General features: G+C 67.7%; 54 protein-coding genes and 1 riboswitch (2 of these 55 only partly in view). Of the genes, 33 read left to right on the top strand and 21 right to left on the bottom strand.

The window, feature by feature from the left end; translation table 11 throughout:
* The 7 genes from dnaN to ubiD all read left to right on the top strand — a co-directional run.
* Nucleotides 1-879: the 3' portion of a DNA polymerase III subunit beta gene (gene dnaN, locus F787_RS0103285; protein WP_028491307.1), read on the top strand. The gene continues 225 nt to the left of window position 1, outside the view; 879 of the gene's 1,104 nt are visible here — the last part of the coding sequence; its start codon lies beyond the left edge, outside the window; it ends in the stop codon at nt 877-879.
* A 13-nt stretch (nt 880-892) separates the two neighbouring features.
* Nucleotides 893-1,972 (top strand): DNA replication/repair protein RecF, encoded by a 1,080-nt coding sequence (locus F787_RS0103280; protein ID WP_019590863.1) that lies wholly within the window; start codon nt 893-895, stop codon nt 1,970-1,972.
* Nucleotides 1,973-2,088: 116 nt separating this feature from the next.
* The gene (gene gyrB, locus F787_RS0103275; protein ID WP_019569335.1) at nt 2,089-4,521 is read left to right on the top strand and encodes a DNA topoisomerase (ATP-hydrolyzing) subunit B; all 2,433 of its coding nucleotides are present in this window, start codon (nt 2,089-2,091) and stop codon (nt 4,519-4,521) included.
* Nucleotides 4,522-4,537: 16 nt separating this feature from the next.
* Nucleotides 4,538-5,053, top strand: a complete 516-nt coding sequence (locus tag F787_RS0103270; protein ID WP_028491306.1) for a hypothetical protein — start codon at nt 4,538-4,540, stop codon at nt 5,051-5,053.
* 59 nt (nt 5,054-5,112) lie between these two features.
* Nucleotides 5,113-7,167 (top strand): M3 family metallopeptidase, encoded by a 2,055-nt coding sequence (locus tag F787_RS0103265; protein ID WP_028491305.1) that lies wholly within the window; start codon nt 5,113-5,115, stop codon nt 7,165-7,167.
* Nucleotides 7,164-7,934, top strand: coding sequence for an exodeoxyribonuclease III (gene xth / locus F787_RS0103260; protein WP_018868883.1), 771 nt, complete (start codon nt 7,164-7,166; stop codon nt 7,932-7,934). Before F787_RS0103265 ends, xth begins: the two co-directional genes overlap by 4 nt.
* Before the next feature lie 41 nt (nt 7,935-7,975).
* A complete protein-coding gene (gene ubiD / locus F787_RS0103255) occupies nt 7,976-9,439 on the top strand; it encodes a 4-hydroxy-3-polyprenylbenzoate decarboxylase (RefSeq protein ID WP_019588919.1) in 1,464 nt (487 codons plus the stop codon).
* Between the two features lie 75 nt (nt 9,440-9,514).
* Here the strand turns inward: ubiD and F787_RS0103250 are convergent, their stop codons facing one another.
* On the bottom strand, nt 9,515-10,081 hold the full coding sequence (locus tag F787_RS0103250) for a hypothetical protein (protein WP_028491304.1): 567 nt from the start codon (nt 10,079-10,081) through the stop codon (nt 9,515-9,517).
* A gap of 170 nt (nt 10,082-10,251) precedes the next feature.
* Between F787_RS0103250 and F787_RS0103245 the strand changes: the two genes are divergently transcribed.
* Nucleotides 10,252-11,277, top strand: a complete 1,026-nt coding sequence (locus F787_RS0103245) for a CDP-6-deoxy-delta-3,4-glucoseen reductase (RefSeq protein ID WP_028491303.1) — start codon at nt 10,252-10,254, stop codon at nt 11,275-11,277.
* Nucleotides 11,278-11,348: 71 nt separating this feature from the next.
* Here the strand turns inward: F787_RS0103245 and F787_RS0103240 are convergent, their stop codons facing one another.
* Complete coding sequence (locus F787_RS0103240) at nt 11,349-12,170, bottom strand: uroporphyrinogen-III synthase (protein ID WP_019588920.1); 822 nt, start codon at nt 12,168-12,170, stop codon at nt 11,349-11,351.
* A gap of 10 nt (nt 12,171-12,180) precedes the next feature.
* Nucleotides 12,181-13,110, bottom strand: a complete 930-nt coding sequence (gene hemC, locus F787_RS0103235; RefSeq protein ID WP_081694075.1) for a hydroxymethylbilane synthase — start codon at nt 13,108-13,110, stop codon at nt 12,181-12,183.
* Between the two features lie 91 nt (nt 13,111-13,201).
* Here hemC and F787_RS0103230 point away from each other — a divergent pair, with 91 nt between their 5' ends.
* On the top strand, nt 13,202-13,672 hold the full coding sequence (locus tag F787_RS0103230) for a thioredoxin fold domain-containing protein (RefSeq protein ID WP_028491301.1): 471 nt from the start codon (nt 13,202-13,204) through the stop codon (nt 13,670-13,672).
* 51 nt (nt 13,673-13,723) lie between these two features.
* Here F787_RS0103230 and F787_RS0103225 read toward each other — a convergent pair whose 3' ends face one another.
* Together F787_RS0103225 and F787_RS0103220 are read right to left on the bottom strand one after the other, a co-directional pair.
* Nucleotides 13,724-14,440: a LytTR family DNA-binding domain-containing protein gene (locus tag F787_RS0103225; RefSeq protein WP_019569345.1), complete on the bottom strand. Its 717-nt coding sequence runs from the start codon at nt 14,438-14,440 to the stop codon at nt 13,724-13,726.
* A 3-nt stretch (nt 14,441-14,443) separates the two neighbouring features.
* The gene (locus tag F787_RS0103220) at nt 14,444-15,508 is read right to left on the bottom strand and encodes a sensor histidine kinase (RefSeq protein WP_028491300.1); all 1,065 of its coding nucleotides are present in this window, start codon (nt 15,506-15,508) and stop codon (nt 14,444-14,446) included.
* Nucleotides 15,509-15,564: 56 nt separating this feature from the next.
* Between F787_RS0103220 and argH the strand changes: the two genes are divergently transcribed.
* A complete protein-coding gene (gene argH / locus F787_RS0103215) occupies nt 15,565-16,998 on the top strand; it encodes an argininosuccinate lyase (protein ID WP_028491299.1) in 1,434 nt (477 codons plus the stop codon).
* On the opposite strand, the gene F787_RS0103210 is transcribed toward argH, so the two are convergent.
* Nucleotides 16,983-17,507 carry a hypothetical protein gene (locus F787_RS0103210; protein ID WP_028491298.1) on the bottom strand — a complete coding sequence of 175 codons (525 nt, stop codon included), beginning with the start codon at nt 17,505-17,507 and terminating at the stop codon, nt 16,983-16,985. The genes argH and F787_RS0103210 overlap by 16 nt on opposite strands.
* Nucleotides 17,508-17,625: 118 nt before the next feature.
* On the opposite strand from F787_RS0103210, the gene F787_RS0103205 reads away from it, so the two are divergent.
* The gene (locus F787_RS0103205) at nt 17,626-19,149 is read left to right on the top strand and encodes a YdiU family protein (RefSeq protein WP_028491297.1); all 1,524 of its coding nucleotides are present in this window, start codon (nt 17,626-17,628) and stop codon (nt 19,147-19,149) included.
* 18 nt (nt 19,150-19,167) lie between these two features.
* Here the strand turns inward: F787_RS0103205 and gpmI are convergent, their stop codons facing one another.
* The 11 genes from gpmI to soxY form a co-directional block, all read right to left on the bottom strand.
* Nucleotides 19,168-20,718 carry a 2,3-bisphosphoglycerate-independent phosphoglycerate mutase gene (gene gpmI, locus F787_RS0103200; RefSeq protein WP_028491296.1) on the bottom strand — a complete coding sequence of 517 codons (1,551 nt, stop codon included), beginning with the start codon at nt 20,716-20,718 and terminating at the stop codon, nt 19,168-19,170.
* A 100-nt stretch (nt 20,719-20,818) separates the two neighbouring features.
* Entirely contained in the window at nt 20,819-21,943 is a 1,125-nt protein-coding gene (tatC, locus tag F787_RS0103195) for a twin-arginine translocase subunit TatC (protein WP_028491295.1), read from the bottom strand.
* Nucleotides 21,940-22,713: a Sec-independent protein translocase protein TatB gene (tatB, locus tag F787_RS0103190; protein WP_028491294.1), complete on the bottom strand. Its 774-nt coding sequence runs from the start codon at nt 22,711-22,713 to the stop codon at nt 21,940-21,942. Before tatB ends, tatC begins: the two co-directional genes overlap by 4 nt.
* A gap of 44 nt (nt 22,714-22,757) precedes the next feature.
* Nucleotides 22,758-23,066 carry a twin-arginine translocase TatA/TatE family subunit gene (gene tatA, locus F787_RS0103185; RefSeq protein WP_018868868.1) on the bottom strand — a complete coding sequence of 103 codons (309 nt, stop codon included), beginning with the start codon at nt 23,064-23,066 and terminating at the stop codon, nt 22,758-22,760.
* Between the two features lie 70 nt (nt 23,067-23,136).
* A complete protein-coding gene (locus F787_RS0103180; protein WP_028491293.1) occupies nt 23,137-23,499 on the bottom strand; it encodes a phosphoribosyl-ATP diphosphatase in 363 nt (120 codons plus the stop codon).
* Complete coding sequence (hisF, locus tag F787_RS0103175; RefSeq protein ID WP_018868866.1) at nt 23,496-24,284, bottom strand: imidazole glycerol phosphate synthase subunit HisF; 789 nt, start codon at nt 24,282-24,284, stop codon at nt 23,496-23,498. Before hisF ends, F787_RS0103180 begins: the two co-directional genes overlap by 4 nt.
* A gap of 1 nt (nt 24,285) precedes the next feature.
* Nucleotides 24,286-25,023: a 1-(5-phosphoribosyl)-5-[(5-phosphoribosylamino)methylideneamino]imidazole-4-carboxamide isomerase gene (gene hisA, locus F787_RS0103170; RefSeq protein ID WP_018936454.1), complete on the bottom strand. Its 738-nt coding sequence runs from the start codon at nt 25,021-25,023 to the stop codon at nt 24,286-24,288.
* A gap of 25 nt (nt 25,024-25,048) precedes the next feature.
* Nucleotides 25,049-25,705, bottom strand: coding sequence for an imidazole glycerol phosphate synthase subunit HisH (gene hisH, locus F787_RS0103165; RefSeq protein ID WP_028491292.1), 657 nt, complete (start codon nt 25,703-25,705; stop codon nt 25,049-25,051).
* 24 nt (nt 25,706-25,729) lie between these two features.
* Nucleotides 25,730-26,323 (bottom strand): imidazoleglycerol-phosphate dehydratase HisB, encoded by a 594-nt coding sequence (hisB, locus tag F787_RS0103160; RefSeq protein WP_028491291.1) that lies wholly within the window; start codon nt 26,321-26,323, stop codon nt 25,730-25,732.
* Between the two features lie 183 nt (nt 26,324-26,506).
* The gene (gene soxZ / locus F787_RS0103155; protein WP_019569356.1) at nt 26,507-26,809 is read right to left on the bottom strand and encodes a thiosulfate oxidation carrier complex protein SoxZ; all 303 of its coding nucleotides are present in this window, start codon (nt 26,807-26,809) and stop codon (nt 26,507-26,509) included.
* Nucleotides 26,810-26,855: 46 nt separating this feature from the next.
* Nucleotides 26,856-27,329, bottom strand: a complete 474-nt coding sequence (gene soxY / locus F787_RS0103150) for a thiosulfate oxidation carrier protein SoxY (protein WP_019569357.1) — start codon at nt 27,327-27,329, stop codon at nt 26,856-26,858.
* A 314-nt stretch (nt 27,330-27,643) separates the two neighbouring features.
* Here soxY and F787_RS16310 point away from each other — a divergent pair, with 314 nt between their 5' ends.
* From F787_RS16310 to ubiB, 12 genes are all read left to right on the top strand, one after another.
* Complete coding sequence (locus F787_RS16310; protein WP_019022573.1) at nt 27,644-27,775, top strand: lipoprotein; 132 nt, start codon at nt 27,644-27,646, stop codon at nt 27,773-27,775.
* On the top strand, nt 27,776-29,065 hold the full coding sequence (lysA, locus tag F787_RS0103140; protein WP_028491290.1) for a diaminopimelate decarboxylase: 1,290 nt from the start codon (nt 27,776-27,778) through the stop codon (nt 29,063-29,065). It begins immediately after the preceding gene.
* Nucleotides 29,062-29,739 (top strand): trans-aconitate 2-methyltransferase, encoded by a 678-nt coding sequence (locus F787_RS0103135; RefSeq protein ID WP_028491289.1) that lies wholly within the window; start codon nt 29,062-29,064, stop codon nt 29,737-29,739. The genes lysA and F787_RS0103135 overlap by 4 nt, the downstream gene beginning before the upstream one ends.
* A 20-nt stretch (nt 29,740-29,759) precedes the next feature.
* Nucleotides 29,760-30,575 (top strand): diaminopimelate epimerase, encoded by an 816-nt coding sequence (gene dapF, locus F787_RS0103130; RefSeq protein WP_042805616.1) that lies wholly within the window; start codon nt 29,760-29,762, stop codon nt 30,573-30,575.
* Complete coding sequence (locus F787_RS0103125) at nt 30,572-31,279, top strand: DUF484 family protein (RefSeq protein ID WP_028491287.1); 708 nt, start codon at nt 30,572-30,574, stop codon at nt 31,277-31,279. Before dapF ends, F787_RS0103125 begins: the two co-directional genes overlap by 4 nt.
* A complete protein-coding gene (locus F787_RS0103120) occupies nt 31,254-32,231 on the top strand; it encodes a tyrosine recombinase XerC (RefSeq protein ID WP_028491286.1) in 978 nt (325 codons plus the stop codon). Before F787_RS0103125 ends, F787_RS0103120 begins: the two co-directional genes overlap by 26 nt.
* 59 nt (nt 32,232-32,290) lie before the next feature.
* Entirely contained in the window at nt 32,291-32,833 is a 543-nt protein-coding gene (gene hslV / locus F787_RS0103115) for an ATP-dependent protease subunit HslV (protein ID WP_019641486.1), read from the top strand.
* Between the two features lie 55 nt (nt 32,834-32,888).
* Entirely contained in the window at nt 32,889-34,220 is a 1,332-nt protein-coding gene (gene hslU, locus F787_RS0103110) for an ATP-dependent protease ATPase subunit HslU (RefSeq protein ID WP_019022578.1), read from the top strand.
* A gap of 149 nt (nt 34,221-34,369) precedes the next feature.
* On the top strand, nt 34,370-34,735 hold the full coding sequence (locus F787_RS0103105) for a gamma-butyrobetaine hydroxylase-like domain-containing protein (protein WP_018868852.1): 366 nt from the start codon (nt 34,370-34,372) through the stop codon (nt 34,733-34,735).
* A gap of 13 nt (nt 34,736-34,748) precedes the next feature.
* Nucleotides 34,749-35,501: a bifunctional demethylmenaquinone methyltransferase/2-methoxy-6-polyprenyl-1,4-benzoquinol methylase UbiE gene (gene ubiE, locus F787_RS0103100; RefSeq protein ID WP_019022579.1), complete on the top strand. Its 753-nt coding sequence runs from the start codon at nt 34,749-34,751 to the stop codon at nt 35,499-35,501.
* A gap of 18 nt (nt 35,502-35,519) precedes the next feature.
* Nucleotides 35,520-36,119 carry an SCP2 domain-containing protein gene (locus F787_RS0103095; RefSeq protein WP_028491285.1) on the top strand — a complete coding sequence of 200 codons (600 nt, stop codon included), beginning with the start codon at nt 35,520-35,522 and terminating at the stop codon, nt 36,117-36,119.
* Nucleotides 36,120-36,124: 5 nt separating this feature from the next.
* A complete protein-coding gene (ubiB, locus tag F787_RS0103090; protein WP_028491284.1) occupies nt 36,125-37,801 on the top strand; it encodes a ubiquinone biosynthesis regulatory protein kinase UbiB in 1,677 nt (558 codons plus the stop codon).
* Nucleotides 37,802-37,835: 34 nt separating this feature from the next.
* Here the strand turns inward: ubiB and F787_RS0103085 are convergent, their stop codons facing one another.
* Together F787_RS0103085 and F787_RS0103080 are read right to left on the bottom strand one after the other, a co-directional pair.
* Nucleotides 37,836-39,092, bottom strand: a complete 1,257-nt coding sequence (locus tag F787_RS0103085) for an inorganic phosphate transporter (RefSeq protein ID WP_028491283.1) — start codon at nt 39,090-39,092, stop codon at nt 37,836-37,838.
* Between the two features lie 33 nt (nt 39,093-39,125).
* The gene (locus tag F787_RS0103080) at nt 39,126-39,806 is read right to left on the bottom strand and encodes a TIGR00153 family protein (RefSeq protein ID WP_018868847.1); all 681 of its coding nucleotides are present in this window, start codon (nt 39,804-39,806) and stop codon (nt 39,126-39,128) included.
* A gap of 82 nt (nt 39,807-39,888) precedes the next feature.
* Nucleotides 39,889-39,995: riboswitch (TPP riboswitch) on the top strand.
* A 77-nt stretch (nt 39,996-40,072) separates the two neighbouring features.
* On the opposite strand from F787_RS0103080, the gene thiC reads away from it, so the two are divergent.
* Nucleotides 40,073-41,962, top strand: a complete 1,890-nt coding sequence (gene thiC, locus F787_RS0103075) for a phosphomethylpyrimidine synthase ThiC (RefSeq protein ID WP_028491282.1) — start codon at nt 40,073-40,075, stop codon at nt 41,960-41,962.
* Between the two features lie 30 nt (nt 41,963-41,992).
* Here thiC and F787_RS0103070 read toward each other — a convergent pair whose 3' ends face one another.
* The gene (locus F787_RS0103070; RefSeq protein WP_028491281.1) at nt 41,993-43,090 is read right to left on the bottom strand and encodes a diguanylate cyclase; all 1,098 of its coding nucleotides are present in this window, start codon (nt 43,088-43,090) and stop codon (nt 41,993-41,995) included.
* Nucleotides 43,091-43,312: 222 nt separating this feature from the next.
* Between F787_RS0103070 and F787_RS0103065 the strand changes: the two genes are divergently transcribed.
* The 3 genes from F787_RS0103065 to F787_RS0103055 are packed head-to-tail and all read left to right on the top strand — an operon-like array spanning nt 43,313 to nt 46,902.
* Entirely contained in the window at nt 43,313-43,810 is a 498-nt protein-coding gene (locus F787_RS0103065) for an SH3 domain-containing protein (protein ID WP_231373392.1), read from the top strand.
* Entirely contained in the window at nt 43,810-44,715 is a 906-nt protein-coding gene (locus tag F787_RS0103060) for a M48 family metalloprotease (protein ID WP_028491279.1), read from the top strand. Before F787_RS0103065 ends, F787_RS0103060 begins: the two co-directional genes overlap by 1 nt.
* Nucleotides 44,716-44,772: 57 nt before the next feature.
* On the top strand, nt 44,773-46,902 hold the full coding sequence (locus F787_RS0103055; protein WP_028491278.1) for an adenylate/guanylate cyclase domain-containing protein: 2,130 nt from the start codon (nt 44,773-44,775) through the stop codon (nt 46,900-46,902).
* Between the two features lie 11 nt (nt 46,903-46,913).
* Here the strand turns inward: F787_RS0103055 and F787_RS0103050 are convergent, their stop codons facing one another.
* Nucleotides 46,914-47,600, bottom strand: a complete 687-nt coding sequence (locus F787_RS0103050) for a hypothetical protein (protein ID WP_028491277.1) — start codon at nt 47,598-47,600, stop codon at nt 46,914-46,916.
* 231 nt (nt 47,601-47,831) lie between these two features.
* Here F787_RS0103050 and F787_RS0103045 point away from each other — a divergent pair, with 231 nt between their 5' ends.
* The 6 genes in view from F787_RS0103045 to F787_RS0103020 are tightly spaced (at most 22 nt apart) and all read left to right on the top strand, a layout consistent with a single transcriptional unit that may run on beyond the window.
* Nucleotides 47,832-50,825, top strand: a complete 2,994-nt coding sequence (locus tag F787_RS0103045; RefSeq protein WP_028491276.1) for a response regulator — start codon at nt 47,832-47,834, stop codon at nt 50,823-50,825.
* A gap of 22 nt (nt 50,826-50,847) precedes the next feature.
* Entirely contained in the window at nt 50,848-51,411 is a 564-nt protein-coding gene (locus tag F787_RS0103040) for a hypothetical protein (protein ID WP_231373390.1), read from the top strand.
* A gap of 11 nt (nt 51,412-51,422) precedes the next feature.
* Nucleotides 51,423-53,507, top strand: coding sequence for a TonB-dependent siderophore receptor (locus tag F787_RS0103035; RefSeq protein WP_304412509.1), 2,085 nt, complete (start codon nt 51,423-51,425; stop codon nt 53,505-53,507).
* 14 nt (nt 53,508-53,521) lie between these two features.
* Complete coding sequence (locus F787_RS0103030; protein ID WP_018868837.1) at nt 53,522-53,905, top strand: response regulator; 384 nt, start codon at nt 53,522-53,524, stop codon at nt 53,903-53,905.
* Complete coding sequence (locus tag F787_RS0103025) at nt 53,902-55,050, top strand: FIST N-terminal domain-containing protein (RefSeq protein WP_028491274.1); 1,149 nt, start codon at nt 53,902-53,904, stop codon at nt 55,048-55,050. Before F787_RS0103030 ends, F787_RS0103025 begins: the two co-directional genes overlap by 4 nt.
* Nucleotides 55,040-55,930, top strand: partial view of a response regulator gene (locus F787_RS0103020; protein ID WP_028491273.1) — the start only. It continues 1,299 nt past the right edge of the window; 891 of the gene's 2,190 nt are visible here — the first part of the coding sequence; the start codon lies at nt 55,040-55,042; its stop codon lies beyond the right edge, outside the window. Before F787_RS0103025 ends, F787_RS0103020 begins: the two co-directional genes overlap by 11 nt.

Below are 55,930 nucleotides of genomic sequence, written 5' to 3'. Positions count from 1 at the left end.
CTGGATGTGGTGAAGGCCGCACCCGGCGAGAGCGAGATCCGGGCGAGCCTGGATGCCGAACGCATGAGTGTCGGTTTTGGCGGTTCTCGGTTTTCGCTCGCCACCCTGCCCGGGGCGGATTTCCCCGACTGGGAAGCCGGCGGAATCCTGGCCGCGGTGGATGTACCACAGAACCGCCTGCGGCGGTTGCTGGAGGCGACCATGTTCTCCATGGCGCAGCAGGATGTGCGTTACTACCTCCAGGGGCTGCTGCTCGTGGCCACCGGACACACCCTGCGGGCGGTCGCCACCGATGGCCATCGCCTCGCCCTGGCGGAGATCGAACTCGACCAGCCGGTGGAGAATCGCATCGAGCGGATCGTGCCGCGCAAGGCGGTGGCCGAGCTGAAGCGCAACCTCATCGACGATGACCAGGCGGTGCGGATCGGGTTCGCCGAGGATCAGATGGTGTTCGAGCTGGGATCGGCGGTTCTGCGGTCCAAGGTCATTGAAGGGCGGTTTCCGGATTACGAACGGGTGATCCCCGCGGATCTTCCGGCGACCCTGGTGGTGGAACGGGAAGTCCTCAAAAGGGCGCTGGCACGTGTGTCCATCGTCGCGAGTGATAAGTACCGGGGGGTGCGGATGGTCCTGGGACCGGCGGGCTGCCAGGTGATGACCCATAACGCCGATCGCGAGGAAGCACAGGAGTCGGTGGAAGCATCCTACGACGGGCCGGAAATGGAGATCGGCTTCAACCTCGGGTACCTGCAGGACGTGCTCAACGTGATCGAAACGGATTCAGTGCGGATCGGCCTTCGGGACGGGAACTCCTCGATCCTGATCCAGGCGGAACCGCCCGGCGGCGCGCGCTACGTGGTCATGCCCATGCGTCTGTAGCTGCGGACCCGGAGTGCTGGAAGAACTGCGTATCCAGGGCGTACGCAACCTGGAGGCAACCCGGCTGCAGCTGAGTGGCGGATTCAACGTGTTCACCGGGGCCAACGGAGCCGGCAAGACATCGGTGCTGGAGGCCTGTCACCTGTTGTCGGTCGGTCGTTCGTTTCGTACGCAGCAACTGCGCCGGGTGGTCCGCGAGGGGGAACACTACCTCGGCGTGGGAGGCACGGTGCGGGATCCGGTGAGCGGGACACGCCACCGGCTCGGTGTGGAATGGCAGGGAAGCCGACGCTCGCGTCTGGACGGGGAGTGGCTGCGGGGGCATGCGCGCGTGGCGGAATGGCTGCCCTCGCGGGTGCTGCACGCGGGCAGCTTCGACCTGGTGCGCGAAGGACCGGAAGAACGGCGACGCCTGCTGGACTGGGGGTGTTTTCACGGAATTGCCGGGTATCGCGAGGCATGGCAGCGCTGGCGGCGGGCCCACGAGCAACGCAACGCGGCGTTGCGTCAGGGACAGGGTCGCGCGGCGCGCGAATTCGAGGGGCCGCTGGTGGCGGCGGGTGAACGCGTGACCCGGGCGCGGGAGGACTATGTCGGAGAGTGGCGGGCACGGACGCTGGAAGCCGCGGGGAAGCTGGGATTCGAGGGGGACCTGGAAGGACTGGATCTGCGGCTGCGGCCGGGATGGGAACAGCGACGTTCGCTGGCGGAAGCGGTCGACCGCAGTCGGAGCACGGATGCGGAACGGGGGTTTGCACAGGTCGGGCCGCAGAGGGCCGACCTGGTGCTCAAACTGGCCGGAAGGGACGCGACGGAGGGATCGCGCGGGGAACAGAAACGGCTGGTGACGGCACTGGTGGTGGGCCAGGGTCTGATGCTGGAGGCGCGTACGGGGCGCTCGCCGCTGCTGTTGCTGGACGACGTTCTGTCGGAACTGGATCGAGGGGTGACGGCCGGGCTGCTCGGCGGGCTGGATATGCTGGGCTGGCAGGTCCTGCTGACCGCAGTGGATCACGGCGCGGTCGGGGACCGGGTTCGGGAGCCCCGGATGTTTCACGTGGAACACGGGCGGGTGGCTGCTCCGCCCGAGTGATGTTCCACGTGGAACATTCCTCCTCCTCCTCCTTTTCAGCCGCCGACGCGCCGACCGCCAGAATCGGCCGGCTTTGCGGTACAATGACGGGATTGTCACCTGCCGGAAGCGCATCCATGGCCGACCACGAAATCCCCGCCGATCCCGCCGCCTATGATTCCAGCCAGATCCGTGTCCTCAAGGGCCTGGACGCGGTGCGCAAGCGTCCAGGGATGTACATCGGCGATACCGATGACGGCACCGGTCTGCACCACATGGTGTTCGAGGTGGTGGACAACTCCATCGACGAGGCCCTGGCCGGACACTGTGACAGCATCGAGGTCGTGATCCACGAGGACAACGCCGTCAGCGTTGCCGACAACGGCCGCGGCATCCCCACGGATGTCCACGAGGAAGAAGGCAAGTCGGCGGCCGAAGTCATCCTTACCGTCCTCCACGCCGGCGGCAAGTTCGACAACAATTCCTACAAGGTCTCGGGTGGCCTCCACGGGGTCGGCGTGTCGGTGGTCAACGCCCTGTCGGAAGAACTTCGCCTGGAGATCCATCGCGACGGCCAGCGGCACGAACAGATCTACCACCTCGGCGTACCGGAGACCGATCTGACCGTGGCGGGGGCGACCGAACGGCACGGCACCCGCATCTGGTTCCGACCCAGCAGCGAGATCTTCTCCGACATCGAGTTCCATTACGAGATCCTCGCCAAACGCCTGCGCGAGCTTTCGTTCCTCAACTCGGGGGTGCGCATCACGCTCCGAGACCTGCGTGACAACCGCGAAGAGACCTTCGTGTTCGAAGGCGGTATCCGTGCCTTCGTCGAACACCTGAACCAGAAAAAGACCGCCCTGCATCCCACGGTCATCTACGCCGACCAGATGCGGGATGATTACGCAGTAGAGATCGCCCTGCAGTGGAATGATTCGTATCAGGAGAATATCTTCTGCTACACCAACAACATTCCGCAGCGCGACGGTGGCAGCCACATGGCCGGTTTTCGCGCCGCGCTCACCCGCACGATCAACCAGTACCTCGAGCGCGAGGGTCTGACCAAAAAGGCGAAGGTCGCCACGGCCGGCGATGACATGCGGGAGGGTCTGACCGCGGTCCTGTCGGTGAAGGTTCCCGACCCCAAGTTCTCGTCGCAGACCAAGGACAAGCTGGTCTCCTCCGAGGTGAAGCCGATCGTCGATTCGGTGCTCTCCGATGCGCTGGGCGCCTTCCTGCTGGAAAATCCGCCCGAGGCCAAGGCGATCACGGACAAGGTGCTGGACGCCGCCCGCGCCCGCGAGGCCGCGCGCAAGGCACGCGAGGTCACCCGTCGCAAGGGCGCACTGGACGTTGCCGGCCTGCCCGGCAAGCTCGCCGACTGCCAGGAAAAGGACCCTTCCCGCTCGGAACTCTACCTGGTGGAGGGGGACTCGGCCGGCGGTTCGGCCAAGCAGGGCCGCGACCGCCATTTCCAGGCGATCCTTCCGCTCAAGGGCAAGATCCTCAACGTGGAGCGCGCGCGTTTCGACCGTATGCTCGGTTCCGCCGAGGTGGGTACGCTGATCACCGCCCTGGGCTGCGGTATTGGCAAGGACGAATACGACCCCGACAAGCTGCGCTATCACCGCATCATCATCATGACCGACGCGGATGTCGACGGCTCGCATATCCGCACCCTGCTGCTGACCTTCTTCTTCCGTCAGATGCCGGAGCTGATCGAGCGCGGCCACGTCTACATCGCCCAGCCGCCGCTGTACAAGATCAAGCGCGGCAAGCGCGAGCAGTACATCCGCGACGAACAGGAGATGCAGCAGATCATCCACTCCCTGGCCCTGGACGGGGCAGCGCTGCATCCCGCCGCCGAGGCCCCCGCGATCACCGGCGAGGCGTTCGAGGACCTGATCCGCGCCTACCAGGCGGCCGCCGCGGCGGTCGGGCGTCTGGGACGTCTGTATGATCCTCGCGTCCTGTGGGGCATGCTCGAAGCGCCACCCATGCCGCGCCCGCGTTCGGTGACCGAACCTGCGGTTCAGCAGTGGTTCCAGGCGATTCTCGACGGACTGTCGAGTGACAAGGCGGGTGCCACGCGCTACGAACTGGAGGCCGATCGCGACCCCGACGGTCATGACCGGCTCGCACTCCATCGTCTCGAGCACGGCGCGCGGCTGTCGCAGCACCTCACCGACGACACCCTGGCCTCGCGCGATTTCCAGGCCATCCTCGATCTCTCCGAACGCCTGCAGAGCCTGCTGGACGAAGGGGCCTACATCCAGCGCGGCGAGCGACGCCACGAAATCGTCCGTTTCTCCGAAGCCATGGAATGGCTGCTGGCCGAAGGCCGGCGTGGGCTGTCCGTCCAGCGGTACAAGGGCCTCGGGGAAATGAACGCCGAGCAGCTGTGGGAGACGACCATGGACCCCGAATCCCGGCGCCTCCTGCAGGTCCGCGTGGAGGATGCGATTCGTGCGGACGAGATCTTCACCACCCTGATGGGCGACCAGGTCGAGCCGCGCCGCGACTTCATCGAGACGCGCGCGCTGAGCGCCGAAAACGTCGACATCTGAGCCGCGCGCGCCGGCCGTGCTCGCCCTGCTGCTGACCCTTGTCGGCGCGATCGGCCTCGTCTGGCTGGGGCGGACGGCGGCCCGTCTTGCCCATTGTCACCGTCAGGTAACCCGTGCCTGGGAGCAGTTCGATGTCCTGGTGTGCCAGCGTAATGCGCTTTTGCCGCAGGCCCTGACCGAACTCGCGATCCCGCCGGCCCGGCGCGCCGGCCTGGACACCGTCCTGGCGGCACAGGAATCCGCCCGCCGCCACGGCGATCCTCCGCAACTTGCGACGGCCGAGCGAGACCTGCGGAAGAACTGGGACCTGCTCGTCGAGGAATTCGGCGAATCCAACCGCGATCACTCCGGCGTCCGGCGTATCGAGGCCCTGGATGCAGCGATCACGGATGCCATTCGCCGCTACAATGCGGCCCTTGGCGCCTATCGCTCGCTGTGCCGAACCCCTCCGGGCGTACTGGTCGCGCGCCTGACCGCCCGTGGTTCCTACGCCCCCCTGGAGCCCTCCCACCAGCGCGAGCGTGCACATTGATCAGTGTTTCCCTGACAGTGGCATAATCTCGTTCCCAAACATCGACCCCGGGAGCCGTCGTGTCCAATCCGTTGCTGAACGTGGATTCCCTGCCCGCGTTCCGGTCCATCGAGCCGGATCATGTGATCCCGGCCATTGATCAGTTGCTCGCCGACAATCGCCGCGAGATCGATGAACTCGTCGCCCGCGCCGGTGATCGCCCCACCTGGGACAACCTGGTCGCTCCTCTCCAGGACCTGGAAAACCGCCTGGAGACCGCGTGGTCACCGGTCAGCCATCTGAATTCGGTGATGAATTCGCCGGCCCTGCGCGAGGCCTACAATGCCTGCCTGCCCAGGCTGTCGGATTACGGCTCCTGGCTGTCGCAGCACCAGGGCCTGTACCAGGCCTTCCGCGCGCTGGCCGATGGCGATGAATACCCGCGCCTTTCGCCGCAGCGGCGCAAGGTCATCGACGATGCCCTGCGTGACTTTCATCTGAGCGGTGTCGATCTGCCCGCGGAGGCGCGCGACCGTCTGCGAGCCATCGACGGGCGGCTCTCCGAGCTGACCGCCAGCTTCGAAGAGAATGTGCTGGACGCCACTCAGGCCTGGGCCCATCCGCTATACGAGGAGGGCGAACTCGCCGGCCTGTCCGATTCCGACCGCGCCCTGCTGGCCCGGAACGCCCGTGACCACGAACTGGACGCACCCTGGGCCGCCACCCTCGACTTCCCCAGCGTGCACGCCGTCCTCACTCACGCCGACGATCGCGCGCTGCGCGAACGCGTGTATCACGCCTTCGTCACCCGTGCCTCGGAGACCGGCCCGCACGACGTTGCCTACGACAACTCCGCCAACATGGTCGAAATCCTGCAGCTGCGCCAGGAAAAGGCCGAACTCACCGGTTTTCCCCGTTACGCCCATCGTTCGCTGGCGACCAAGATGGCCGAGACCCCGGAGCAGGTTGAGCAGTTTCTCGCCGATCTCGCCCACCGCGCCCGTCCGCAGGCCGAACGCGACCGTGCCGAGCTGGAGCGCTTTGCCCGCGAGGAACTCGGCCTCGAGCAACTCGAGTCCTGGGATGTGGCCTGGGCCGCGGAGAAGATGCGCGAGCGCCGGCTCGGACTGTCGCAAGAGATGCTGAAACCGTATTTCCCCGCCACCCGGGCCGTGGACGGTCTGTTCCGTCTGGTCGAACGCCTGTTCGGGGTCCGCTTCGAGGCCGATCCGGAGATCGAGACCTGGCACGACGACGTGACCTTCTACCGCATCTTCGGCCCCGAGGGCGATGAGCGGGCCGGCTTCTACCTGGACCTCTACGCTCGCCGCAACAAGCGCGGAGGCGCCTGGATGGATGTCTGCCGCCAGCGCTATGCGCGGGCCGACGGGTTGCAACTGCCCGTGGCCTACATGACCTGCAATTCCACGCCGCCGGTGGATGACCAGCCCGCGCTGTTCACCCACGACGAGGTGATCACGCTTTTCCACGAATTCGGCCACGGTCTGCACCACATGCTGACCCGGGTCGACGAGCCCGAGATCGCCGGCATCAACGGGGTGGAATGGGATGCGGTCGAGCTGCCCAGCCAGTTCATGGAAAACTGGTGCTGGGAGCGAGAACCGCTGGACCTCTTCGCCCGGCATCACGAGACCGGCGAGCCGATGCCCGAGGACCTGTACGAACGCCTGCAGGGGACGCGTCATTTTCATGCTGCCCTGCAGCTGTTGCGCCAGGTGGAGTTCTCCCTGTTCGACATGCGCCTGCACGACCGTCCGGCCCCGACGGACCCCGCCGAGATCCAGGATCTGCTGGATGCGGTGCGCCAGGAGGTCGCGGTCTTCACTCCGCCGTCCTATAACCGTTTTCAGCACGGTTTCGCGCATATCTTCGCGGGGGGCTACGCCGCGGGTTACTACTCCTACAAGTGGGCCGAGGTGCTCTCGGCGGACGCCTTCGCCCGGTTCGAGGAGGAGGGCCTGTTCTCGCGCGAAGCCGGCGCCGATTACCTGCACGAGATCCTCGAGGCCGGGGCCTCCCGTCCTGCCGCGGATTCCTTCCGCGCGTTCCGCGGCCGCGACCCGCAGATCGATGCGCTGCTGCGCCACAGTGGACTGGAGGAGAAGGCCGCGTGAAGATCGCCAGCTGGAACGTCAATTCCCTGAAGGTGCGTCTGCCCCAGGTCCTGTCATGGCTGGGGACGTCGCACACCGACATCCTCGCCCTGCAGGAGACCAAACTGACCGACGAAGCCTTCCCCGTGGCCGCCATCCACGAGGCCGGCTATCAGGTGGTCCATTCCGGCCAGAAGACCTATAACGGCGTCGCCATCCTGTCGCGCACCGAGGCCACCGACGTGGTGACCGATCCGCCCGGGCTCGAGGACGCCCAGCGCCGCATCCTCGCCGCGACCATCGCCGGCGTGCGCGTGGTGAACCTGTACGTGGTCAATGGCGAGGCCGTGGATTCGGAAAAATACGCCTACAAGCTCGACTGGCTGTCGCGGGTCCGCAGCTGGCTGGAAGAAGAGGCCCGGCACCACGACCGGCTCGTGGTGCTCGGCGATTTCAATATCGCGCCGGACGACCGCGACGTCCACGACCCGGAGGCCTGGGAGGGCAAGGTCCTGTGTTCGGCACCCGAACGCGAAGCGTTGCAGTCCCTGCAGGCCCTGGGGCTGGAGGATACGTTCCGCGCGTTTGATCAGCCCGAAGGTGAATTCTCCTGGTTCGACTACCGTGCCGCGTCCTACCGCCGCAATCGCGGGTTGCGGATCGATCTGATCCTCGCGTCGGCGGAGCTCGGCAGGCGGCTGGCGGGGGCCGGTATCGATCGTGAGCCCCGCGCCTGGGAACGCCCCTCCGACCACGCGCCGGTGTGGGCGGAATTTAACGACGACTGACCCGCCGCCCGCGGTACCACCACCCATCACGGGGAGGACCCATGCAGTACAAGGATCTGCGCGATTTCATCGACGGCCTGGAACAGCGGGGAGAGCTCCGCCGCATCCAGCGCGAGGTCAGCCCCGACCTGGAGATGACCGAGATCAGCGACCGCGTGCTGCGTGCCGGCGGCCCCGCCCTGCTGTTCGAGAACCCGACCGGTTCCGACATCCCGGTGCTGGCCAATCTGTTCGGCACGCCGGAACGCGTGGCCCTGGGCATGGGCGAGGATTCGGTGGAGGCATTGCGCGAGGTCGGCCGCCTGCTCGCCTTTCTCAAGCAGCCCGATCCGCCCAAGGGTCTGAAGGCGGCCTGGGAGCAGCTCCCGGTGTTCCGCAAGGTCCTCGACATGGCGCCGAAGAAGGTGCGCAGTCCGGACTGCCAGCGACACGTGCTCGAGGGTGATGACGTCGACCTGAACCGACTGCCGGTGCAGACCTGCTGGCCGGGCGATGCCGGGCCCCTGATCACCTGGGGCCTGGTCGTGACCCGCGGCCCGGAGAAGACCCGACAGAACCTGGGCATCTATCGCCAGCAGGTGATCGGACGCAATCGCGTGATCATGCGCTGGCTGTCACACCGGGGTGGCGCTCTGGATTACCAGGAATGGTGCCGGGCTCACCCGGGCGAGCCGTTCCCGGTGGCCGTGACCCTGGGTGCGGATCCGGCGACGATCCTGGGGGCGGTCACCCCGGTACCGGATACCCTGTCGGAGTATGCCTTCGCCGGCCTGCTGCGCGGGCGCCGGACCGAACTGGCCACCTGCATCGGTTCCGACCTGCAGGTCCCGGCTTCCGCAGAATTCGTCCTCGAGGGCCATATCCATCCGGGCGATACCGCGCCGGAAGGCCCCTTCGGCGATCACACCGGATACTACAACGAGGTCGACGAATTCCCGGTCTTCACCATCGACCGGATTACCCACCGCGAACGGCCGATCTATCACTCGACCTACACCGGCCGCCCGCCCGACGAGCCGGCCATCCTCGGGGTCGCGCTCAACGAGGTCTTTGTCCCGATCCTGCAGAAGCAGTTTCCGGAGATCGTGGACTTCTACCTTCCCCCCGAAGGCTGTTCCTACCGCCTCGCGGTGGTCTCCATGCGCAAGCAGTACCCCGGCCACGCCAAGCGCGTGATGATGGGGGTCTGGAGTTTCCTGCGGCAGTTCATGTACACCAAGTTCGTCATCGTGGTCGACGAAGACGTGAACACCCGCGACTGGAAGGACGTGATCTGGGCGATCACCACCCGCATGGATCCGGTGCGCGATACCACGCTGGTCGAGAATACACCTATCGATTATCTGGATTTTGCCTCGCCGGTATCCGGTCTGGGATCCAAGATGGGGATGGATGCGACATCCAAATGGCCCGGCGAGACCGACCGCGAATGGGGCCGACCCATCAGCATGGATCCGGCCGTGAAGGAACGGGTGGACGCCATCTGGGACGAACTGGGGCTCTGAACCCGCGACCCGGTTACCGGACTGCAGGAGGGGGCGAGCCCGGGGACATCCGGGCCCGCTCCGTGGGTCCGGGGCTCAGTTACCCAGATGCGCGCCGTCTTCCGGCACCCGCGACCATGCGGCGATATCCGAGCCCATCGCGCGGATCGTGCGTCCCATCACCGAACAGGTACCCTTGAATCCGCCGAAGGCGCCGCCACCGGAGATGCGACGAGAAGTGAAGTCCGCGACCGCTTCACCGTCCTCGTACAGGGTCCCTTCGGCTTCGCTGAAGGCACGGTGTCCGGACCAGGCATTCCCGTCGTTGCGCGCCTGGGTGATCTCCACCATCAGGACCTGGCCGCCGTCCGCCGGGCTCGCGTCACCGCGCGCCTCGAAGCGAATGTCATGCCGTGCACCGAACTCCTGCACGAACTCCGGAAAGCGTTCTTCCAGCTCGCATTCATTGCGGATGGCCTGCGTCACCACCGCATCATCGCTGTAGGTGAAGCGCTCGGGCATCACGATGGTGACGGCCGGATCACTGACCGCCGGCGCCGCCTGCGCCTCCCCGCCCGAATCCCGGGTCTCGTTCGCGGCACAGCCACTCAGTGCCAGCAGGCCCGTTGCGGCCAGCACGCTCAGGTATTGCTTCTTTTGCATGGCTTTCTCCCCTTTGCCCATTGTGGTCTCGCAAAGTCTGCCCCAGAACCCACCCGTCATGCACCCTCCAAAACGGGGGGTCCGGGAGGTCCTTGCGGATTCCTTGCGGTTGCTTGCGTTCCCCGGTTCTCTGCCCACAATGAACGCCTTTTCCGCATGGAGAACGCCCCATGGCCTTTGACGTCACCATCCAGCCCAGCGGCCACCAGTTCGAAGTCGAGGACGATGAAACCGTCCTCGAGGCCGGTCTGCGCCAGGGATTCGCGTTCCCCTACGGTTGCCGCAACGGCGCCTGCGGCTCCTGCAAGGGTCGGGTGCTCTCGGGCGAGGTGGATCACGGACCGAAACTGCCGCCCGGCATTACCGAGGCCGAGCTGGCCGACGGCCTGGCGTTGTTCTGCCAGGCGGTCCCGGTGGACGATCTGGAGATCGAGGTGCGCGAAATCGGCGCGGCCCGTGACATCGAGGTCAAGACACTGCCGTGCCGCGTGGCAGCCCTCAACCGCCTGGCCGATGACGTGATGGAACTCCGGATCCAGCTGCCCGCCCGGGAACGCCTGCAGTTCCTCGCCGGACAGTACCTCGATGTCCTGCTGAAAGGGGGCGAACGCCGCAGCTATTCCCTGGCCAACGCTCCGCACGACGACGAACAGCTGATTCTGCACGTGAAGTACGTCGAGGGCGGACGCTTCTCGGCCCATGTGTTCGAAGAGATGCAGCCCAAGGCCCTGCTGCGTATCGAAGGTCCCCTGGGGCAGTTCTTCGTCGATGAGGAATCCCCGCGCCCACGCCTGTTCGTGGGCGGAGGGACCGGTTTCGGTCCGCTGAAGGGGATGCTGGATCACCTCGCGAACGAGGGCCTGGACCGGCGGCACCACCTGTTCTGGGGCGCGCGGGAGGCGGCGGGTATCTATGCGCCCGAGTGGCTGCAGGCGATGGCGGCGGCGGAACCGGATCACTTCCGTTTTACCCCGGTGCTGTCCGATCATCCGCAGGACGAGGCGGCGGGCTTCGCCGCGCGGGCGGGACTGCCCCACGAGGCGGTGCTGGCCGAATACCCGGATCTGTCCGGCTTCGATGTCTACATGGCGGGGCCGCCACCCATGGTCCATGCGGCCCGCGAGGCCTTCCGTGCAGCGGGCCTGCCCCCGGAACAGCTGTACTACGACAGTTTCGAGCCGGCGGGTGGCTCCTGACCGGGGGCACGGGACCCTGTTCGCCTGCGAACCGGCGCCTGCCGGTTTCGTGGGCGCGGGCCAGACCTTTCTCAGCCGTCGCCGCCGTCCAGGCGCGCCGCGAGACGGCGTGCGGCCGCCAGCATGGATGCATCGGTGGGATCCTCGGCCGTCTCCACCGCGGACTTGAAGCCGAGCTCCTGCGCGATTTCGGCGATGCGTTCGCTGCCCACCACCAGGGGGGTCTTGCGCAGCCACATGCGTCCCAGCTTGCCGACCATCTCGTAGAGATTGCGCAGGCCCTCGCCCGAAGTGATCGTGATGATGTCGATCTGCCCGCGCGAGAACGCATACATCAGATCCCCGGTGTCCCCCTCCGGGCGTCCGCGCCGGTAGGCCTCGGCGAAGGTCACCCCGGCCCCGCGTTCGCGCAGGGTATCTCCCAGCAGCTCGCGCCCGCCGTCTCCGCGGAAGATCACCACCCGCTTGCCGCTCACGTCCTGCATCGCCGGCTCCGCCAGTAGCGCCTCGCTGTCAAAGCGGCGGGGCGGGGCAATGTCGGGCGCGTGGCCGAAACTGCGCAACTCCTGGGCCGTCCGGTTGCCGATCGCGGCGATGGCGGTCCCGGCGGGCCACTCACGATCCGCCAGCGCCAGGTTCATCACGCGCTGAACGGCGTTGGGGCTGATGAACACCGCAATATCGAACCGATCCAGCTCGTCCAGCACTGAGCGCAGATTGGTGGGATCGCTGGGTGCGAGGATCTCCAGCACGGGGAAGCGGATCACCCGCGCCCCTTCATTTTCCAGCGCCTCACAGAACGGTTCCGCCTGAGCGGCGGGCCGGGTCACCAGAATGCCCCGGTCGGCGAGGCTCGGCACCCGGCTCCGGGCAGCGGTTTCGGCATCGGCCATGATGCGGTCCTCAGTGATCGTTCATTGCGGCGCGCAGGAGTGCCCCGGCGCCCAGTTCCAGCAGCTCGTCGGCCAGGCGGATGCCCAGTGTCTCGGCTTCGGCACGTGGCCCGCGTACCTCGCGCTGCAGCAGCTGGCTGCCGTCGACCGCGCCCACCAGCCCGCGCAGCCACAGGCCACCGTCGGCCTCGAGGATCGCATGGGCGGCCAGCGGTACCTGACAACCCCCCTCGAGCCGGCGGTTGAACGCGCGTTCCGCGCGTACCCGATCGCTGGTATCCGGATCATTCAGACTGGCGATCCGTGCTTCCACCTCGTTGTCACCGTCGCGGCATTCGATCGCGATGGCGCCCTGACCGACGGCGGGCAGGCTGACCTCGGGTTCCAGGCAGTTGCAAATGCGCTCGTCGAAGCCCAGGCGCTTGAGTCCCGCCGCGGCCAGCAGGATCGCGTCGTATTCGCCGGCATCCAGCTTGCCCAGCCGCGTGTTCACGTTGCCGCGCAGGTCATGGACTTCCAGATCGGGCCGGCGGGCACGCAGCTGGCACTGGCGACGCAGGCTGGAGGAGCCGACCCGCGCGCCCGCCGGGAGCTCGTCCACGTGCCCGTAGTGATTCGACACGAACGCATCCAGCGGGTCCTCGCGATCGAGGATGACCGGCAGGGCCAGGCCGTCCGGAAGCTCCATCGGCACATCCTTGACCGAATGCACCGCGATATCCGCGCGATCTTCCAGCAGCGCGTTCTCCAGCTCCTTTACGAACAGGCCCTTGCCGCCGATTTTCGCCAAAGGCGAGTCGAGCACGCGGTCGCCCTGAGTGGTCATGCCCACCAGTTCGACCGGCCGGTCCGGGTGTGCCGCGCGCAGACGCTCGGCGACGTGTTCGGCCTGCCACATGGCCAGCGGACTCTTGCGGGTGGCGATGCGTAGCGGTTTCATGCAGTGTCCCGTTCGGGGAACCCGGTGGTTTGTCCCGGGTCCATAAAAACGACGTAGTATAACGGCTCGCAACCCGCAGCCGAAAAAACCGATGGACGAGTTCATGATGACACGCAACCGGATTCTCGCGGCCTTCGGCCTGGCCGCGGCCATGCTGTTCGCCGGTCCGGCTCAGGCGGAGCTGGAACGGGTGACCGACCTGCAGGCGCTCAAGGACAACGGCGAGCGCAAGCCCACCGTGGTGATGTTCACCGCCGAGAATTGCCCCTACTGCGAGCTCGCGAAGGAGGCCCATCTGGGTCCGATGAGCCGTGACGAGGCCCATTCCGACGTCAATATCCTCATGGTGGAGATGAACGGCGAAGAAGTCCGCGATTTCGATGGCAATACCATGCGTGGCTCCGAGCTGGGGAACCGGTACGGGGCCCGCGTGACCCCCACCCTGGTGGCGTTCGACGCCGGGGGCAATCCGGTCGGGCGCCCGCTGGTGGGCATTCCCAACGAGGAGCTCTACCGCAGTCAGGTGCGCATGCGCATCAACGCCGCACGCGAGGGTAGCTGACCCGAGCCACGTCCCGCCGGACCGGACCCGCGCGGATCAGGCCCGCCCGGATCACACCCGGGTGTGCCGCCGCAGAAACTCGCGCACCCGGGCCAGCTGCCGCCGGCTCACCGGTACCGGTTCGCGCCCGTCACGAAACCGCAGACGATGGTCCCCGGCGTTGCGGGTCTCCAGGCCCGCGACGTTCCGGGCCACCGCCAGGGCCCCGCGGTGCACGCGCAGCACCTCGTCCCCCAGGGCCTGCTCCAGATCCTGCAGCCGAGCCTCGACGAAGCCCTCGAGGTCCCGCCCGCGTGCGACTACGCAGCCATCCTCGGTGACGAAACAGTCGATCGCATCCAGCTGCACCGACTCTTCGCGCCGGCCGATGCGCAGGCGTATGGCCGGCGGATCGTCCGGTTGTGCGGATCCGGCCGTTGACTGCCGGGCCCGTTCCAGAGCCTGCTCCAGTCGCTCCCGGCGTACGGGCTTGAGCACGTAGTCGCGCACCCCCGCTTCGAAGGCCTGCAGGCCGAAAGCCTCGTGTGCGGTGACCAGGATCACGACCAATTCGGGATGGCTCCGCGCGAGTTCGCCCGCCAGCTCGATCCCGCGCTCGCCGGGCATCTCGATGTCCAGCAGCAGCGCTCCCGGCCGGTGGGTCTGCAGAGCCGTGCGTACCTGGCCGGCGTCCGCGGCTTCCGCCACCACCCGGTGGCCCAGTTCGGTCACAAGGTCGCGCAGCCGCTCGCGCGCGACCGGTTCGTCATCCGCGATCAGCAATTCCATGGATCAGCGTCTCCCTCGTCGATCCTGCGGTGTGCGGGGTATCTGCAGCCGGACCCGGAATTCGTCTCCCTCGCGTTGCGCGTGAAGCGATGCCCGGTCGCCGAAGGCGTGGCGCAGGCGCAGCCGGACCGCGTCGCTGGCGGTTCCGGTACCGGCCGGAGCGGCCACCTCCGGCAGGCTGTTGCGGATCTCGATGGTCAGCGTATCCCGTTCCGGGCGAATCCGGATTCCCAGATGCCCCTGCCCGCGGGCTGGAGCGATCCCGTGCTGGATCGCGTTCTCCACCAGCGGCAGCAGCACCAGGGACGGGATCTGCTGTTCCAGCGCCGGGTCCTGCTCGGGCCACTCCCGGTCGATCCGGAACCGCTCGCCCAGGCGTGTCTGCTCCACCCGCAGATAGCCCTCGACCACGGCCAGCTCCTCGCGCAGCGAATGGCGGTCGGCGCCATTGAACGCGGCACGAAACAGATCCGCGAGGTCCAGGGTGACCTGCTCCGCGCGCGAGGGATCCGTGCGGCACAGCCCGGCGATGGTGTTCATGCTGTTGTAGAGGAAATGCGGCCGCAGGCGTGCCCGCATGGCCTGTTCCCGCGCCTGCGCCACGGCCCGGGTCTCGCGCTGCCAGGCCGCCTGCAGATACAGGTAGTGCATCGCGACCAGGCTCAGGATCACCGCGATGCCCAGCACCGGCAGACGCAGCTCCGGATCCGCCAGCTGCACCGACTCGGCGGCGCGCTGCACCAGCGCGGTATTGACGATGGGGACCAGCGGCGGCAGGACGATCTGCAGGGTCAGCGGGCCACGCCGCAGCGGGCGTTGCAGCAGGCACAGGATCAGCAGACTGGTGAGCGCGACCCAGAAGATGAACAGGGCATACAGCGCCAGGGTCCCCGCCCAGTCGCCGGTCCCCGGTCGCAGCAGGGTGATCGCCAGCGCCAGCAGCACCGCCAGCATGAGCACCCGCAGCAGGGTCTCCGCGCCACAGAAATCCGGCAGCGGCGAGACGCGTTCCGCGCGGGCCTCGAGCGCCGGCGTGTTCCCGCTGGACGAACCCGGTTCCGGGCGCATGGCAGTCGCTCTCCCTGTATACTTCCCTGTCGTTCAAACCCCGTTCAGAGTGCACCATGACGCAGGATTCCCCGCAGGACAAGCCGGCCGCCGAAGCCAAGCTCTGGGGTGGCCGCTTCTCCGAGCCCACCGATGCCTTCGTGGAGCGATTTACCGCCTCGGTGGACTTCGACCGCCGCCTCTACCGCGAGGACATCCGGGGCTCGCAGGCCCACGCGCACATGCTGGCCAGGGTGGGGGTCCTGAGCGAGGACGAGGCGCGCCGGATCGTCGACGGGCTGGACGCCATCCGCGACGAGATCGCCGCCGGGGAGTTCGACTGGCAGGTGGGCCGCGAGGATGTCCACATGAACATCGAGGCGCGCCTGATCGAGCGCATCGGCGATGTCGGCAAGAAGCTGCACACCGGCCGCTCGCGCAACGACCAGATCGCCACCGACATCCGCCTGTGGCTGCGCGCCGCGATCGACGAGATCCTCGAACTGATTCGTTCCTACCAGAGCGGTCTGGTGGATCTGGCCGAGCGCGAGGCCGACACCATCATGCCCGGGTTCACCCATCTGCAGACGGCCCAGCCGGTGACCTTCGGCCACCACATGCTGGCGTGGTACGAGATGCTCGAGCGCGATGCCGAACGGCTGCGCGACTGCCGGCGCCGGGTGAACGTCCTGCCGCTGGGCGCCGCTGCCCTGGCGGGTACGCCGTACCCCCTGGACCGCGAATACGTGGCGGAACAGCTCGGATTCGACGGGGTCACGCGCAACTCGCTGGATGCGGTGTCGGATCGCGATTTCGCGATCGAATTCACCGCGGCGGCCTCGACCCTGATGATGCATCTGTCGCGTCAGGCCGAGGAGCTGGTGCTGTGGACCAGCGCCCAGTTCGACTTCATCGAGCTGCCGGATCGCTACTGCACCGGATCCTCCATCATGCCGCAGAAGAAGAACCCGGACGTGCCCGAGCTGGTGCGCGGCAAGACCGGCCGGGTGTATGGCCATCTGACCAGTCTCCTGACCCTGATGAAGAGCCAGCCGCTGGCCTACAACAAGGACAACCAGGAGGACAAGGAGCCGCTGTTCGATACCGTGGACACCCTGCTGGGCTCCCTGCGGGCGTTCGCCGACATGGTTCCCAACCTGGCCGTGCGTCGTGCGAACACCCTGGCGGCCACTACCCGCGGTTTCGCCACCGCCACCGATCTCGCCGACTACCTGGTGGAGCGGGGCGTGGCCTTCCGCGACGCCCACGAGGTGGTGGGCCGTGCGGTGCGCCTGGCGCAGGAGCGGGGTGTGGACCTGGCACAGCTGTCACTGGAGGAACTGCAGCAGCTGAGTGCCGCGGTGGGCGAGGATGTCCACGATGTGCTGACCGCCGAGGGTTCGGTGGCCGCCCGCCGGGTGACCGGCGGGACGGCGCCGGAACAGGTCCGGCGCCAGGTCGCGGCCGCGCGCGCGCGTCTGGCCGCGGCCGGGGATCAGTCCTCGACGTAGCCGTCGACCACCTCCCACATCACGTTGCCGTGCACCACCTCGTATTCCAGTAGCAGCTGGCCGAAGCGGTCGCCGCTCTCGAAATGGGCGAGCACCCAGCGCGCGTTGAGTACGTAGATCCCGTCTTCGCGGAACTCGGCGGTGTCACCGTCGCGCAGGACCTCGGGAACCAGTTGCGGATTCTCGACCAGATCCTCGGACAGCCGGCGCTCCGGGTTGGTCATCCCCAGGCGCTGCAGCTGCTGAATGTCGGCGTTGCGCAGGCCGATCTCCACCGGGCGCGGCACCTCCTCGCGGGTGTATTCGGCCAGCTGCATCTGGGCCTCCAGCAGCTCGCGGTTGGCCTCGGTGACGTCGTGCTCCAGGCCTTCGGCGCGCGCGATATAGATCGCCAGGATGATGACGAAGAACGCCATCAGGCCCAGCCACATCAGGCGTTCACGGGTACGCAGGCGACCCGGATCCTCGTTGTCGGTCTCGGGGTTGCGGTTTTCATCATCCTGGGACACGGCGGTTCTCCTCGGTTGCGGGCGGGCGGTAGTCCCGGGCCGAGTGGGCCCATGGGACGTACCCTCGACATGTGGCGCATGATAACCCGCAATGTTCCCGCTGCCGAGGTGCCGCCTCATGTCCGCCGCCGAGCCGAACCGCGAACGTCCTCCGGAGACACCGCCGTCGGGCGCCGGGCTGGAATGGATCAACCGTTTCGCCGCGCTGCCGGATGCCTTCCATCACCGCCCGGAGCCCGCCCCGTTCCCCGGGGCCCGGCTGCTCGCCAGCAGCCCGGCGATGCGCGAGCGTCTGGGTCTGACGCCCGAGGATCTCGCCGCCGAGCCGTGGCTCGGCATGATTACCCGCGGCGAGCCGGTGGCGGGCACGCCGCAGGTCGCCAGCGTGTACGCGGGTCACCAGTTCGGGGTCTACGTGCCGCAGCTGGGCGATGGCCGGGCCAAGTTGCTGGGGGAGGTGCGCACGCCCGCCGGCGAGCACTGGGAGCTGCAGAGCAAGGGCTCCGGACCGACCGCGTTTTCGCGTCATGCCGACGGCCGCGCGGTGCTGCGCTCGTCGATCCGCGAATACCTGGTTTCCGAGCACATGGCGGCGCTGGGTATCCCCACCACGCGGGCGGTCGCCCTCTACGGGTCCTCGCTGCGGGTGTTCCGCGAGCGCATCGAGAGTGGCGCGGTGGTGTTGCGCGCGGCCCCCAGCTTCCTGCGTTTCGGGCATTTCGAATACTTCCATTATGCCGGCTATCCGGAGCGGTTGCGCCAGCTGATCGACTACGCGCTGGACCATGACTTCCCCGAGCACAGGGACGCGGAAGACCCGGTGCGGGCGATGCTGGAGACCGTGACCGCGCGCACCGCCGAGCTGATGGCGGACTGGCAGGCGGTGGGCTTCAGCCACGGGGTGATGAACACCGACAACATGAGCCTGACCGGTCTCACCATCGACTACGGCCCGTTTGCGTTCATGGACGCCTACGATCCCGATTACATCTGCAACCATACCGACCAGGGGGGTCGTTATGCCTTCGGCCGCCAGCCGGGCGTGGCTCAGTGGAACCTGATCCGCCTCGCGGAGACCCTGGTGGGGCAGTTCCGCGCCCCCGACATCGACACCGCGGTGGAGCAGGCGAAGCCCGTCCTCGAGGCGTACCAGGAGCAGTTCCGCGCGGCCTGGTTGCGGCGCATGCGCGCCAAGCTGGGCCTGCAGCTCGAACGCGACGAGGACGAGGCCCTGATCCAGGATCTGCTCGCCCGGATGGCGGCCGAAGGCGTCGACTACACCCGGTTCTTCCGTCAGTTGCCGGAACTGGAAGACGGAGAGACGCGTCAGGGATTCATCGAAGAACTGGAAGACCCGCGTGCCTGGGAGGCCTGGGAGGATCGCTGGCGTGCCCGTCTGGGCCACGAGACGCGCCCGACCACGGAACGCCATGTGGCGATGCGGGCGGTCAACCCGAAATACATCCTGCGCAACCACCTGGCGCAGGCTGCTATCAAACGCGCCGAGGAGGGTGACCTGTCGGAGGTCGAACGACTGCAGCGCGTGCTGAGCCGGCCGTTCGACGAACAGCCGGAGGACGAGGACCTCGCCGGGCTCCCGCCGGCCTGGGCCAGCGGGATCCAGCTCAGCTGTTCGTCCTGAGGGGAGGCGCTGCCTGCTTCAGGCGGAGTCGGGGACCTCTTCCAGCAGCAGGCTGCGTCCGCCCATCGCGCTCGGCTTGGGCACGCCCATCAGTTCCAGCACCGTGGGGGCGACGTCGGCGAGTCCGCCGCCGGTACGCAGACGCCAGCGCTGGCTGTCGAGGATCATGCACATCACCGGGTAGATGGTGTGCTGGGTGTGCGGTGCCCCGGTGACCGGGTCGACGTATTCGTCGCAGTTGCCGTGGTCGGCGGTGACGATCACCGAGTACTCCTGGGCCTCGGCCGCATCCAGCACCCGCCCGACCTCGCGGTCGAGGGTGTGAACGGCTTCGATCAGGGCCTCGCGACGGGCGGTATGGCCCACCATGTCGCCGTTGGCGAAGTTCACGAGAATGAACCCGTAACGCCCGCTTTCCATCGCCTTGATGGTCTCGTCGGCCACCTCGCGCGCGCTCATCTCCGGCTGCTCGTCATAGGTGTCCACCGCGGGCGAGGGCACCATCACCCGCTTTTCGCCCGCGTAGGGTTCTTCCTTGCCACCGTTGAAGAAGAACGTGACGTGGGCGTATTTCTCGGTCTCCGCGCAGTGGAACTGCGGGATCCCGGCGGAGGCGATGGTGGAACCCAGGGTGGTGGACGGGCGTTCCGGGGGGAATGCGATCGGCGACAGAAAGCGCGGGTCGTATTCGGTCAGGCAGGTCTCGGAGACCGGATGGAAGTCCCCGCGATCGAACCCGTCAAAATCATCCATGCCCAGGGCGGCGGTGAGCTGGCGCGGGCGGTCGTTGCGGAAGTTGAACAGCACGCATTCCGCCTCGGTGCCCATCGGCGCCCCGCCATTGATGATGCGGGGCTTGATGAATTCGTCATCCTCGCCCGCGGCCCAGGCACCCTCGATCGCCTCGCGCGCGCTGCCGACCGGTTCGCCTTCGGCGAAGGCCATCGCGCGGAAGGCCTTCTCCGTGCGGTTCCAGCGCTTGTCACGGTCCATGGCATAGTAGCGTCCGCAGACCGTGGCGATGAACCCGCCGGCCTGCTCCAGTTCCGGCTCCAGGGTCTCGAGATAGTTCAGGGCCGAGCGCGGGGCGGTATCACGGCCGTCGGTGATCATGTGCACGATCGGCCGGGCGCCTTCCTGACGGCAGATGCCAATCAGGGCCACCAGGTGCCGGATATGCGAATGCACGCCGCCATCGGACACCAGGCCGATCAGGTGCAGCGGCTGATCCTTGGAGGCCGCGGCCCGCGCCGCACTGACCAGGGCATCGTTCTCGAAGAAGCTGCCGTCGGCAATGGCGTCGTCGATGCGCACCAGGTCCTGATTGACGACCGTGCCCGCGCCCAGCGTCAGATGGCCGACCTCGGAGTTGCCCATCTGTCCGTCCGGCAGGCCGACCGCACGACCGCAGGCATCCAGGGTGGTGTGCGTGCGGGTCGACAGATAGCGGTCGAGGTTGGGGGTGTCCGCCTCGGCGTAGGCGTTGTTGATCTTGCTCGGGTTCACGCCCACCCCGTCCATGACGATGAGGAGGACGGGGCGGCGAGGGGTGGTGCGCGGATCAGCCATCGCGGTCTCGGTACCTGGGTGCGTGGGTGGGACGGAATTTCAGTGAGTGCTGAATTTTACCAGCTCCGCACGCGGTTTGGAGGTCCGGGCCGCTCGCGACTCAGCGGGGATCACGCTCGGGGCGATCCCCCGATTCGTCCGGCGTGTCGTCCGCCGCATCGTCCGGCCCATCCGTGCGGTTGCCCGCGGATGCGTTGCCGCGTCGCGCGTCTTCGGCCTCGATGCGATCGAGTTCGGCATCCATCTCCGCCTCGGACAGCGGGGTGTAGCCGGTACGGGCCGCGGGAGACGGACGCGTTTCGTCGGAGGTGTCGGCGGCCGGCGCCCTGCCCGCGGGTTCGGGCCGGGTGGTGCCGGAGCGCGGTGCGGGGCCGGAATCCGGTCCGCTCTGCGGCCCCGCGCCCGGGCCGCCGCCCGGTCCGCCCTCGGGGTCATCGGGCCCCTCCGGGTCGTCCTCGGGGGTGGCCTTCTGTTCGGCCTTGCGCCGCTCCATGATGCGCGCAAGGATCAGGCCGACCTCGAACAGCAACCACATCGGCAGGGCCAGCAGGGTCTGCGAAATGATGTCCGGCGGAGTCAGGACCATGCCCACCAGGAACACCCCGACGATCACGTACGGGCGCTTGGCGGCCAGCTTCTCGGTGGTGGTGGCCCCCATGGTCACCAGGAGGATGGTGGCCACCGGCATCTCGAAGGCGATGCCGAAGGCGATGAACAGCAGGATGACGAAATCCAGGTAGCGCGAGATGTCCGTCATCACGTCCACGCCTTCCGGCGCGGCCGCGGTGAAGAACGCGAAGATCAGCGGAAAGACCACGAAATAGGCGAACGCCATCCCGAGGTAGAACAGGATGGTGGATGACGCGACCAGAGGGCCGGCCAGGCTCTTCTCGTGCTGATAAAGCCCCGGCGCGATGAACGCCCAGAGCTGATAGAGCAGGTACGGGATGCTGATCGCCACCGCCAGCAGCAGGGTGAGCTTGAACGGGATCAGAAACGGCGCGGCCACCTCGATCGCGATCATGCTGGTGCCTTCCGGCAGATGCGCCATCAGCGGATCGGCCAGGAAGGTATAGAGCTGGTTGGCGAACGGGAACAGGATCAGGAACACCACCAGCACGGCGATGAACATCCGCAGGACCCGGTCGCGCAGCTCGATCAGGTGGGAGAGCAGGGTCTCGGTGGCCTCTTCCGTGGGTTCGACCCCCGGGCTGGTCTTGCTCATGGGCGTTCGTCAGGCGTGCGGGGTGAGTGGTCGGTGTCGGTTTCCTGCGGCCCGTCGCCGCCCTGTTCTTCCGGGGATTCCGGCGCTTGCCCGGCGGGGCGCTGCGGCCGGCGCCCGGCGGTGCGCCGCCGGGGCCTTTCTTCCCGCGTGCTGCGCTGTTCGCGTTCGGCCGCCAGTGCGGGATCTTCGGTGGCCAGGTCCGGGCCCATGTTGTGGCTGACGGGTACCCGCTCGAGGTCACCGCCGTCAGCGTCCCAGGCCGGTTCCTCAGGCGCGGATCCCGCCTCGCCATCCTGCGTGCCGGCATCCTCTACCGAATCGGCGCGGGAGGTGTCGGTTTCGCGACCGGCCGGTTCCGGAGGGGTGCGACGTTCGCGAACCGCGGGACGTGCCGGCTTCGCCGGTTGCGTGTCCCCGTCGGCCGACTCGCCGGCATCCGAATCCGCATCCGCCGGGGTGTCGTCGGTGTCGCGCAGCTCGCGGTTGATCTCGCGTTCGGTCTGCTCCAGATCCTCACGCAGGCTGGTCTCGGTGTCCTCGACCATGTGCTTGAGCTCGCGGATCTCGCGGTCCTGGCTCTTGACCATCTCGCGCAGTTCCTCGGTCTGGAACTCGCGCTCCACGTCCGAGCGCACGCTCTGGACAAAGCGCCGCGTCTTGCCGACGAACCGGCCGATCTCGCGCGCAAGGCCGGGCAGGCGCTCCGGTCCCACGACCAGGAGCGCCACCACGACGATGATCAGGATTTCCCAGAAGCCGATGTCGAACATGGACTAGCGCCGCTGCCGGCCGGTCGTTGCGGACCGGAACCGGATCAGGCGTTCTTGTCCGACGAGTCGTTGTCGCCGGACTTCTCGCTGCGCTTTTTCACCTCGGCGTCGACCACGCGACCTTCGTCGTCTTCGCTCTGGTTCTCGACGCCCGGCTTTTCGCCTTCCACGCCTTCCTCGCCTTCTTCCTTCTTCTGGTTCTCGCCGTCGGGGTCCTTGACCGCCTGCCGGAAGTTCTTCAGCGCGGAGCCGACGTCACCGCCCATGTTGCGCAGTTTTTTCGTGCCGAACAGCAGGACCACGATCAGAAGGATGATCAGGAGCTGCCAGATGCTGATACCACCAATACCCATGGAGTGTCTCCGAAATAAGTTCCTTGCCGGACAGCCTGACCGGGGAGGGTTCCCGAATCAACCAGGCTGCCTATTTGTCCGAACGCTGTCCTGCGACTTCGCGGCCGGCCTTTTCGTCCACGCCGGACAGGCCGAAACGCCGGGCCAGTTCGTCGAGGACGTCGTCGGGGTGGCGGTCGCGCGCCCGCAGGACGATGAGGGTATGAAACCACAGGTCGGCCATTTCCGACACCAGCGTATCGGCGTCGTCGTCCTTGGCCGCCAGCACCGCTTCGGTGGCTTCTTCACCCACCTTCTTGAGCATGGCATCCAGGCCGCGCGCCTGCAGCTTCGCGACGTAGGAGCGTTCGGGGTCCGCGGAGCGTCGCTCGTCGATGACCTCGGCCAGCGCCGCCAGCAGGTGCTCGCGCGGGTTTGCGGAGGGGTCGTTCACGCCGTCACCTCCTGCAGGGGACGCACGGGCACCCCCGCGGCTTCCATCGCGGCCTTGGCCTCGCCGACCGTGTGCTCGCCGAAGTGGAAGATGCTGGCCGCCAGCACGGCATCCGCGTGCCCGGTGGTCACGCCCTCGACCAGATGTTCCAGGCTGCCCACGCCGCCCGAGGCGATCACCGGAATGTTCACTGCGTCACTCACCGCCCGGGTCAGTTCCAGGTCGAAGCCGCTGCGGGTGCCGTCGCGGTCCATGCTGGTCAGCAGGATCTCGCCGGCGCCCAGCTCGGCCATGTGGCGCGCCCATTCGATCGCATCCAGGCCGGTCTCGCGGCGCCCGCCGTGGGTGAAGATCTCCCAGCGCGCGGGCTCGCCTTCGGCGCTGGTGCGGCGCGCGTCGATCGCCACCACGATGCATTGCGAGCCGACCCAGTCCGCGGCTTCGCGTACCAGTTCGGGCCGGTGAACCGCCGCAGTGTTGATGGACACCTTGTCCGCCCCGGCGTTCAGCAGACGGCGGATGTCGTCCACCGCGCGCACGCCGCCGCCCACGGTCAGCGGGATGAAGACCTGCGAGGCGACTTCTTCGACCACGTGCAGGATGGTGCTGCGGTCGTCGGAGGAGGCGGTGATGTCGAGGAACGTCAGCTCGTCGGCCCCCTGGGCGTCGTAGCGCCGGGCGATCTCCACCGGGTCACCGGCGTCGCGGATGCCGACGAAGTTCACGCCCTTGACCACGCGGCCGGCGTCCACGTCCAGGCAGGGGATGATGCGGCGTGCCAGCATCTCAGGTGTCCTCGCCCCGGGCGGCCGCGCGCGCCTGCTCCAGGGTGAAGGCGTCCTCGTACAGGGCGCGGCCGACGATCACGCCGTCAATACCGGCGTCGGCCCCGCGGGCGAGGCTGCGGATGTCGTCCAGCGAGCTGACGCCGCCGGAGGCGATCACCGGTACCCGCACGTTCTCCGCGAGCTTCGCGGTGGCCTCCACGTTGGGGCCTTCCATCATCCCGTCGCGCGCGATGTCGGTGTAGATGATCGCGGCGACGCCGTCGGACTCGAAGTGCTGGGCGAGGTCGATCACGTCGTGACGCGAGAGCTTGGACCAGCCGTCCACCGCGATCTTGCCGTCGCGGGCGTCCAGGCCGACGATGATGTGACCCGGGAATTCCAGGCACAGGTCGTTGACGAAATGCGGCGCGCTGACCGCCCGCGTGCCGATGATCACGTACTGTACGCCGGCATCAAGGTAGGCCTGCACGGTGTCATCGTCGCGGATGCCGCCACCGATCTGGATGGTCAGGTCGGGAAAGGTCTCGACGATTGCATGGATCGCCTCGGCATTGCGCGGCCGCCCCGCGAATGCCCCGTCGAGGTCCACGATGTGCAGGCGTTCGGCCCCGGCCTCGACCCAGCGTCGGGCCATTTCCACCGGCTCTTCGCCGAATACCGTCGAGTCCTCCATGCGCCCCTGGCGCAGGCGCACGCATTTGCCTTCCTTCAGGTCGATCGCGGGAATGACCAGCATCTCTCTCCGCCTCCTGTTGCGGCGTTCACGGGGCGTCCGGGGCGTCGCCGTCCCAGCGCAGAAAGTTGTTCAGCAGGCGCAGGCCGCAGGCCGCGCTCTTTTCCGGGTGACACTGCATAGTGAACAGCGAGCCGCGGGCGAGGGCCGAGGCGAAGGTTTCGCCATAATCCGTGTGCGCAGCCACGCTGGCCGCGTCGCGCGGCTGCACCCGGAAGCTGTGCACGAAATAGAACCACGGCGTCTCCGGCAGGCCGTGCCACAGCGGGTGCTCGCCGGTGGGCTGCACGCGGTTCCAGCCCATGTGCGGCACCTTCAGGCGACGCCCCTGCGCATCGCTGCGTTCCGGAAAGCGGGCGACCCCGCCGGGGATCACCCCCAGCAGGTCGACGCCGCCGCTCTCGTCCGAGTGCTCCATCAGGATCTGCTGCCCCAGGCAGAGTCCGAGGAACGGGCGCGAACCGGCCAGTTCCGCCAGCAGGCGGTTGAGACCGCGCCGGGCGAGGGCCTGCATCGCGTCGCCGGCCGCCCCCTGGCCGGGAAACACCAGCCGGTCGGCCTCGCGCAGGATCTCCGGGTCGTCGGTACGCAGGATGCGCTGGCCGGGTGCGGCCTCGTGCGTCAGGGCACGCTCCACCGAGTGGAGGTTGCCCATGCCGTAGTCGATGACGGCGACGGTTTCCATGTGGCTTCCCTGTTGCGGCGGGCCTTACAGGCTGCCCTTGGTGGAGGGCGTGATGCCGGCGCCGCGGGGGTCTTCCTCCGCGGCCTCGCGCAGCGCGCGGCCGAAGGCCTTGAAGATGGTCTCCGCCACGTGATGGGCATTGTCCCCGCGCAGGCAGTCCACGTGCAGGGTAATCCACGCATGGTTGATCAGGCCCTGGAAGAATTCGTGGAACAGGTCGACATCGAACTGGCCGATGTGCGAACGGCGGAAATCGGCGTGCATCTCCAGGCCCGGGCGGCCGGAGAAGTCGATCACCACCCGTGACAGGGCCTCGTCCAGCGGCACATAGGCATGGCCATAGCGGCGGATGCCCTTCTTGTCGCCGATCGCCTGCGCCAGTGCCTGGCCCAGGGTGATGCCGATGTCTTCCACCGTATGGTGGTCGTCGATGTGCAGGTCGCCTTCGGCGCGCACGTCCAGATCGACCATCCCGTGACGCGCGATCTGGTCGAGCATGTGGTCGAGGAACGGGATGCCGGTCTCGGTGTGGCACTGGCCGGTGCCGTCGAGGTTCAGTTCGACGGAGATCCGGGTCTCGAGGGTGTCGCGGCGGACGGAGGCGGTACGCTGGTTCATCTTGGCTGGCTTCGACGCAGAAAGTTCCAGTGTAGCAAGGCTGGCGCCCGGCCGGTATGCCGTACTCGCGGCCCGGGACATGTAGCGCGACGTCTTTCCACCCATCGGCGCGCCGGATACGGGTACCCATAAAAAAGGCCGGGGCGAACCCCGGCCTTTCCGCATCCATCAAGGGAGATGGATTTACCGGACGGAAACCGACTCGGAAGCGGTTTCGCCCTGGTTGTCTTCCCAGCTGATCTCGACGGTGTCGCCGGACGAACCTTCGAATTCCAGCTCGAGGAAGGGGTTCTGCGAGATGGTCACGTTCCAGTGGGCGGTGACCATGGTTTCGCCGTTGCGCTTGGCTTCGACGGTCTGAATGAAATGCTCGGGGATGATCTCGCCGGCATCATCGGTCTGATCCCCGGTGTGCATCGGGTGGCTCAGCAGGGCGCGGACGTTGATCATTCCGTCCTGTTCCTGGGCGCGAATACGGATGGACATAGTTCTTTACCTCCAGACTGTTGATCGGATCGGTGAGGGTGCCGGCTTAGCCGCCGCAGCCACCCACCGTCACTTCGACGTTGCGCGACGTCATGTACCAGTTGCCGTCGGCCTTGACGGCGGCGATCACGTCCGAGGTGTCACCCAGGCGGATGCGCATGGACGCCTTCGGCTTCGCGCCGGAGGCGAAGACATAACGGCCGGTGAGGGAACGGTCGTTGGCTTCGGCGAAGATCGCGATCTCCTCGACGTTGTCCATGTGGGCCTCGACCGAGATCGGGACCACGGCGCCGTTCTCGGCGATTTCCGGGGCGCTCAGGTCGATGTCGTCGGACTGCTGCATGTCGGTGGTGCCGGCGACGGCGTTCATCGCCTCGGACATGCCCTCCGTCTCGAACATGTCGGCGGACCAGGCGGCGAGCAGCTTGCTCGGGGCCAGCAGGCCGGCGCCCACGGCGGCGCCCACGGTACCGGCGGCGAGAGTGCCTTTCAGGAAGACACGACGCTTGGTGCTAATCATGGAGATCTCCTCTCATCTTTTTGGATCAAATCCGGACATTCCCGGGGCGCGAGCGATCCATGTGGATGCAGGCGCCTGTGCGTTGTGACGGGGTACCGTTCGGTTCTATTCCCCGTCCCCGGATCAGCCCCCTTTGGTGTCGGGCCCTTTGCTGATCCTGCAACTCCAGAGTCCCAGAATGTGGCTGAACGCTTCATGAACGGATCCGTTATCGAGCGGCTCCGGGCCGCAACGCCCCTGATCCGAGTGAAGCCAGCCCCGTATCAATGGCACACTATGCCCTCCCGATGCAATCATTTCCGGATACCGCACCCATGCCCTTCTGCAAGGCCCACCTGTTGCTGCTGATCGTGGTTGTCGTCCTCGGAGGCGCGCAGATGCTGGCCAGCTGCGGGCAGAAGGGCGATCTCTACCTCCCCGAGGACGAGCAGGAGGAATCCCGCTAGATGGACTATTTCGATTACCGCGGGGGCACGCTGCATTGCGAGAGCGTGGACCTCGACGCCCTGGCCCGCCGGGTGGGGACCCCGGCCTACGTCTACTCCCGCGCCACCCTGGAGCGCCATTACCGCGCGTTCGCCGAGGCCCTGATCGGGATGCCGCATCAGGTCTGCTTCGCGGTCAAGGCCAACTCCAGCCTGGCGGTGCTGAACGTGCTGGCCCGCATGGGCTCGGGGTTCGACATCGTCTCCGGCGGCGAACTGGAGCGGGTGCTGCGTGCCGGCGGCGACCCCGCGCGGGTGGTGTTCTCCGGGGTCGGCAAGACCGCGGCGGAGATGCAGCGCGCGCTGGACGTGGGCATCCACTGCTTCAACCTCGAATCGGAGGGCGAGCTGGAACGCCTGGAAGCGGTCGCCGCCGAGCGCGGGGAGACCGCCCCGGTGTCGTTGCGGGTGAACCCGGACGTCGACGCCGAGACCCATCCCTACATTGCCACCGGCCTGCGCGACAACAAGTTCGGCGTGGCGATCGAGGACGCGCCGGCGCTGTATCGCCGCATCCAGGCTTCCGGGCACCTGGACGCGATCGGCGTGGATTTCCACATCGGCTCCCAGCTGACCAGCACCGAGCCGTTCGTCGACGCGCTGGAACGGGTGCTGGCGCTGGTGGACCGGCTGGCGGAAGACGGCATCGAGCTGTCGCACATCGATGTCGGCGGCGGGCTGGGCGTGCGCTATCGCGACGAGACCCCGCCGGAGCCGGACGTCTGGGCGGCCGCCCTGCGCGAGACCCTGGGCGAGCGGCCGCTGAAGGTGCTGCTGGAGCCGGGCCGGGCGATCGCCGCCAACGCCGGGGTGTTCCTGACCCGGGTGGAATACCTCAAGCACTCGGAGCACCGCGATTTCGCGATCGTCGACGGGGCGATGAACGACCTGCTGCGCCCGGCGCTGTACGGCGCGTGGCAGGCGATCGATCCGATCGTGCCGCGCGACGACACCGAGACCCGCAGTTACGACGTGGTCGGACCCGTATGCGAGACCGGGGATTTCCTCGGGCGCGAACGCGATCTCGCGCTGGCCCCCGACGACGTGCTGGCGGTGCGCTCCGCCGGGGCCTACGGCTATGTGATGGCGGGCAACTACAACAGCCGCCCGCGCCCGCCCGAGGTCATGGTGGACGGTGACCACTATCAGATCGTCAACCGCCGCGAGCAGGTCGATCATCTGATGATGCGCGAGAGCATGCTGCCGCGCGATCCCGACGAGGAAGATCCGCCCGGGAGGGTCGATCCGTGATCCCGCGGCGGCCCGAGCCCGAGCTGATGCTGGAGCCCGGCCAGGCCCGGGCCTATGCCGAGGCGGATTTCGCGCAGCCCCACGAGGGCTTCGTGGATGCCTTCGCCGAAGTGTTCCCGGAGCCGGTGCGCGGCCCGGTACTGGATCCGGGTTGCGGCCCGGGGGATGTCAGCCTGCGCTTCGCCGCGCGCCATCCCGACTGCGAGGTCGACGGGCTGGACGGGGCTCCCGCGATGCTGGCGGCCGGGGCTGCGCTGTGCGCGGGGCATCCGGCCGCCGATCGCGTGCATCTGGCCGAGGGTTGCCTGCCCGATGCGCGGGGCCCGCGCGCGCCCTACGCCACCATCATCTGCAACTCGCTGCTGCATCACCTGCATGATCCGGGAGTGCTGTGGCAGGTGATCCGTCGTGACGGCGCCCCCGGGGCGCGGGTGTTCGTGATGGATCTGCGTCGTCCCGATTCGGAGGCCGAAGTGAAACGCCTGGTGGCGGAGCACTCGGCCGACGCCCCGGAAGTCCTGCGGCGCGACTTCGAGCACTCGCTGCATGCGGCGTTTACCCCCGAGGAGGTCCAGGACCAGCTGGCCGCGGCCGGCCTCGACGGCTTCCGCGTGCGGGTCACCAGCGACCGCCACATGGTCATCCACGGGCGGCTGCCGGAGCGCGCGGAGTGAGCGGGCTCGCCTTCACCAAGATGCATGGCCTGGGCAACGACTTCGTGGTGTTCGACGGCGTGCGTCAGGCGGTCGCGCTGACCACCGAGCAGCTGCGCCTGCTGGCGGATCGCCATTTCGGGGTGGGCTGCGACCAGATCCTGCTGGTGGAGCCGCCCGCCGATCCGGCGAGCGCGCTGTTTCGCTATCGCATCTTCAACGCCGACGGTGGCGAGGTGGAGCAGTGCGGCAACGGCGCGCGCTGCTTCGCCCGTTTCGTGCGCGAGCAGGGTCTGACCGATGCCCGCGAGATCCCGGTGGAGACCCTGGGTGGTCCGCTGGTGCTGCGGGTGGAGGCGGACGAACAGGTCACCGTCGACATGGGCTGCCCGGTGCTGGAACCGGCGCGCATCCCGTTCGAGGCCGACTTCCAGGCACCGGAGTACCCCCTCGAGGTCGGCGACACCTTCCTGAAGATCGGCGCGGTGTCCATGGGCAACCCGCATGCCGTGACCTTTGTCGACGACGTGGGGCAGGCACCGGTGGCGACCCTGGGGCCCGCGATCGAGGCGCATCCCCGCTTCCCGCGCCGCGTGAACGCCGGTTTCGCCGCGGTACGTGATCGCGGGCACCTGGACCTGCGGGTATACGAACGCGGCGCCGGCGAGACCCTGGCCTGCGGCTCCGGCGCCGCCGCGGCGATGGTGGTGGCCCGTCTGCAGGGCCGGGTCGATGACTGCGTGCGGGTCTCGCTGCCGGGCGGGACCCTTGTGCTAAGCTGGGGCGGCAGGCCGGAGTCGCCGGTGCGGCTGACCGGCCCCGCAACCACGGTATTCAACGGCAGGATCGATCTATGAGTACAGACCCCTCCAGTGTCTCCCCGGCGGGGGATGGTGCCGAGCTCTCGGCGGCCGAGGTCGAGGCCTGGCTGCGCGAGCACCCGGATTTCTTCCTCGACCACCAGGCCCTGCTGGACGTGCTGCGCATCCCGCATCCGGCCGGTGGAGCCGAGTCCCTGGTCGAACGCCAGCTCAAGCGCTTGCGCGAGCAGAACCGCCAGCTGGAGCAGCGTATGCACGAGCTGGTGGAGCGTGCCCGCGACAACGAACGGGTCGGCCGCCAGCTGCACGATCTGGCCCGAACCCTGATGCGTGCGGAGAACCTGGATGCGGTGCTGGCGCTGACGCAGGACGCCCTGCGCGATGAACTGGGCGCCGAGCGGGTGAGCATCCGTCTGGCGGAGCGCGAGGTGCAGGACCTGCACGCCCTGGATACCGCCCAGCTGGCCGTGCTGGAACCACTGTTCGCCCGCGGCCGGGCACAGTGTGGCCGCGTGCCCCCGGACATGCTGAAGGTGCTGTTCGACGATGCGGACGACACGGTGGGTTCGGCGATCCTGATGCCGCTGCTGGCGGACGACGAACGCGTGGGCGTTCTGGGCCTGGCCAGTGCCTCACCGGACCGCTTCCAGCCGGATATGGGGACCTACTTCGTCACCCATATCGGCGAGCTGCTGGCCGAGTCCATCCGCTGCCATGCCGAACGCAAACAGGCCGCCTGAGTCCGAGCCGCAACCCGACCCCGCCATCGAGGCCTATCTCGCGCATCTGCGTGATGTGCGCGGGCTGTCGCCGCACACCGTAGCCGCGTACCGTCGCGACCTGCGCGAACTGCGCCGGGCCTGGGGCGCGCCCTGGACGGAGCTGGATGCCGCCGCGCTGCGCCGCATCGTGGCCGGCCTGGCCCGGGGCGGGCGGCATCCGCGCTCGGTCCGCCGGTTTCTCGCCGCAGTGCGCGGTTTCCTCGATTTTCAGGTGGAGCGTGGCGAGCGCGCCGCCAACCCCGCCGCGGGGCTGCGCGGTCCGAAGACCGACCGTCCGCTGCCCCGCGGGCTGGACGTGGATCAGGCGCAGCAGGCGCTGGATGCCCCGCCCGCCACCGGCTCCGCGCCGGACGGGGAAGCGGCCGATCCCGATTCGCCCCTGGCGCGCCGCGACCGCGCGATGCTGGAGCTGCTGTACGGCTCCGGACTGCGGCTGGCGGAACTGACCGGGCTGGATCTGCCGGACGTGGACCGGGATGCCGGCATGGTACGGGTTCTCGGCAAGGGCCGCCGCGAGCGGCGGGTGCCCGCCGGGCGCATGGCGCTGGCTGCCCTGCGCGACTGGCTGGCGGTGCGAGGCCAGTGGGCCAACGACGACGAACCCGCGCTGTTCGTGACCCGCCGGGGGCGGCGCATCAGCAACCGCTCGGTGCAGCGCCGGGTCGAGGAGGCCGGGCGCCGGGGCGGGCTCGACGTGCATCTGCACCCGCATCGCCTGCGCCACGCCTTCGCCAGCCACCTGCTGGAATCCAGCGGCGACCTGCGTGCGGTGCAGGAACTGCTGGGGCATGCCGATCTGTCCACTACCCAGATCTACACCCATCTGGACTATCAGCACCTGGCCGAGGTCTACGATGCCGCCCATCCCCGCGCGCGGCGTCACGATCCGGCCGACGAGACGGGTTCGTAGGCGGCCGCAACCGCGTACAATCCCGGTCCGGATCCGACCACCGATTGCAGGAGACCACCGTGGAGCAGTTTCGTGGCACCACCATCGTCTGCGTGCGCCGTAACGGCGCCGTGACCCTGGGCGGCGACGGCCAGGTATCGCTGGGCAACACCGTGATGAAGGGCAACGCGCGCAAGGTGCGCCGCGTCTATCACGACCGCATCCTCGCCGGATTCGCCGGCGGCACGGCCGACGCCTTTACCCTGTTCGAGCGCTTCGAGGGCATGCTGGAGAAGCACTCCGGCAACATCACCCGGGCCGCGGTCGAGCTGGCCAAGGACTGGCGCACCGACCGCGCGCTGCGCAAGCTGGAGGCACTGCTGGCGGTGTCCGATCGCGAGAACTCGTTCGTGATCTCGGGCAACGGCGACGTGATCGAGCCCGAGAACGCGCTGATCGCGATCGGCTCCGGCGGCCCCTACGCCCAGGCCTCGGCCCAGGCCCTGTTGCAGAACACCGACCTGCCGGCGCGCGACGTGGTGGAGAAGAGCCTCCATACCGCCGCCGACATCTGCGTCTACACCAATCACAACATCACGCTGGAGAGCCTCGACGCCGAGTGACGCCCCGGCGTCGCCCGCAAGGCTCCCCGGCCGCGACCCTTCAGGACCGCAAGCCATGAGCGACATGACCCCCCGCGAAATCGTCCAGGAACTGGATCGCTACATCATTGGCCAGGACGGGGCCAAGCGTTCCGTGGCCGTCGCCCTGCGCAACCGCTGGCGCCGGCGGCAGCTGCCCGAGGCCCTGCAGCCCGAGGTCACGCCCAAGAACATCCTGATGATCGGTCCCACCGGCGTCGGCAAGACCGAGATCGCCCGCCGCCTGGCGAAGCTGGCGAAGGCCCCGTTCATCAAGGTCGAGGCGACCAAGTTCACCGAAGTCGGCTATGTCGGGCGCGATGTGGAGTCGATCATCCGGGATCTGGCCGAAAACGCGATCAAGCAGCTGCGCGAGGAAGAGATGCAGCAGCACCGCGGCCAGGCCGAGGACGCCGCCGAGGAGCGCATCCTCGATGCCCTGCTGCCGCGGCCGCGCAACGCCGGTTTCACCGAGTCCGGCGACGACGCGGCCAACAACGAGACCCGGCAGAAGCTGCGCAAGCGCCTGCGCGAGGGCAGCCTGGACGAGCGCGAGATCGACATCGAGCTCCAGCAGCAGGGGCAGAACGTCGAATTGATGACGCCGCCCGGCATGGAGGAGATGGCCAGCCAGCTGCAGTCGATGTTCCAGAACATGGGTGGCCAGAAGAGCCAGCAGCGGCGCCTGAAGATCGCCGATGCCCGGCGCCTGCTGGTGGACGAGGAGGCCGCGCGCCTGGTCAACGAGGAAGAACTCAAGGTCAAGGCGATCGAGCGGGTCGAGCAGAGCGGGATCGTGTTCCTCGACGAGATCGACAAGGTCGCCAAGGGCAGCGAGAAGAGCGGCTCGGATGTCTCCCGCGAGGGCGTGCAGCGCGACCTGCTGCCGCTGATCGAGGGCACCACCGTGTCCACCAAGCTGGGCATGGTGCGCACCGACCATATCCTGTTCATCGCCTCCGGCGCGTTCCACCTGAGCAAGCCGTCGGACATGGTCCCCGAGCTCCAGGGCCGGCTGCCGATCCGGGTGGAACTGGAACCGCTGTCGGTGGAGGCCTTCGTGCGCATCCTGACCGAGCCCACCGCGTCGCTGACCGAGCAGTACGTGGAGCTGATGAAGACCGAGGGCGTCAGCGTGGAATTCCGCGACGAGGGCGTGCAGCGCCTCGCCGAGATCGCCCACGACGTCAATGCGCGCACCGAGAACATCGGCGCGCGGCGGCTGCACACCGTGCTCGAACGCCTGCTGCAGGACGTCGCCTTCCGCGCCCCCGATATCCCGGAACCGGTCGTGATCGACCGCGCGTTCGTCGACGAACGCCTGAGCGACCTGGCCGAGGACGAGGACCTGTCGCGCTACATCCTGTAGCGCGCCAACCCCGGAGCCCGTGCCGGGGTATGCCCGCCGGGGCGCGCGGGCTGGTATCCTCGCCGGCGGCAGTGATTCCGGAACCGCCCTGGCGGTTCCGGGCGTTCCCATCGTCCCGGGCAATCCGGGCGCCGCACGTCGGAGGCCGCATGAGCAGTACGCAACGACCCACGGACATCCAGCTGCACCAGAAGTCGCGCATCCTCGAACTGCGCTACGCCGATGGCTCGCATTTCGAGCTGCCCTGCGAGTTCCTGCGGGTGTATTCGCCGTCGGCTGAGGTGCGCGGGCACGGCCCCGGACAGGAGGTGCTGCAGGTCGGCAAGGAGGATGTGAACATCACCGCGATCGAGCCGGTCGGCAATTACGCAGTCAAGCTGGTGTTCTCCGACGGCCACGATACGGGCATCTACGACTGGGATTACCTCTACAAGCTGGGTACGGAACAGGAGCGTCTGTGGCAGGATTACCTGGAACGGCTGCATCAGGCCGGTCACGAACGCCGCACCCACTGACGCAAGAAGACTCATGAACGACGACGACCCCGGCAAGACCCACTTCGGCTACCAGACCGTTTCCGAATCCGAGAAGACCGAGCGGGTCGGACAGGTGTTCCACTCCGTGGCTTCCCGCTACGACGTGATGAACGACCTGATGTCCATGGGCATCCACCGCGTGTGGAAGCGCTACACCGTGGAACGCGCCGGGGTGCGGCCCGGCATGCGCATCCTCGACCTGGCCGGCGGGACCGGCGATCTCGCCAGTGCGTTCGCGCCGCGGGTCGGACCGAAGGGCCAGGTCGTGGTCTGCGACATCAACGCCTCCATGCTGGAGGCCGGGCGCGACCGGCTGATCGACGAGGGCCGGGTCGGCAACATCGACTACGTGCAGGCGGATGCCGAAGTCCTGCCGTATCCCGACGAGTCCTTCGACCGCATCACCATGGCCTTCGGCCTGCGCAACGTGACCCGCAAGGAAAACGCGCTGGCGGAGATGCGCCGGGTGCTCAAGCCCGGCGGTCGGGTGCTGATCCTGGAGTTTTCGCAGCCGGTGGCGCCGCTGCGGCCGGCCTACGATGTCTATTCCTTCAAACTCCTGCCGCTGATGGGCCGTCTGGTCGCCAATGATGCCGACTCCTATCGCTATCTGGCCGAATCCATCCGCATGCACCCGGATCAGGAGACCCTCGCCGGGCTGATGCGCGATGCCGGCCTGGAACGCGTCGAATACGACAACCTCACTGGCGGGATCGTCGCGCTGCACCGTGCCACCCGCCTGTAACCCCGGGAGCCGCCACCGATGTCCGAGCCCGCCGCCCTGCCGAGCCCCGTCACCGCTCTGGTCGAGACCCTGCTGAACGAGATCCTGGCGGCCGCGCCGGAACCGGCACGCGAGCGCCTGGCCGGCCGCGCGGTGGCCATCGTGGTCGAGCCGCCGGGGGTCGCGTTCAGTCTGGTGGGTGCCGCCGACCGCCTGCAGGTGATCGGCGGGGTGGAAGAACCCGTGGATGCCCGCGTGGCCGGCTCGCCATTGTCGCTGGGGGCGGCCATGACCCGCGACGACCGCAGCGGCCTGGAAATCACTGGGGATGCCACCGCACTGTCGGATCTGCAGCGCGCGCTGGGCGAGGCCGAGCACGACTGGGCGGCGCTGTTCGAGCGGGTTGCCGGCGCCGGTTCGGCCGGTCCGCTGCAGGACCTGTTCCGGCGTGCGACCGGCGGCCTGCGTCATGCGGCCACGCGCTCCGCCGAGGACCTGGCCGATTATGCCCGCGACGAGGCGGGCTGGCTGCCGCCGTCCGGGGCCTTCGAGGCCTTCAGCGAGGACGTGGCCCGCCTGCGCGACGATACCGCCCGGCTGGAGGCGCGCCTGCGCCGTCTCGAATCCGGAGACGCCTGACACCCATGCGACGCAGCTTCTACCAGGGTCTGCGGCTGTGGACCATCGCCCGGGTCCTGGTGCGCTACCGGCTGGACGTCATCCTGTTCACCCTCAAGCCGCTGCGTCCGCTGAGCTTCCTGCTCTATCTCGCGCCGTGGAACTGGTTCCGCCGCACCCGGGGCACGCGGGGTGAACGCATCCGCCGCGCGCTGGAGGACCTCGGGCCGATCTTCATCAAGTTCGGGCAGATGCTGTCGACCCGCCGCGACCTCCTCCCGGACGACATCGCGGTGGAGCTGGCGCGCCTGCAGGATCGTGTCCCGCCGTTCCCCGCCGACCGAGCGCGCGCGGTGATCGAGGCCGAGCTGGAACGCCCGGTGGACATCGCCTTTGCCGAGTTTTCCGATACCCCGCTGGCCTCGGCCTCCATCGCCCAGGTGCACGAGGCGCGGCTGCAGGACGGCCGCGAGGTGGTGGTGAAGGTCGTGCGGCCCGGCATCCTGAAGACCATCCGCGCGGACCTCGAGGTGATGCATACCATCGCCGCGCTGGCGGATCGCTACTGGAGCGAGGCTCGGCGGCTGCGCCCGCGTGAGGTGGTGGACGAGTACGAGAAGACCGTCACCGACGAGCTGGACCTGATCCGCGAGGGCGCCAACGCGGCGGCCATCCATCGCAATTTCGCGGACAGCCACCTGCTCTACATCCCGGAGATCATCTGGGACTACACGCGCCAGAGCGTGCTGGTGATGGAACGCATCGAGGGCATTCCGGTGGCCGACGTGGCCGCCCTGCGTGAACGCGGGGTGGATCTGCGGCTGCTGGCGGAGCGCGGCGTGGAGATCTTCTTCACCCAGGTGTTCAAGCACAACTTCTTCCACGCCGACATGCACCCGGGCAATATCTTCGTCGATGCCACCCATCCCGACGACCCGACGTACCGCGCGGTCGATTTCGGCATCGTCGGCTCGCTGCTGGACTCCGACCAGCGTTACCTCGCGGAGAACTTCTACGCCTTCTTCAACCGTGACTACCGGCGCGTGGCCGAGCTGCACGTGGAATCCGGCTGGGTCCCGAAGGACACCCGGGTCGACGAGTTCGAGGCGGCGATCCGGTCGGTGTGCGAGCCGATCTTCCAGAAGCCGCTGGACGAGATCTCCTTTGGCCAGGTGCTGATGCGGCTGTTCCAGACCGCGCGGCGCTTCGACATGGAGGTCCAGCCGCAGCTGGTGCTGTTGCAGAAGACCCTGCTGAACATCGAGGGCCTGGGGCGCCAGCTGTACCCGCAGCTGGACCTGTGGACCACCGCCAAGCCGTTCATCGAGCAGTGGATGCACGAGCGCATGGGGACGCGCGCCTTCTTCCGCAGCGCGCGCGAACACCTGCCGCGGCTGCTGGCCCATCTGCCGGAGCTGCCGCTGCATGTGGAGAAGGCGCTGACGGTGGAGGAGCAGCGGGCCGAACGCGATGCCGCGCTGCGCCAGCAGATCCGCGAGCTGGAGGACGGTCTCGGTCAGCAGGACCGGCGCCGGCGCGAGGGCCTGGCCGCGCTGGGGCTGCTGGTGGTGGCGGGCCTGAGCCTGCAGCTGGACGTGCCCGAGTGGCTGGGGCTGGCCTGGCCGGCCTGGCCCGCGGGGATCCTGGGGCTGGGGCTCTTGCTGTTCAGCCTGCGGCCGCTGCCGCCGCGGCCGCAGAACTGACCCGGCCGGCTCCGTTCCTGGCCCGGCCCGGGCCTCAGCCGAGCAGGCCGCGCAGCACGTAGAAGAACAGGATCGCCAGGATCGCCCCGGCCGGCAGGGTCACGATCCACGACATGAAGATCATGCGTACCAGGCGCAGGTCGATCGCCGCGATCCCGCGGGCCAGGCCCACGCCGAGGATCGCGCCCACCAGGGTGTGGGTGGTGGAGATCGGCAGGCCGGTGCCCGAGGCCAGCACCACGGTGGCGGCCGCGGCCGCCGTCGCGGCATAGCCGCGGCTGGGGGTCAGCTGGGTGATGCCGGTGCCCACCGTGGCGATCACCTTGTGGCCGTAGGTGAACAGGCCGAACACGATCCCGAAGCCGCCCAGCAGCAGGACCCACATCGGGACCAGCGTCTCCGGGTCCACCTCGCCGGTCTGGATGACGTCCACCACTGCGGCCAGCGGGCCCACGGCGTTGGCCACGTCGTTGGACCCCAGGGCAAAGGCCATGGCGCAGCCGGTGACCACCATCAGCACGCCGAAGACCTTCTCGACGTCAATGAAGTGCGAGCCGTTTTCGTCCGCCGGGATCTCCTCGAACCGCAGCCGGCGGATGGCCAGCATGCCGAACGCCACCACGATCAGGCTGATCAGGGTCGCCAGACCGTAACTCTGTACGGTGGTGAGATTGAGGCCGACATGGGTCAGCCCCTTGAACATGGTGACCAGCGCGGTCACGAAGGCGGTGAGGAAGATGTACAGCGGGGCCCAGCGCTTTGCGTTTTTCAGCGGGTCCACCGTGTCCAGGATCAGGAGCTGCACGCTGCGGAACAGGGCGAACGCGATCGCGCCGCCGATCATCGGCGAAAGAACCCAGGATGCCGCGATGGTGCCGACCCGCTCCCAGCGCACCACCTCGAACCCGAGCCCGACCACCGCGAAGCCGATGATGGCGCCGATGATGGAATGCGTGGTGGAGACCGGCCAGCCGAAATAGGACGCGACCATCAGCCAGGTCCCGGCCGCCGCCAGGGCCGCCAGCATCCCGAACACCAGCAGGTCCGGACTGTCCGCCAGTAGCTCGGAATCGACCATCCCGCTGCGGATGGTCTGGGTTACCTCGCCCCCGGCCAGCCAGGCACCGGCGAACACGAAGACCCCGGCCACCACCACCGCCTGGCGGATGGTCAGGGCACGTGACCCAACCGAGGTGCCCATGGCATTGGCCACGTCGTTGGCGCCGATGCCCCAGGCCATGAACAGACCGAAGATGACCGCAAGGGCGAGCAGCACAATGCCGTATTCCATGCCGTCTCCCGAGCCTCGTCTTGTGTCGGGTGGTTACTTGGCCAGCATCAGCTGCAGGCGGCTGCCCACGCGCTGTGCCAGGTCGGCGAGATCGCCAATGGAGTCGATCACGCGATACATGAACATCACGTTCACCGGCGGCAGCTCCGTCTCCCGGGCAAACAGCATTTCGCGGACCTCGCGCTGGGCGTCATCGGCCTCGTGCTCGAGGCTGTCGAGCTTCTGCAGGATGCGGTTGACGACCTCGACCTCGTGGCCGCGGAAACCGGCTTCCACCAGTTCGTCCAGTTCGTTGACCGCGCGGCCGGCCTGGTCGACGGTGTCCACGCTGCGCTGCAGGAACCGCTGTACCGGTTCCTGCATGTCGTCGGGGAAACGCATCTGCCGGCCCAGCATGAGCCCGGCGATGTCCTTGGCCTTGTTGGCGATCTGGTCCTGGATGAGGAGGGTGTCGAGGACGTCGCGGCGCGACATGGCGAGCATCAGCCCCTTGGGAAGGTGCAGACGCAGATCCTTCTTCAGGCGGTCGGCATCGTGTTCGAGTTCGACGATGCGCTCCTGATGGGTGCGAGCCGTGTCCCAGTCTTCGCGATCCACCGCCTGAATGAACAGCGGCAGTTCCGCGATACAGGAACGGACCTTGTCCATGTGCGCCTGCAGCGGGCGCACCGGGGACCGGCCGAACAGCTCGAAGACAAAGTTCTTGGGGCTCATGGCGGCGCGAAGAGTGTCACAGACCTCTAATCTAGCGCAAACGGCCCCGCCGTGCTTACCGGGCGGCTCTGCGTTACACTCGGCTATGAGCTGGGGGTGCCCCGTTGTCGCGAGCGACGAGGGGGCTGAGAGAGTCCCCTTGAACCTGAACCGGTTGACACCGGCGGAGGGAAGCTCGGTCAACGGTCTGCTGTACCCGGGGTCCCTGCCCCCGCGATCGCCCTGCCCGCGCTCCCTTCGCCTCACGCGACAGCAGAGGTCCGATCATGAGCGCCATCCCCGAGTCGTTTGCCCGCAAGACCGCCGAGGTCTCCGCGGAGGTCACCCGCCCGTTCCCGAACTCCGAGAAGCGCTACGTCGAGGGGTCGCGCGCGGACATCCGCGTGCCGTATCGCGAGGTCGCGCAGACGCCGACGATGACCTCCGGCACGCCCGAGGAGAACCCGCCGATCCCGGTCTACGACACCTCCGGCCCCTACACCGACCCCGAGGCGAGCATCGACCTGCACCGCGGCCTGGCGGATCTGCGCGGTGGCTGGATCGACGAACGTGCGGACACCGAGTGGCTGGACGGCCCGAGCTCGGAGTACGGCCGTGCCCGCGCCGCCGATCCGGAACTGGCCAGCCTGCGCTTCGAGCACATCCGCCCGCCGCGCCGCGCGCAGGCCGGCGCGAACGTGTCGCAGCTGCACTACGCCCGCCAGGGCATCATCACCCCGGAGATGGAGTTCGTCGCGATCCGCGAGAACAACCGCCTGCAGGAACTGCGCGCCGACCCGCGCTACCAGAAGTTGCTGCGAAGCCACGCCGGCGAGTCGTTCGGTGCCTCCATCCCCGAGGAGATCACCCCCGAGTTCGTGCGCGAGGAGATCGCCCGCGGCCGCGCGATCATCCCGGCGAACATCAATCACCCCGAGCTCGAGCCGATGATCATCGGCCGCAACTTCCGGGTGAAGGTGAACACCAATATCGGCAACTCCGCGGTCACCTCCTCGATCGAGGAAGAGGTGGAGAAGCTCGTCTGGTCCGCGCGCTGGGGTGGCGACACCCTGATGGACCTGTCCACCGGCAAGAACATCCACGAGACCCGCGAGTGGATCCTGCGCAACTCGCCGGTGCCGATCGGCACCGTGCCGATCTACCAGGCGCTGGAGAAGGTCGACGGCAAACCCGAGGACCTGACCTGGGAGCTGTTCCGCGACACCCTGATCGAGCAGGCCGAACAGGGCGTGGACTACTTCACCATCCACGCCGGCGTGCGCCTGCAGTACGTTCCGCTGACCGCCGACCGGGTGACCGGCATCGTCTCCCGCGGCGGCTCGATCATGGCCAAGTGGTGCCTGGCGCATCACCAGGAGAACTTCCTCTACACCCACTTCGACGAGATCTGCGAGATCATGCAGGCCTTCGACGTCTCGTTCTCGCTGGGCGACGGCCTGCGCCCCGGCTGCCTGGCCGACGCCAATGACGCCGCGCAGTTCGGCGAGCTGGAGACCCTGGGCGAGCTGACGCAGAAGGCCTGGGAACACGACGTGCAGGTGATGATCGAGGGCCCCGGCCATGTCCCGCTGCAGAAGGTGAAGGAGAACGTCGACAAGGAGCTGGAGGACTGCTTCGAGGCGCCCTTCTACACCCTCGGCCCGCTGGTGACCGACATCGCCCCGGCCTACGACCACATCACCTCCGGCATCGGCGCGGCCAACATCGGCTGGTACGGCACCGCGATGCTCTGCTACGTGACACCGAAGGAACATCTGGGCCTGCCGAACAAGCAGGACGTGCGCGACGGCATCATCACCTACAAGATCGCCGCCCACGCCGCCGACCTGGCCAAGGGTTTCCCCGGCGCGCAGCTGCAGGACAACGCCCTGTCCAAGGCGCGCTTCGAGTTCCGCTGGGAGGACCAGTTCAACCTGGCGCTGGATCCGGAGCGCGCGCGCGAATTCCACGACGAGACCCTGCCGAAGGAAGCGCACAAGGTCGCCCACTTCTGCTCCATGTGCGGCCCGAACTTCTGCTCGATGAAGATCACCCAGGACGTGCGCGACTACGCCGCGGCCCAGGGGCTTTCGGAACAGGAGGCGCTGGAAAAGGGCATGCAGGAGAAGGCGGTGGAGTTCGTCGAGAAGGGCGCGCAGATCTACCGCGAGGTGTAAGCCAACGGGGATAGCCCGGGTGAGGCCGCGTTAGCGCACCTCGATGCGGTCGCGCCCGTTCTTCTTGGCCGCGTACAGGGCCCGGTCGGCACGGTCGAAGGTGTCGACCCGGTCCTCGCCGGGTCGGTATTCGGTCACCCCGAAGCTCGCGGTGAGCGGCCCGACCGTCTCGAAGTCGAAGGCATTGATGCGGGCCTGCAGGTCGCGGGCGGCGGCCACGGCCTGGTCGGCCCGGGTCTGCGGCAGCAGCACGAAGAATTCCTCCCCGCCGATCCGCCCCGCGGCGTCCGCCTTGCGCAGGTGTTGGCGCAACAGTTCGGCGAACTGCTGCAGCACCGCGTCGCCGACGCTGTGGCCCCAGGTGTCGTTCACCGCCTTGAAGTGGTCGATATCCATCAGGATCACCGAGAACGGCTGGCCGTAGCGCTCGGCGCGGGCGCGCTCCTCCTCGAACCGCTGTTCGATGTGCGCGCGGTTCCACAGCGAGGTCAGCGAATCGATCTGCGCGGAATGAGTCAGCTCGCACTGCTGCAGGAATGTGGCCTTGAGCGCGCGTTCCAGGATGAAGGCGGCCAGCACCCCGAACGAGAAGGCCGCCAGTACCCAGAACAGATGCAGCTGCACCAGCCCGGTTGGCATCGGCAGCTGAACCGTGGCGGCAATCACCAGGGCGACGATCGCTCCGGCCGAAATCGAGGCCTGACGCAGCGTCAGTCCCGATACCGTGAAGGTCCAGATGATGCTCAGGTAGATCTCGGGGGCGAACACCAGGAACTGCGGCGAGCCCGCGTTCAGGTGCAGATTGGCGGCGTTCGCGACCACCGGCGCGATCATCAGCAATGCCCACATCCAGCGCTGCAGGGAGGCCCGCAGGCTCATCGCCGCCACCGCCAGCAGCATGCCCGGGACCAGCAGGGCATGGGCGAAGACGCGCAGGCCGGTTGCGTCGGCGTCCACCGTCTGCTCGATACCGGCGTACAGCAGATACATCGCGGCGGTCAGAAGCGCGATGTAGCGAACCTGCGGGATGCGCGCGGCCCGCAGCCAGGCCGAGAACGCGTGGCGGGTCGCCTCGTCTTCGCCGTGCAGCGGATCCAGTCGGGCCCGCAGTGGTCGTTCCGTTTCCAAATTGACCCCCCGTTGCGAGACCGGCCTCCGCCGCCGGTGTGCCACCGGGGCACCATGGGCCCGCCATCATCATGATGCGGGTATTCACCGGAAAATGTCAGCCCGGCAGGAGCGATGGCCTCGCCTGGCGGGTTGACGCTGTGGGCCCGCTTCGGTAGGAAGAATGTCCATTGTCCGTCGGGTTTTCCGTCGCGGGCAATCACTCACGGTCGAGGTCCTTCCATGTTGCGAATCCGAACCCTCCCGGTGCTGTTTCTCGTGCTGGCCGTCGCCGGTCCCGGCTCCGTGGCGCTGGCCTTCGAGCGCGGCGATTCCGGGGATGTGGCCGTGCGCTCGGCCGAGCTGCGCGCGGCGCCCGGTCATCTGAGCGCGATCCGTGGTCATCTCGATTACGGCACCCGAGTCGAGGTCAGGGACCATAGCCAGGGATTTCTGCGGGTGCGCAGCGAGGCCGGCGAAGAGGGCTGGCTGCACCCGTCCGCGCTGAGTCGGGATCCGGTGATCCTGACGGGGGACGGGGACGACGTTGAACGGGACGCGGATCGCGACGAGATCGCCCTGGCCGGGCGCGGCTTCAACGAGGAGGTGGAAGAGCGCTATCGCAGTGAGCGCGGCCTGTCCTTCGCCCCGGTCGACCAAATGGAAGCCGGGGGGGCGGATCCCGAGGATCTGAGGGCGTTCATCGAGCAGGGCGAGCTGCATCTGCCGGAGGGTGAGTGATGCGAGTACGCAATGGATCCTGCCTGCTGCTGCCGGTGTTCCTGGTACTGTCGCTGGCGCTGCTCGCGGGTTGCCGCACGGTCGCTTCGGTGGGTGCCGAGCTCGGTACACAGGCCGGCGTGCTGGATGCGCGGCAGGCCGAAAGCCTGCGCCAGACCGGTGAGCTGGCGGAGCGCAGCATGGAGGACTTCACCCCGGAGCAGGAATATTTCATCGGCCGCGCCGTGGCGGCCCGGGTGCTGGAGGACTACGCGGTACACGATGATCCGGCCGCACAGGCGTACCTCAACAACCTGGGCGGGGTCCTGGCCCTGCACTCGGAGCGCCCGAGCCTCTATCAGGGGTATTCCTTCCGCCTGCTGGATTCCGACGAGCTCAATGCCTTTGCCACCCCGGGCGGGCATATCTTCATCACCCGCGGCATGGCCCGGCTGGCGGAAACCGAGGACGAACTGGCGGCCATCCTCGCGCACGAGATCGCGCACGTGCAGGAGCGTCATGGCCTGCAGGCGATCCGCAGCTCGCGCGTGACCGCGGCGCTTACCAGTGCGGCGCTGACCGGGGCACACCTGGCGGGGGACGATGATCTGCGCGAGCTGACGGACATCTTCGAGGACTCCATCGACGACATCACCCGGACCCTGTTCGTGAATGGCTATTCGCGCGAGTTCGAGCGCGAGGCCGATGCCGGCGCGGTGGCCATCCTCGAGCGCACGGGCTATCGCCCCGAGGCGCTGACTCGCGTGCTGGAGCGCATGGATGACGAATGGGACCCGCAGGGCCCGGGATTCGCCCGCACCCATCCATCGCCCTCCAGGCGCATCGCGGAGCTGGGGCTGGAGCCGGCGGACTCGCGCAGCGAGGCCCGGGCCGAGCGTTTCTCGCGGTTCCGCGCGGCCCTCTGACGGCGACTCCGGATGTCCGCCAGCTCCCGCTCCGGAGGCCGTTTCCGGCGGGCCCTGATGACCGGGCTGCTGGCGGTCCTGCTGGCCCTGGTGGCGGAGCAGTCGGGCTGGCTCGACGGTCCGGAGCGGGCGGCCTACGACCTGCAGGCGCGCCTGCTGGCCGGGCTGATGCCTCCGGACCAGGACGACGAGGTCGTGCTGATCCTGGTCGACGAGCAGAGCCTCGAGTGGGCGCTGGATACCCAGGGCCAGGGCTGGCCATGGCCGCGCGAGTACCCGGCGGTGATCGCCGATTTCGCCCGTCGTGCGGGGGCCGCCTCGCTGACCTTTGATGTGCTCTACACCGACGATTCCCGTTTCGGCGTGCATGATGATCGGCGGTTCGCGCGGGCCGCCGCGGATTTCGGTCCGACCGTTTTCGCCGCGCTGTACGGCGAGGAGGCCGCCCGCCACGACCGGTTTCCGCAGGACGCGCCCGTCTCGTCCGCGACGGTGGAGGTCGAAGGGGCCGGTAGCGCCACCTTCCCCGCGTTTTCCCGCGCGACCTTCCCGGTGACCGAGCTTGCGCAGTCGGCGGCGCGCATGGGCAACGTGCACATTACCCCGGATCCGGACGGGGTCTACCGCCGGGTTCCGCCGGTGACCCGCTTCGACGGGGAGCTGGTGCCGGGTCTGGGGCTGGCGGCCTTTCTCGCGGGATCGGAGGAGCCGCCCGATCTGCGGCTGGAGGACGACGGTCGGGCACTGCGGGTCGGCGAACGGCGTGTGCCGCTGGACCCGGATGGCCGCCTGATCCTGCGCTTCGAGCGGCCGGGTGCGGAACGTACCCGGCTGCGGGCGGCCGCGGTCATCCAGAGCGAACTGCGGCTGGCGGCTGACGCCGAGGCCGACCCCGGGGCCGACCCCGGGGCCGATCCGCCGGTCGACCCCGCAGAACTCGAAGGGCGGCACGTAATGGTGGGGCTGTCGGCGGCCGGGCTGTTCGATCTGCGACCGCTGCCGCTGGATCCGCGTGCGCCCGGCGTGGAGTTCCACGCGACCATGCTGGAGAACCTGACCGCGGGGCGTTTCATGCGCGAGGTCGACGCCACCCGGGCGCAGATGCTGGTCGGTCTGCTGGCCTTTCTGCCGGCGTTCCTCGCCGGGCTGGGGCGCAGCAGTGCGAGCACGGCCCTGGCGATTGCGTTCGCCCTGGTGGCGCCGGTGCTGCTGTCCGGCTTTGCGCATGCCGGCGGGGTGTGGCTGCCCCTGGTCGTGCCACTGGTGGCCGGGCTGACGGGGACCGTGGGGGCCGCGGTCTACAACTATGCCCGCGAGGGCCGTGAACGGCGCTTCATCAAGGCGGCCTTCGCGCAGTATCTCAGCCCGCAGGTGATCGAGCGCCTGCTGGAGGAGCCCGATCGCCTGAAGCTGGGGGGCGAGCGCCGCGAGCTCACCATCTTCTTCAGTGATCTGGAGGGGTTTACCAGCCTCAGCGAACGGCTGTCACCGGATGATCTGACGCGGCTGCTCAACGAGTACCTGACCGAGATGACCGACATCCTTACGGCCTGTGGTGCCACCATCGACAAGTACGAGGGGGATGCGATCATCGCCTTCTGGAACGCGCCGGTGGATGTCCCCGACCATCCGCGCCGGGCGGTGGAGGCGGCGCTCGAATGTCAGCGCCGGCTGGCGGCCATGGCGCCGCGCCTGCGCGGGCGGGCCGGACGCGATCTCGCGATGCGTATCGGCGTGAACACCGGCGAGGCGGTGGTCGGCAACATGGGTTCGCGTACCCGTTTCGACTACACCATGCTCGGTGACGCGGTGAATCTGGCCGCGCGGCTGGAAGGGGCGAACAAGGTCTTCGGCACGTACACCCTGATCGCGGAGAGCACCGTACGGAAGCTCCCCGAAACGCTGTATTGCCGCGAGCTGGGCGAGATCCGCGTGGTCGGACGGGCGCGCCCGGTGCGGGTCTACGAGCCGGTCGCGCGGCTGGCCCTGGATGCGGCTCCCGAACGCTACGAGGTCTTCGCCCGGGCGCTGCAGATGCTGCGCCAGGGTCGGGTGGAGGAGGCGCGAGCGCTGTTCGCGACCATTGCCGATCAGGACCCGCCCGCGGCACGCTACGTCGAACGCTGCACGCGACTGCTGGAACAGGGCGAGGCCGGCGACGGCGTCTGGGAGCTCGACGCGAAGTAGCCGCGCCGCGTTCAGAGCCCCTGGCGCAGGGTGCCCAGCAGCTGGCTCATGCTCGCGTCGATGTCCATCTCGACGATCGTGGTGATGGATACAAAGTTCTGCATGGCATTGATGTTGGCGTCGCGCCGCGATGCCAGGCGTATCCGCTCCATCAGGGCACGGTTGACCGTGTTCAGCTCCCGGTGCAGTTCCTGCAGCCCTTCCATGTCCCAGTCCGGCGGTGCTTCGCCCTCCCGGCGGTCGAGGTACTGACGGACCAGATAGGTCCCCGCCATGCGGTACAGCGTTTCCTCGAGGGTGGCGAACGGCAGGTGGAATTCCGCCAGCGGGCGCAGCCGCGACAGGATCGGGCAGGCGCCCGAGGCCATGATCAGCCCGAACAGCGAGCGCAGGAATTCCTGGACGTCGCATTCCTTCAGATAGCTGCGTACGGGGGTGTCCACGCGGCCCCGGATGCGTTCCACCGACGGGCTGTCGGCGAAATGCCGGGCGATATCGGCGAACTCGATGGCCGCCGGGCAGTATTCCACGGTGCGCGCATCCAGCGGACAGTTTTCGCACTGTCGGCATTCCAGGCGGGTCCAGTCCGGATGGGCCTCGTCGTTATGGCGCGCCGGGTCCCGCGAGCGGTGGATATCCACCCGATAGCACCACTCGCTGCCGTCACTGCGTTCCAGGCGATAGATGATTTCGCTCATCGCTTTCTCTTCCCGCCGCTTTCACCGTGTTTTTGTGAAGCCTATCACGCTGCGCCGGGCCTGCCGCTCCCGGCTCCCGCGGTTTCTTTTTCACGGAGTTTCTGATCCTGGCTAACGCCTGGCTCACGCTTCGGGGGTGTAATCCCGCACGGAGCATGACAGCATTAGCACCCGCTCCGGATCAGGGAATGGTTCCGGACGGGCCATATGGATATCCAGAGGGATGCTTCAATGCGCTTCGGAGTTGCCAGTCGCCTGCGTGGCGGCCTGATCGGGCTCGCACTCGTTACGGTCGTCGCGAGTATCGTTTCCCTCGTTTCCTTCGAACGCTTCGCGAGCAGTTTCGACGAACTGGCGGCGGAACAGGTGCCGGTGCTCATGGGGACCGGCAACCTGGTCCAGCGCAGCGAGGCGATCGTTTCCACGTCAGTCGGTCTGCTCACGGCCGGAGACCCGGCCGAGCGGGCTTCCGGTTTTGCCGAAATCGAGCGTTACAACGCCGATATCGGTGCCCTTCTGGAACAGATGCCGCGCAACCAGGTGGACCCGGCAACCCTCGAGGAACTCGATTTCCTGCGCGAAGACATGATGGGCTCGGTGCGTGCCCTGGAGGCGGTAATGGAGGAACATGCCGCTCACGAGGAGCGCACGCGGTCGGTGCTGGCCGATCTGCGCGAGGCGCGCAGCGGGCTGGGCCGTCTGCGCGATGACCCGGATTATCCGGCGAGCTGGCTGGGACGCGCCGGCATGGTGATCATGAGTCTGGCCATGGCCGCGACGGTGGACTCGCGTGAAGACCTGGCCCCGCTGCGCGAACAGGCCAGGGACCGCGTCGAGATCCTCGTCCGCGCGACGGAAGACCTGCCGCCGGCACTGCGCCCGCAGGCCCGGCAGCTGACCGCGGATCTGCGCCGGCTCGTCCACGGCGACACGGGACTGCTGGCCACGCGCGAAGGCCAGCTGCGTCAGGCGGAGGCGGTGCAGGCCGAGCTCGGTACGGTGCGCGCCCGCGCCGGCCGTCTGGTCAGCGAGCTGTCGATGCTCACCTTCGAGCTGGAAACTAGCGTGATCACGCGGCAGGAGGAGGTGCAGGAGCTCTCGGATCAGCGCATGACGGTGCTGGCCGCCACCATGGCCATCGGCCTCCTGCTGGCGGGGGCGATCATTCAGTACGTCAATCGCCGGGTCGTGCGCCGGCTGCAGTCTCTTCACCACGGCATGAACGGCTGTGTCGGGGGCGAAAACACCTCGGTTCCGGTCGAGGGCAACGACGAGATCGGCGACATCGGACGGGCCGCGAACTACTTCATCGACTCTGTGCGCCGGCGCGAGGAGATGCTGGAGAAGCTGTTCGATGCCACTCCCCTGCCACTGGTGCTGTGCGAACCGGCCATGGGGGTCATCGAGCGGCACAATCGGCGTCTGACCGACCTGTTCGGACCCGATATCGAGAATGTCGGGATGCTGTTCGAAAACGCTCGGGACTGGGAGGAGCTGCGGGAGAACCTGGCCGGCGGGGCCTTCGTGGATCATCACGAACTGCAGCTGCGGCGGGCCGACGGCAGCCCGTTCTGGGCCCTGATCTCCGCACGCCGGATCACCCTGGGCGAGCGTGAACTCCTGCTGCTCAGTGCGCTGGACATCTCGGCCCGCAAGCAGGCCGAAGCCGCGATGCGCGAGGCCAAGGAACGCGCCGAAGACGCCACGCGGGCGAAGTCCGAATTCCTGGCCAACATGAGCCACGAACTGCGCACCCCGCTGAACGCCATCATCGGCTACAGCGACATGCTGCTGGAAGAAGCCGAGGACATGGGCTTCAGCGATTTCGATGACGACCTCGAGAAGATCCGCTCCGCGGGGCGCCACCTGCTGATGCTCATCAACGACATCCTCGATATCTCCAAGATCGAGGCGGGCCGCATGCAGCTGTACCTGGAGGATCAGGAAGTCAGCCAGATCGCCTCCGAGGTCGAGGCGATGGTCACGCCGCTGGTGGGCAAGAACGGGAACCGGCTGGTTGTCGAGGGCGCCGAGGGTGCCGGCACCATGCATACCGATGTCACCAAGCTGCGTCAGTGCCTGTTCAACCTGCTCTCCAACGCCGCCAAGTTTACCGAGAACGGGGAGATTCGCCTGGAGATCGAGACGCGCCCGGACGCCTCGGACCCCGAGGCCGACCGGTTGTATTTTCACGTGAGCGACACCGGGATCGGCCTCAGCGAGGATCAGATGGCCCGGCTGTTCCGTTCGTTTTCCCAGGCGGATGCCTCCACCACCCGCAAGTACGGGGGGACCGGTCTGGGGCTCGCCATCACTCGTCACTTCGCCCGCATGATGGGCGGAGACGTCACCGTCAGCAGCGAGCCGGGTGCGGGATCCACCTTCACCGTGGAACTGCCGCGCGTTTCCAGCGAGTCGGCGCCGGAGCCGAGCGAGGGCACCGGCACCCTCCTGCTGTTCGACCAGGACGAGAACCTCTACCGCATGATCGGTGGCGGGCTGGAGGAGGAAGGTTACTCGGTGGTGTTCGCCAGCACCGTGGACGAGGCGCTGAACAAGGTCGAGGAGGTGCACCCGGACCTGATCGCGGTGGGCTGCCAGATGGAGCAGGGCAACGGCTGGACACTGGTGACCACGCTCAAGCAGATGCCCGGGGCTTCGGAGATCCCGCTGCTCATGGTGGGGCAGCGCGAGGATGGCGACTCCGCCCATGCACTGCCCCTGGGCAACGTGGTCACAAAGCCGGTGGATACGCGTCACTTGATGCAGATCATCAACCGTCATGGCAAACCGGGCGATGGTGACCACGTTCTGGTTGTGGATGACGACCCCGACGCCCGGGCCGTCCTGGAACGGCTCCTGGACCGCGAAGGAATCGCCACCGCACCCGCGGGGGATGGCATTGAGGCGCTGGAGTCCATGGGGAAAAAACGCCCCTCGATGCTCCTGCTGGATCTGATGATGCCGAATCTGGACGGCTTCGGCGTGCTCGAGGCCATGCAGGGGGACCCCGAGCTGCGTGATGTGCCGGTGGTCGTCATCACCGCCAAGGACCTGGAGCCGGACGAGGCGCGTCAGCTTCAGGAACGAACGCTCCGGGTCCTGCGCAAGGGGCAGTACGACCGGCGGACCCTGCTGGAGATGATCAAGAACCGGCTGGTCCGCGAGCAGGCCGCTGCGGGTGCGGCCGTCGCCGAAACCGAAACCGCCGGAACCGACGCATGAAGACTCGCTCTCGGGAGGTCACGTGGCAGCAAGAGACGCGCGCGCCAGGCGCCTGAAACTGACGGCCGCCGCCTGTTGCTGCGGCGTGATACTGGCACTCGGATATCCGGCCCTCGCTGTCGCCGATCCCGAACGGGACCTGCGCGTGGCCACCCGGGCTCTGAGCTTCCTGGACCACCGGCCCAGCGGGGACATGCCCGTAGCCGTGGTTTACGCCGCCGGCGATTCCGCTTCCGAGGCTCATGCGCGTCGCATGGCCGATGCGATGGGCGACGGCGGCCCGCAGGGGCGGATCCGTCTCGTGCCGACCCTGATGGCAGCCGACGAGCTGGGGGCCCTGGACCGCCAGGAAGCCGTCCTGATCGCTGACGGTCTCGCCGACGATCAGGCCATGGAGGTCTTCTCCGCTGCGAGCCGGCGCGGCCTGATCACCATCGCTTCGGACATGGCATGCGTGGATGCGGGCCATTGCGTGATGGCGGTGGCCAGTGAGCCGCGGGTCCAGATCGTCGTCAGCCGCGACGCGGCCCGGGAAAGCGATGTGGGCTTTGCATCCTCCTTCCGCATGATGATCACCGAACGATGATGGCCGCCGTTATGAACCTTAATCCCCTCCCTTCCGGTTTCGATGTTCGCGTTCGCCCGCTCGCCATTGGCGTTGCCCTGCTGTCCGCGGGAATGGTCCCCGCGCCGGTGCTGGCCCAGGCCATCGATTACGGTGCGCTGGAAGATCTGTTCCAGGAGCCGGTGACCACCAGCGCCACCGGGTCTCCGCAGCGCAGCACCGAGGTGCCGGCGGACATGGAGATCATCTCCGCCGAAGATATCCGCCGTTCCGGCGCGACCGACATCCCGGAACTGCTGCGTCAGGTCCAGGGGGTGGATGTCTGGCGGCACAGCTTTGCCGCGGTCGACGCCACCGTGCGCGGGTACAACCGCCCGTATTCCCAGCGCCTGCTGGTACTGATCAATGGTCGCCAGGTCTACAAGGACTATTGCGGCTATACCAGCTGGGGCGCGCTGCCGGTCAATCTGTCCGAGATCCGTCAGATCGAGGTGGTGAAGGGTCCCAACGCGGCGCTGTTCGGCTTCAATGCAGTGGGCGGCGTGGTCAACATCATCACCTACAGCCCGCTGTATGACGATCACAACAACGTGACCGTGCGCGCCGGCAATCACGGGTATCAGGAGGTTTCCCTCACCCACACGGCGCAATTCGGGGACGTCGGCGGGGCCCGGATCTCGCTGGGTGGTTACGGTGCCGACGAGTTCGACACCGATGCGCACCCGGTGGATGAACCTTTCCGGCTGGATCGCTCGCGCCGCCGGCATGCCGCCGTCGATACCCTCTTCCAGGTCAGTGATCGGACCCAGGTGGGCATCGAAGCCACTACCGTTCGTACGGACCAGACCAACCTGCTGCCGTTCTATGGTCTGACTCAGGCCAAGTACGACAACCAGTCGCTGCGGGTCAACCTGGGAGCCGACACCGACTTCGGCCTGATCGAGGCGACGGCCTACCAGAACGTCACCCACGTGGACATGAACAATGCGTTCATCGGCGACACCCAGATCGACAACCGCATTACCGTTGCGCGCGTCCAGAATCTGATCAAGCCCGCCAGCGATCACACCTTCCGCATGACCGGCGAGTTCCGCCGCAACGTCCTCTACAGCCTGCCGTTCGAGGGCGGCAAGGTGAGTTACGACGTCTGGGCTGCGGGCGGCATGTGGGACTGGCAGATGACCCCGCGCCTGACCCTGAACAATGCCGTGCGCTACGATCGCCTGAGTTCGGGGCGCAGTGGCAGGCTGCCCGATACCTGGCTGTACGAGCAGGACGACTACGACGTCACGCTCAACGAGGTCAGCTGGAACAGCGGTCTGGTCTTCCGTGCCACGGACAACGACACCTTCCGTCTGCTGGCGGGCAGCGGGGTCCAGCTGCCTTCGATGATCGAGGGGAGCTTCATGTTTCTGCTCGATCCCAACGATTACGGCATCACCCAGATGGGCAACCTCGCCGGAGGGGCCGGGAGCCCCGAGGTGGAGCCCACCCGTGTCACCAATGTCGCGCTGACCTGGGATCGGGAGATCCCGCAATGGGATGCCAGCCTCAAGACCTCGGTCTTTCACACCCGCAACAAGGACCTCAAGAGCGTCCCGGGGATTCGCCCCGACACAATGGTCGATCAGGTCCCCTACGTGATGTTCACCAACGTGGGCGATTCCTCCGCCAGCGGCTTCGAGGTCGGTCTGAGCCGGACCACACGCAACTGGATCATGGAAGGCAGCTACGCCTACCTGCGCGTCAGCGATGACCTCGACGATTCCGTCTACGGTCCCGACGGGAGCCCGGTCAAGGCCATCGACTACGAGGACAGCAGCTCGCGGCACAAGATCAACGCCCGTCTGGGCTACGCGACCGGCCCGTGGGAGTTCGATCTCTACGGCAACTACGTCAGCGGATACTCCCTGCTGGAAAGCGGCGGAAGCCCGTTCGAGATGCGTGAAGTGGATGTCCCGAGCTACACCCTGTTCAGCGGGCGGATCGGGTACCAGTTCACCGACAACGCCTCGCTGGCGTTGTCGGCACAGGGGTTCAACACCTCCAGCCACCGCGAAAGCGCTGCGCCCGAAGTCGAGCGCCGCGTGCAGATGACCCTGTCGGTCGATTACTGAGAGCGAGAGCAGCCATGGGTAACCGGATCCTTCTGGTCGAGGACAACGAGATGAACCGCGACATGCTTTCGCGGCGCCTGACCCGCAAGGGCTTCGAGGTGACCACTGCCGAGGACGGCGCCACGGGCGTGCAGCTGGCCCGGGACGAACGCCCCGATCTGATCCTGATGGACATGAGCCTGCCGGTGATGGATGGCTGGGAAGCCAGCCGGACGCTCAAGGGGGAGGCGGATACGGCCGTCATCCCGATCATCGCCCTCACGGCGCATGCGATGACCGGCGATCGCGAGAAGGCCCTGGAGGCCGGCTGCGATGACTTCGACACCAAGCCGGTGGAGCTCCCGCGTCTGCTGGAGAAGATCCACGCCCATCTGGATGGAACCGGGGCCTCGGCATGAGTGGCGGGTCCGGTCCGGATGTCCGCCAGGCCTCCAGCCATGCCGATGATCCGCAGGAGGCCATCGCCGAGGTAGCTGCCGGACTCGATGCGTCCGACGCCTCGGTGGTCTTTCTCTTCTGCTCCGCGCGCTACGACCGCAACGCCCTCGGCCGGGCGATTGCCGGGGCGTTTCCCGACCGTCCGGTGGTGGCCTGCACCACGGCCGGTGAACTTAGCGGCTCCACGGGCTATGTGGCCGGCAGCGTGACCGGGGCCTCGATCCGCTCGCCGCGTCTGCGGGTGGCCACCCGGCTGATCGCGCCGCTGGAGGGGTTTGACGCGAATCGGTCCACCGAAACCGTTCAGACGCTGGTGGACGAGGTGGCCACGGACGGCCTCGACCCGGAACGCCAGTTCGCACTGCTGCTGATCGACGGCCTGTCCATGCAGGAGGAGGCCGTGGCCGCCACGCTGCATGGCAGTCTTCACGGAGTGGGCCTGTTCGGTGGTTCGGCGGGTGACGAAATGCGCTTCGAGGGTACCGCGGTGTATCACGACGGGGCCTTCCACGAGGGCGCGGCGGTCGTTGCGATGTTCGATTCCGGCCATCCGTTCCATCTGTTCCGGTTTCAGCATTTCGAGCCAACCGACATCCGCATGGTTACGACCGCCGCCGATCCGGCGTCACGCACGGTCCACGAAATCGACGGCATGCCGGCGGCCGAGGCCTACGCGCGTGCGGTGGGGGTGGATCCCGCCGAGCTGGACGGCCATGTGTTCGCGCGCCACCCGGTGATGCTGCGGGTTGGCGGGGAATGGTATGTGCGTTCCATTCAGCAGGCCCTCCCCGATGGCAGTCTCACCTTCTATTGCGCGATCGATGATGGTCTGGTGCTGGCCCTGGGTCGCGGAGTGGACCTGGCCCGGAGCATCCGCGAGAGCTTCGACCGCCTCCGTGAAACCCACGGCGAACCCGGTTTCCTGCTGGCCTGCGACTGCATCTTCCGGCGCATGGAACTGACCGACCTTGATGCCCTGGAGGCCGGTTCCGCGAGCCTTCGCGGCCTGCCGCTGATCGGATTCAACACCTACGGCGAGCAGTTCCGCGGACTGCATGTCAATCAGACCCTGACCGGGGTGATGCTGGGGACCGATGAACGCTGAAAACGACAACCGCATCCGGGAGCTGGAAGCGGAACTCGAGCGCAAGGACCGCATCATCGCCGCGCTGATGCGCCGCGTGGAACGCGCGGTGGACGATGCGGGCGACAGCTTCTCGCTGTTCGAGCGCAACGCCGCGCTGGAATCCACCGCCCGCGAGCGCATGGTGCAGCTGGAACAGGCCAATCATCGCCTGACGGATTCGGAGGAACGGCTGCGGCGGGTCTTCGACAACGTCCAGGAGATCCTCTTCGAGACCGACGGCGAGCGGCGGATCGTGATGCTCAACCCGGCCTGGGAACGCATTACGGGGATTCCGGCCGCCCGCTGTCTGGGGCGCGACTGGATCGAGATCCTGCATCCGGAGGACCGCGACAAGGGGCTGGCCCGCTGTGCGCCGTTCATGGAAGGCAGCACCGCGGACTGCACCGAGACCCTGCGCATCACCTGCGAGGACGGCAGCGTGCGCTGGATGGACGTGCGCATGGCGCGGTCGACCGACCGCGACGGGAACACGGTGGGGACCATCGGCACCATGGCCGACGTGACCCGTCAGCATGAAGCGGTGGAACAGATCCGCCAGGCGCGGGAGGCCGCCGAGGCCGCCAATCAGGCCAAGAGCGCCTTCCTCGCCAACATGAGCCATGAACTGCGCACTCCGCTGAACGCCATCATCGGTTACGCCGAAATCCTCAGTGAGGAGGCCGGGGATGCGGGTGTCGGCGAGCTCGCCGGTGACGCGGACAAGATCATCAGTGCCGGTCGCCATCTGCTGTCCCTGATCAACGACATCCTCGACATCTCCAAGATCGAGGCCGGGCGCATGGATCTCTATCTCGAGGATTTCAGTCTGGCCCCCGAGATTGACCAGGTGCTCGCGACC

Origin of the sequence: Thioalkalivibrio sp. ALE19, from assembly GCF_000428605.1 — a bacterium.
In the GTDB taxonomy this organism is placed as follows: Bacteria; Pseudomonadota; Gammaproteobacteria; order Ectothiorhodospirales; family Ectothiorhodospiraceae; genus Thioalkalivibrio.
Note: the sequence above shows the minus strand (reverse complement) of the source record. Positions and strands in the feature narration are given on the sequence as shown.

What these genes read in the sequence shown, in the direction of transcription:
- gyrB (WP_019569335.1), top strand. Translation starts at nt 2,089, where the DNA reads ATGGCCGACCACGAAATCCCCGCCGATCCCGCCGCCTATGATTCCAGC.
- ubiD (WP_019588919.1), top strand. Translation starts at nt 7,976, where the DNA reads ATGCAGTACAAGGATCTGCGCGATTTCATCGACGGCCTGGAACAGCGG.
- F787_RS0103250 (WP_028491304.1), bottom strand. Translation starts at nt 10,081, where the DNA reads ATGCAAAAGAAGCAATACCTGAGCGTGCTGGCCGCAACGGGCCTGCTG.
- F787_RS0103245 (WP_028491303.1), top strand. Translation starts at nt 10,252, where the DNA reads ATGGCCTTTGACGTCACCATCCAGCCCAGCGGCCACCAGTTCGAAGTC.
- F787_RS0103240 (WP_019588920.1), bottom strand. Translation starts at nt 12,170, where the DNA reads ATGGCCGATGCCGAAACCGCTGCCCGGAGCCGGGTGCCGAGCCTCGCC.
- hemC (WP_081694075.1), bottom strand. Translation starts at nt 13,110, where the DNA reads ATGAAACCGCTACGCATCGCCACCCGCAAGAGTCCGCTGGCCATGTGG.
- F787_RS0103230 (WP_028491301.1), top strand. Translation starts at nt 13,202, where the DNA reads ATGGACGAGTTCATGATGACACGCAACCGGATTCTCGCGGCCTTCGGC.
- F787_RS0103225 (WP_019569345.1), bottom strand. Translation starts at nt 14,440, where the DNA reads ATGGAATTGCTGATCGCGGATGACGAACCGGTCGCGCGCGAGCGGCTG.
- F787_RS0103220 (WP_028491300.1), bottom strand. Translation starts at nt 15,508, where the DNA reads ATGCGCCCGGAACCGGGTTCGTCCAGCGGGAACACGCCGGCGCTCGAG.
- argH (WP_028491299.1), top strand. Translation starts at nt 15,565, where the DNA reads ATGACGCAGGATTCCCCGCAGGACAAGCCGGCCGCCGAAGCCAAGCTC.
- F787_RS0103205 (WP_028491297.1), top strand. Translation starts at nt 17,626, where the DNA reads ATGTCCGCCGCCGAGCCGAACCGCGAACGTCCTCCGGAGACACCGCCG.
- gpmI (WP_028491296.1), bottom strand. Translation starts at nt 20,718, where the DNA reads ATGGCTGATCCGCGCACCACCCCTCGCCGCCCCGTCCTCCTCATCGTC.
- tatC (WP_028491295.1), bottom strand. Translation starts at nt 21,943, where the DNA reads ATGAGCAAGACCAGCCCGGGGGTCGAACCCACGGAAGAGGCCACCGAG.
- tatB (WP_028491294.1), bottom strand. Translation starts at nt 22,713, where the DNA reads ATGTTCGACATCGGCTTCTGGGAAATCCTGATCATCGTCGTGGTGGCG.
- tatA (WP_018868868.1), bottom strand. Translation starts at nt 23,066, where the DNA reads ATGGGTATTGGTGGTATCAGCATCTGGCAGCTCCTGATCATCCTTCTG.
- hisF (WP_018868866.1), bottom strand. Translation starts at nt 24,284, where the DNA reads ATGCTGGCACGCCGCATCATCCCCTGCCTGGACGTGGACGCCGGCCGC.
- hisA (WP_018936454.1), bottom strand. Translation starts at nt 25,023, where the DNA reads ATGCTGGTCATTCCCGCGATCGACCTGAAGGAAGGCAAATGCGTGCGC.
- hisH (WP_028491292.1), bottom strand. Translation starts at nt 25,705, where the DNA reads ATGGAAACCGTCGCCGTCATCGACTACGGCATGGGCAACCTCCACTCG.
- hisB (WP_028491291.1), bottom strand. Translation starts at nt 26,323, where the DNA reads ATGAACCAGCGTACCGCCTCCGTCCGCCGCGACACCCTCGAGACCCGG.
- soxZ (WP_019569356.1), bottom strand. Translation starts at nt 26,809, where the DNA reads ATGTCCATCCGTATTCGCGCCCAGGAACAGGACGGAATGATCAACGTC.
- soxY (WP_019569357.1), bottom strand. Translation starts at nt 27,329, where the DNA reads ATGATTAGCACCAAGCGTCGTGTCTTCCTGAAAGGCACTCTCGCCGCC.
- F787_RS16310 (WP_019022573.1), top strand. Translation starts at nt 27,644, where the DNA reads ATGCCCTTCTGCAAGGCCCACCTGTTGCTGCTGATCGTGGTTGTCGTC.
- lysA (WP_028491290.1), top strand. Translation starts at nt 27,776, where the DNA reads ATGGACTATTTCGATTACCGCGGGGGCACGCTGCATTGCGAGAGCGTG.
- dapF (WP_042805616.1), top strand. Translation starts at nt 29,760, where the DNA reads ATGCATGGCCTGGGCAACGACTTCGTGGTGTTCGACGGCGTGCGTCAG.
- F787_RS0103125 (WP_028491287.1), top strand. Translation starts at nt 30,572, where the DNA reads ATGAGTACAGACCCCTCCAGTGTCTCCCCGGCGGGGGATGGTGCCGAG.
- F787_RS0103120 (WP_028491286.1), top strand. Translation starts at nt 31,254, where the DNA reads ATGCCGAACGCAAACAGGCCGCCTGAGTCCGAGCCGCAACCCGACCCC.
- hslU (WP_019022578.1), top strand. Translation starts at nt 32,889, where the DNA reads ATGAGCGACATGACCCCCCGCGAAATCGTCCAGGAACTGGATCGCTAC.
- F787_RS0103105 (WP_018868852.1), top strand. Translation starts at nt 34,370, where the DNA reads ATGAGCAGTACGCAACGACCCACGGACATCCAGCTGCACCAGAAGTCG.
- ubiE (WP_019022579.1), top strand. Translation starts at nt 34,749, where the DNA reads ATGAACGACGACGACCCCGGCAAGACCCACTTCGGCTACCAGACCGTT.
- F787_RS0103095 (WP_028491285.1), top strand. Translation starts at nt 35,520, where the DNA reads ATGTCCGAGCCCGCCGCCCTGCCGAGCCCCGTCACCGCTCTGGTCGAG.
- ubiB (WP_028491284.1), top strand. Translation starts at nt 36,125, where the DNA reads ATGCGACGCAGCTTCTACCAGGGTCTGCGGCTGTGGACCATCGCCCGG.
- F787_RS0103085 (WP_028491283.1), bottom strand. Translation starts at nt 39,092, where the DNA reads ATGGAATACGGCATTGTGCTGCTCGCCCTTGCGGTCATCTTCGGTCTG.
- F787_RS0103080 (WP_018868847.1), bottom strand. Translation starts at nt 39,806, where the DNA reads ATGAGCCCCAAGAACTTTGTCTTCGAGCTGTTCGGCCGGTCCCCGGTG.
- thiC (WP_028491282.1), top strand. Translation starts at nt 40,073, where the DNA reads ATGAGCGCCATCCCCGAGTCGTTTGCCCGCAAGACCGCCGAGGTCTCC.
- F787_RS0103065 (WP_231373392.1), top strand. Translation starts at nt 43,313, where the DNA reads ATGTTGCGAATCCGAACCCTCCCGGTGCTGTTTCTCGTGCTGGCCGTC.
- F787_RS0103060 (WP_028491279.1), top strand. Translation starts at nt 43,810, where the DNA reads ATGCGAGTACGCAATGGATCCTGCCTGCTGCTGCCGGTGTTCCTGGTA.
- F787_RS0103055 (WP_028491278.1), top strand. Translation starts at nt 44,773, where the DNA reads ATGACCGGGCTGCTGGCGGTCCTGCTGGCCCTGGTGGCGGAGCAGTCG.
- F787_RS0103050 (WP_028491277.1), bottom strand. Translation starts at nt 47,600, where the DNA reads ATGAGCGAAATCATCTATCGCCTGGAACGCAGTGACGGCAGCGAGTGG.
- F787_RS0103045 (WP_028491276.1), top strand. Translation starts at nt 47,832, where the DNA reads ATGCGCTTCGGAGTTGCCAGTCGCCTGCGTGGCGGCCTGATCGGGCTC.
- F787_RS0103035 (WP_304412509.1), top strand. Translation starts at nt 51,423, where the DNA reads ATGAACCTTAATCCCCTCCCTTCCGGTTTCGATGTTCGCGTTCGCCCG.
- F787_RS0103030 (WP_018868837.1), top strand. Translation starts at nt 53,522, where the DNA reads ATGGGTAACCGGATCCTTCTGGTCGAGGACAACGAGATGAACCGCGAC.
- F787_RS0103025 (WP_028491274.1), top strand. Translation starts at nt 53,902, where the DNA reads ATGAGTGGCGGGTCCGGTCCGGATGTCCGCCAGGCCTCCAGCCATGCC.